Raw genomic sequence first — 56356 nt, forward strand, 5'->3', positions numbered from 1 at the left:
GCAATAGCTACTTTGTTCATGGCAACGGTCTCCGGTGAGCCCCCTGTGAAAGCTTAGTGGGCGATCACAGAGGGCAGCGGGGGTAGCCATTTCATTATTTGGGCAGTGCCTAGCTTTAGCCTTTCACTGCTTTCCAGAGTTTGCCGGCAACCATCACACCCGCCAACACCACCGCACCCGCCACAATCCCCGCCACCGCATTCAGCAACGTCGGCACGATAAACCCGGCACCGCCCGCCCCTGCGCTGACACTCTCAATCCAGTGATGAACCACCGGCACGCCGTGGGTGAGAATTCCGCCACCCACCAGGAACATCGCCGCCGTGCCGATCACCGACAGGCTTTTCATCATGTACGGAGCCGCACGCAGAATCCCGCTGCCAATGCTTTTGGCCATCTGTCCAGGCTTCTGGGTCAGCCACAAGCCGAGGTCGTCGAGTTTGACGATGCCAGCCACCAGGCCATACACACCAATGGTCATGACGATGGCAATGCCCGAAAGCACGATGACTTGTTGGGTCAGCGAGGCATCCGCCACGGTGCCCAGGGTGATTGCGATGATTTCTGCAGAGAGAATGAAGTCGGTGCGGATGGCGCCTTTGATCTTGTCCTGCTCGAACGCCACCAGATCGACCGCCGGATCAGCCACGGCCTCGACCAGCTCTGCATGCTCGGCCTGGTCTTCAGCCTTGCTGTGCAGGAATTTATGGGCCAGTTTTTCGAAACCTTCGAAACACAGGTAAGCGCCGCCGATCATCAACAACGGCGTGACCAGCCACGGAATGAACGCACTGATGGCCAACGCCGAGGGCACCAGGATCAGCTTGTTGAGAAACGAGCCCTTGGCCACCGCCCACACCACCGGGATTTCCCGCTCGGCACGCACACCGGAAACCTGTTGGGCATTGAGCGCCAGATCGTCGCCGAGCACGCCAGCAGTCTTCTTGGCGGCCATTTTGGTCATCAACGCCACATCGTCGAGTACCGCGGCAATGTCGTCGATCAGCAACAGCAAACTGCTTCCTGCCATGAATCAGGTTTCCTTCTTGAATGAATGCCGCGCAGCATAGCGCGGCCGGGTACCGCACGGGGCATTCTTGAGCGCCGCGCGAGGCCGGTGCTACCATGCGCAACCGCCAGAACAGGCAAGGAACCCCCTGGTTTATGAGCACCATCCGCGAGCGCAACAAAGAACTGATCCTGCGTGCCGCCAGTGAAGAATTTGCCGACAAGGGCTTCGCTGCGACCAAAACCAGTGACATCGCAGCCAAGGCGGGATTGCCCAAGCCCAACGTCTACTACTACTTCAAATCCAAGGAAAACCTCTACCGCGAGGTCCTGGAAAGCATCATCGAACCGATTCTGCAGGCCTCGACACCGTTCAACGCCGACGGCGTGCCCAGTGAAGTGCTGAGCGGCTACATCCGCTCGAAAATCCGCATCTCCCGCGACCTGCCCTTCGCCTCCAAGGTGTTCGCCAGCGAAATCATGCATGGCGCGCCGCACCTGAGCGCTGATCTGGTTGAACGGCTCAACGGCCAGGCCAAGCACAACATCGACTGCATCCAGACCTGGATCGACCGCGGCCAGATCGCCCCGATCGACCCCAACCACCTGATGTTCAGCATCTGGGCCGCGACCCAGACCTATGCCGACTTCGACTGGCAGATTTCCGCGGTGACCGGGAAGGCCAAGCTCGATGAGGCCGACTATGAATCGGCGGCGCAGACGATTATCCGGTTGGTGCTCAAGGGGTGTGAGCCGGACTGATACACCGCGGCGCCCTCTTCGCGAGCAAGCCCGCTCCCACATTGGATCTTCGGTGTTCACAAATCCCCTGTGGGAGCGGGCTTGCTCGCGAAGGGGGCAACGCGGTCCTGAGACTAAAGCCAAATGGCATCCCACAGCGGATAGTCGCCAAGCTTCTCCACCAGCCCCGCCCGCAATGGGTTGGCGACAACATATCGAGCAAACTTCACCAAATCTTCCTCTCGCCGCACCGCATGATCATGAAAGCTCTGCTGCCAAAGACTGCCTGCCCTGCCAGTGGCGGCATTGATTGCTCGAGTACTTAACGATTTGGTCTGGCACATCAACTGGCCCAGCGACCCTTTTTGCAACTGGACAAGCCAATGAAAATGATCAGGCATGACGACAAAGGCCAAAGAGTCGGCAAACCCTTGGTCCTGTGCTTGTTTGAATTGGTGTACGACCAATCTTCCCAACGTGAAACCCCTGAAAACCGGCTCCCGCTTCAGGGTATTGGCAGTCAGGAGATAGATCCTGTTTTGCTCGGCATAGCGGCCGATTCGCAGGCGATGCGAAGCTGACAGTTCAGGCATTCCTTTGCCTTCTCTAACGATGAATTCATGAGAAGGCTAGACCTGCGAATGCTTGAGGGTGCGGCAGACTTTTAGCTGGATGTGTCCGGGAGATTGCCTTCGCGAGCAAGCCCGCTCCCACAGTGGGTTGGCGGTGTTCACACAATTTGTGTCCACCACCGAACCAGTGTGGGAGCGGGCTTGCTCGCGAAAGCGGTAGATCAGTCACTACATAATCAAGCAGTCACCCCCGCATCCGCCTGCAACCCCAACGCCTCGATTGCATTGATCGCACATTGCTCATCAACATCGGATAGATCCCCGCTGATACCCACCGCCCCCAGCACGTTCCCGTCCTGATCCCGAATCAATACACCGCCCGGTGCCGGGACGACGCTGCCCTGCCCCAGACTGTTCAAAGCGGCGATAAACGCCGGTCGTTGTTGTGCGTCCAGCGCCAGCAGGCGTGAGCCTTTGCCCAGGGCGATGGCGCCCCAGGCTTTGCCGATGGCGATCTGCGGTCGCAGCAGGCTGGCGCCGTCTTCACGCTGCAGGGTGACCAAGTGTCCACCCGCATCCAGTACTGCGATGGTCAATGGAGCCGCCGAGATTGCACGCCCTGCGGAAATAGCCTGATTGGTCAGGTTGACTGCGACTTTCAAGGTTAAAGCGCTCATGGTGCCGTCCTCATTTTGTTATAGGGAAAGCTACTGGACTGCGTTTTGTTCAGAAGTCCGATGCAACAAATAGAACACAATGAGTTATTTTTTTGTATACAATAATTTTCGAAAAGCGCCACATGCGACGAAAAGCCACAGTAGATCGGGCTTCCGACGAATGAAACGTCCGCTTGAGAAAATGGATTGACCTGCGCCGTCCGCCGTGAATACACTCTGCGCAAAGCCACTTGTATACAATTACAAAACGTAAGAGGCACAAAACCATGAGCAAAATGAGAGCAATCGAAGCCGCCGTTCTGGTGATGCGCCGTGAAGGGGTTGATACCGCTTTTGGCATCCCCGGCGCCGCGATCAACCCGCTGTACTCCGCCTTGCAGAAGGTCGGTGGCATCGATCACGTCCTTGCTCGCCACGTTGAAGGCGCCTCGCACATGGCCGAGGGCTACACCCGCACCAAGGCCGGCAATATCGGCGTGTGCATCGGCACTTCCGGCCCGGCCGGTACCGACATGGTCACCGGGCTCTACAGCGCCTCGGCCGACTCGATCCCGATTCTTTGCATTACCGGCCAGGCACCCCGCGCCCGTATGCACAAGGAAGACTTCCAGGCTGTCGACATCACCTCGATCGTCAAGCCAGTGACCAAGTGGGCAACCACCGTCATGGAGCCGGGCCAGGTGCCTTACGCGTTCCAGAAAGCCTTCTACGAAATGCGCTCCGGCCGTCCAGGCCCGGTGCTGATCGATCTGCCGTTCGACGTGCAGATGGCTGAAATCGAATTCGACATCGACGCCTACGAACCACTGCCGCTGGCCAAGCCAACCGCTAACCGCGTGCAAATCGAGAAGGCGCTGGCCATGCTCGACCAGGCCGAGCGTCCGTTGCTGGTGGCCGGTGGCGGCATCATCAATGCCGACGCCAGCGAGTTGCTGGTGGAGTTTGCCGAGCTGACCGGTATCCCGGTGGTCCCGACCCTGATGGGCTGGGGCACCATTCCGGACGATCACCCGCTGATGGTGGGCATGGTTGGCTTGCAGACTTCGCACCGCTACGGCAACGCGACCATGCTCAAATCCGACATGGTGCTGGGTATCGGTAACCGTTGGGCCAACCGTCATACCGGTTCGGTCGACGTGTACACCGAAGGCCGCAAGTTCATTCACGTCGACATTGAAGGCACTCAGATCGGCCGCGTGTTCACCCCGGACCTGGGCATCGTTTCCGACGCCGCTGCCGCGCTGACCGTGTTCATCGAAGTCGCTCGCGAATGGCAAGCCGCCGGCAAGCTGAAAAACCGCAGCGCCTGGCTGCAAGACTGCCAGCAGCGCAAATCCAGCCTGCAGCGCAAGACTCACTTCGACAACGTGCCGGTCAAGCCGCAACGCGTTTACGAAGAGATGAACCAGGTGTTCGGCAAAGACACGTGCTACGTCAGCACCATCGGTCTGTCGCAGATTGCCGGCGCGCAGTTCCTGCACGTCTACAAACCGCGTCACTGGATCAACTGCGGTCAGGCAGGTCCTCTGGGCTGGACCATTCCTGCAGCGCTGGGCGTGGTCAAGGCTGATCCGACCCGTAAAGTTGTGGCGCTGTCGGGCGACTATGACTTCCAGTTCATGATCGAAGAGTTGGCGGTGGGCGCGCAGTTCAAGCTGCCGTACATCCACGTGGTGGTGAACAACTCGTACCTGGGGCTGATTCGTCAGGCTCAGCGCGGTTTCGACATGGATTACTGCGTGCAGCTGTCCTTCGACAACCTGAACGCTCCGGAACTCAACGGTTACGGTGTCGACCACGTCGCGGTCGCTGAAGGCCTGGGCTGCAAGGCGCTGCGTGTGTTCGAACCGAGCCAGATCCAGCCTGCCCTGCGCAGGGCTCAGGAGCTGATCGAAGAGTTCAAGGTGCCGGTGATCGTCGAGATTATTCTGGAGCGTGTGACCAATATTTCCATGGGCACCGAGATCAACGCCGTCAACGAATTCGAAGACCTGGCGCTGGTCGGCAACGATGCGCCAACCGCGATTTCGTTGCTCGATTAAGTTGACCTGATACCTGTAGCAGCTGCCGAGGCACGAGGCTGCGTTGCGTGTCCGCAGGACCGCCGTCGGGGGCCGCTTCGCAGCCCAACGCAGCCTCGTGCCTCGGCAGCTGCTACAGGCACCTATTTTTAACGGGAGACAACCATGCCGCGTTTCGCAGCCAACCTGTCCATGCTGTTCACCGAGCAGGATTTTCTTGCCCGTTTTGAAGCTGCCGCCAAGGCCGGCTTCAGCGGTGTCGAATACCTGTTCCCTTACGATTTCAGCTCCGCCGAGATCAAAGCCAAGCTCGATGCCAATGGCTTGACCCAAGTGTTGTTCAACCTGCCGGCCGGTGACTGGGCCAAGGGCGAACGCGGTATCGCGTGCCTGCCGGACCGGGTTGAAGAGTTCCGCGCCGGTGTCGATCTGGCGATTGCCTACGCGAAAGTGTTGGGCAACACCCAAGTCAACTGCCTGGCCGGTATTCGCCCACAAGGCATCGACGATGCCACCGTGGAAAAAACCTTCGTCGCCAACCTCAAGTACGCCGCCGACAAGCTGCAAGCGGCGGGTATCAAGCTGGTGATGGAAGCGATCAACACCCGCGACATCCCGGGTTTCTACCTGAACAACACCGCGCAAGCCCTGTCGATTCGCGAACAGGTCGGCAGCGCCAATCTGTTCCTGCAATACGACATCTATCACATGCAAATCATGGAGGGCGACCTGGCCCGCACCATGGCTGCGCACCTGGGCGAGATCAACCACATCCAGTTGGCCGATAACCCTGGGCGCAACGAACCGGGCACCGGTGAAATCAACTACCGCTTCCTGTTCGAACACCTGGACCGCATCGGTTATCAGGGTTGGGTTGGCTGCGAATACAAGCCGCTGACCACCACTGAAGCGGGTTTGGGCTGGCTCAAAACCCACAACGCAATCTGACGCAGATCCCTGTGGGAGCGGGCTTGCTCGCGAATGCGGTGTGTCATTCAGCATTCACGTCGACTGACACACCGCATTCGCGAGCAAGTCGGATCGCCGCACCGCCGCTCCCACACAAAGCGCTCCCCCTATTTGCTTGAGCAACACAAAAACAAGAGGATTTTCTCATGGCTAAAATCGGATTTATCGGCACCGGCATCATGGGCCACCCAATGGCGTTGAACCTGCAGAAAGCCGGTCACAGCCTGTTCCTGTCGGCGCACCACGACCCTGCTCCTGCTGACCTGATTGCCGGTGGCTCCGTCGCCCTGGCGAACCCGAAAGAAGTCGCGCAAGAAGCCGAATTCATCATCGTCATGGTGCCGGATACCCCGCAGGTCGAAGACGTGCTGTTCCGCGCCGACGGTATTGCGGCCGGTGTTGGCAAAGGCAAAGTCGTGATCGACATGAGCTCGATCTCGCCAACCGCCACCAAAGCCTTCGCTGCCAAAATCAACGAAAAAGGTGCTCAGTACCTCGACGCGCCTGTGTCTGGCGGTGAAGTCGGCGCCAAGGCCGCGACCCTGAGCATCATGGTCGGCGGCGATGCCGATGCCTTCGAACGCGTTCTGCCGCTGTTCCAGGCGATGGGCAAGAACATCACGTTGGTGGGCGGCAACGGCGACGGTCAAACCGCCAAAGTGGCTAACCAGATCATCGTGGCGCTGAACATCCAGGCCGTGGCCGAAGCCCTGCTGTTTGCTTCGAAAAACGGTGCCGATCCAGCCAAGGTCCGTGAAGCGCTGATGGGCGGTTTCGCATCCTCGAAGATCCTCGAAGTGCATGGCGAACGCATGATCAAAGGCACCTTCGACCCAGGCTTCCGCATCAGCCTGCACCAGAAGGACCTGAACCTGGCCCTGGCCGGCGCACGCGAGCTGGGCATCAACCTGCCGAACACCGCCAACACCCAGCAAGTGTTCAGCACCTGCGCGGCCATCGGCGGCAGCAACTGGGACCACTCGGCGCTGATCAAGGGCCTGGAACACATGGCGAATTTCTCGATTCGCGATAAGTAAGCCCTGCACAAAACCCTGTGGGAGCGGGCTTGCTCGCGAAGGCGGCTGTTCAGTCAATGAATAGGTTGACTGACACACCGCTTTCGCGAGCAAGCCCGCTCCCACAAGGATCCGAGTTGCTCCAACTCCAATAACAAGAAATCCGGGAGCCCGCCATGTCGGTCAATCCGCAACAATTCCTGCGCGAGCTGTTTGGCACAGCCATCGACGCGGCCCATCCGCAGCAAGTCCTCGAAGCCCATTTGCCCAAAGATCGCAGCGGTCGGGTGATCGTCATCGGCGCCGGCAAAGCCGCCGCGGCCATGGCTCAAGTGGTGGAGCGTTGCTGGCAGGGTGAAGTATCAGGTCTAGTGGTGACGCGTTACGGTCACGGCGCCCCGTGTGAAAAAATCGAAGTGGTTGAAGCCGCTCACCCGGTGCCCGATGCTGCCGGTCTGGCGGTCGCCAAACGCGTGTTGGAACTGGTCAGCAATCTGACTGAAGACGACCGAGTGATCTTCCTGCTCTCGGGCGGTGGCTCTGCCCTGCTGGCGTTGCCCGCGGCCGGCATCACCCTGGCCGACAAGCAGTCGATCAACAAAGCCCTGCTCAAATCCGGCGCCACCATCGGCGAGATGAATTGCGTACGCAAGCACCTCTCGGCGATCAAGGGCGGCCGCCTCGGCAAAGCCTGCTGGCCTGCCACTGTTTATACCTATGCGATTTCCGATGTACCGGGCGACCTCGCCACGGTCATCGCCTCAGGCCCTACCGTGGCCGACCCGAGCACCTCCGCCGAAGCGCTGGCGATCCTCAAGCGCTACAACATCGAAGTCCCGACCTCGGTGCGCAACTGGCTACAGAGCCCGGAATCGGAGACGGTCAAACCCGGCGATCCGAGCCTGGCGCGCAGTCACTTCCAATTGATCGCCCGTCCGCAGCAGTCGCTTGAAGCCGCTGCGGTGAAAGCGCGTCAGGCCGGTTTCAGCCCGCTGATCCTCGGCGACCTGGAAGGCGAATCCCGCGAAGTAGCCAAGGTTCACGCCGGTATCGCCCGTCAGGTCGTGTTGCACGGTCAACCATTGGCGGCGCCTTGCGTGATCCTCTCGGGCGGTGAAACCACGGTCACCGTCCGCGGTAATGGCCGTGGCGGACGCAACGCCGAATTCCTGCTGAGCCTGACCGACAGCCTCAAAGGCCTGCCCGGTGTCTACGCGCTGGCCGGCGACACCGATGGCATCGATGGCTCCGAAGACAACGCCGGCGCAATCATGACCCCGGACAGCTACGCCCGCGCCGCCGCCCTCGGCCTGAGCGCAAGCGACGAGTTGGACAACAACAATGGCTACGGCTATTTCGAGGCGCTGGATGCGCTGATCGTCACTGAGCCGACCCGCACCAACGTCAACGACTTCCGTGCCATCCTGATTCTCGAGAGCCCTAAAAATGACGCCTGACAAGAAGGTTAAAATCCTCGCCACCCTCGGTCCTGCCACTAACGGGATCGACGACATCCGTGAGCTGGTGCAGGCCGGGGTCAACATCTTTCGCCTGAACTTCAGCCATGGCGATCACGCCGACCACGCTCAGCGCTATCAGTGGATTCGTGAAGTCGAGCGCCAGCTGAATTATCCGCTGGGCATTCTGATGGACCTGCAAGGCCCGAAACTGCGGGTCGGCAAGTTCGCCGAGGGCAAGGTGCAACTGCATCGCGGTCAGGCCTTGCGGCTGGATCTTGATCCGACGCCGGGCGATGAACGCCGGGTCAACCTGCCTCACCCGGAAATCATCGCTGCACTCGAACCGGGCATGGACCTGCTGCTGGACGACGGCAAGTTGCGTCTTCGCGTGGTCACCAAGTACTCCGACGCCATCGACACCACGGTGCTGAATGGCGGCGAGCTGTCGGACCGCAAAGGCGTGAACGTGCCGCAAGCGGTGCTGGAACTGAGCCCACTGACCGCCAAGGACCGTCGCGATTTGAGCTTTGGTCTGGAGCTGGGTGTGGACTGGGTCGCGCTGTCGTTTGTGCAGCGCCCGGAAGACATTCGCGAAGCGCGTAAACTGATCGGCGACAAAGCGTTTTTGATGGCCAAGATCGAGAAACCATCGGCGGTGACTCAATTGCGCGAGATCGCCGAATTGAGTGACGCGATCATGGTTGCTCGCGGTGACTTGGGCGTGGAAGTACCGGCCGAAAGCGTGCCGCAGATTCAGAAAAACATCATCACCATCTGCCGTCAGCTCGGCAAACCGGTGGTGGTGGCGACCCAGATGCTCGAGTCGATGCGCTTCTCCCCCGCCCCGACCCGTGCCGAGGTGACCGACGTTGCCAACGCCGTGGCCGAAGGTGCGGATGCGGTGATGCTGTCGGCGGAAACCGCGTCCGGCGAGTACCCGCTGGAAGCTGTGCAGATGATGAGCAAGATCATTCGTCAGGTGGAAAATGGTCCGGACTATCAGGCGCAACTGGATGTGAGCCGGCCTAAGGCTGAGGCGACTGTTTCCGATGCGATCAGCTGCGCGATTCGTCGCATCAGCAACGTGCTGCCGGTGGCGGTGCTGGTGAATTACAGCGAGTCCGGCACCTCGAGTTTGCGTGCGGCGCGGGAACGGCCGACGGTGCCGATCCTCAACCTGACGCCGAACCTGCAAACCGCTCGCCGGTTGACGGTGGCGTGGGGCGTGCACTCGGTGGTTAATGATCGGCTGCGGCAGGTGGATGAGGTGTGCTCGACGGCGCTGGAGATTGCCCAGGCGCAGGGCATGGCCAAACGTGGCGACACGTTATTGATCACGGCGGGTGTGCCGTTTGGGCAGCCGGGGTCGACTAACTCCTTGCGCATAGAGACGTTGATCTAGCGCCTGTACCGGCCTCTTCGCGAGCAAGTCGAATCGTCGCACCGCCGCTCCCACATTTAATCTGTGATCGACACAAAACTAATGTGGGAGCGGCGGTGCGACGATTCGACTTGCTCGCGAAGCAGGCAACTCGGTCCCCCAGACACACCACAGACCTCATCATGCCTGCCAACCACTTCAACACCCACTGCCCCGACTGGGCCACTGCCCTGCTCAACGGCTTCAGCCAGATCTTTCTCCAGCGCCATCCGCTGTGCGGTCTGCTGTGCCTGTTGGCCATTCTTTTCACCGCGCCCGCCCTGCTCGGCGGTGCACTGCTGGGCGGTGTCGCCGGGTTGCTCACCGCGCAACGACGCGGCTATGCCAAGGCCGATCGACAGGCCGGGCTCTTCAGTTACAACGGTGTCTTGCTCGGCTTGCTGCTGAGCCTCTACTTCCCGTGGTCAGCGATGTTGCCGCCGCTGATCATCGCCGCGGGCGGCCTGAGCGCGATGTTCACTCAACAGTGGCTCAAACGCGTCCGGGTCAGCCAATACCTGCCCGCCTACACCGCGCCCTTCGTGGGGCTGGGCTGGTTGCTGCTGTGCTTCGCCACGCCCTCGACAAATGCGCACTTGATCGAAATCAACACACTGAACATGCTCACCGCACCACTGAAAGGCCTCGGCCAGGTGATGTTCCTCGATCATCCGCTGGCCGGTGCGATGATTGCCGTGGGTTTGCTGATCGCTGATCGCCGCGCATTCTGCTGGGCGTTGTTGGCGTCTGTCGCGGGCATGGGCTGGAGCATGCTGCATCACGACTTCTATACCGCATTGATCGGCCTCGGTGGCTATAACGCCGTACTCGCCGCCCTCGCCTTCAGCTCGCAGCGCCAGAAGCCTTGGCTGCCCCTGGTCGGTATTGCATCAGCGCTGTTGCTGACGCCAGTGTTTGCCGCCATCGGTCTGCCAACGCTGACCGCGCCGTTCATCCTCGCCTGCTGGCTGATCCGTGCGGGTAATCGAGTGCTACGCCAGACCGCTGTCGACAGTGCGCCTTGTGCTATTGAGCGCCAAACCAAGGGTGGCGCCTGAAAGGGCTGAATCTGCATTCAGCGCAATGGGTCAGTCTTGCAAGCCAATGGCAGATCCGACCGCGCGCCCCAACTTTCATCGTATCCCTGATCGTGGGTGGCGAGGGTTTCGACGACTTCCAGGCAGTTGCCCTGAAGCTGCGTGATGTAGGCCTGAATCATTTGAGGCGGCACGACCTTGTCATTCAAACCGATGAAATGACGTTGCGGCAGCGCACGCAACTTGTCGCGAAACTCCAGAGGTGTCACCGGCTTCGAGAATGGCGCGAGCTGCATCAGCTTCGCCCACTTTACTGGGTCGAGATTCCCGGCAATCGTTTGCACCTGAGTGACGTCGTTACGAGAACCCGCAAGGATCAAGGCAATCGCCGCGCCGCCCGAGTATCCGACCAGTTCGAACTGCTCCACGGCAAAGCGGCTTTTCAGACGATCAAGGGCCGCGTTCATGCTCTCTATGACCAATGGATTGAAACGACCGGAAGTCCACAAATCAGTGTTGCAACCCGGTGATGTCACGAACTGACAAGGGCGCGCCAGATAGGCGCTGGGCCCCCGATCTCCAGCGGCCAATCTCGCCATCAAGGACACGCGAGGGGTCGGATCGATACTCGGTTGAGACCGTGTCGCCCACGCCCGACCATCGCCTTCAATGTAGACACGCAGATGTTTGTAGCCCCCTGGTGGCGGGAGCAAGGCCATGAGTGTGTAAGGTGAACTATCGAGCGTGCCAGGAGTAAGCGAAGTGCCTTGGCTTACCGCCCGCAAATCGACTTTACCCGCGCACCCGCTGAGCCCGAGGAGCGCGAAGCCGATGGCGGCCAGTGCTTTAAACAGGGTTTTAACCTGTTGATCAGACGCAACGGTCCGCCAGCGCGAACCGTTGCAATCCAGTCGATCAAAAAGCGTAGCGCGCTTCAAGGGTAAAGGTGTCGGCGTTAAAACCGGTCTTCGCTTGATAGCTGTAATGGGTCCCCAGGGTTAGAGCATCAATTTGATACTTCACCCCTAAGCGACCTTCATAACTATCACGTACCGGACTGGCTCCCGAGACAATGAAAGGCGAGCCGCCCAAGGTGAAACTGGAGGTCTGATTGATCTGGTCACCGATGAAGTCATGGTAAGCCATCACGCTCGCTTCAGGTGTAAGGGTGCCATTGAGCAATGGCACGTCAGCGGCCATTCGCAACCCGGCACCCAGCTCGCCAATTTCGAAGCGCTGGGCATTGGAGTGCAGGGCGGCCGAAGAGCCATGCTCATTAAAGCTGTCCAGCTGAATATTGGTGTAACGTGCGGCGACACGCGGTTCGACAATCAGTTGGTCAGTGAGTTTGAAGGTATAACCGCTCAAGGCGCTCAGAGCCCATGCGTCACTGTTGTAGCTGGCTTTGGCCACGCTGTCGGCGATATAACGTTTGCTGTCATTGTCATTGCGCCCGTAACTGAGGCTGCCATCGACAAACCAGTTGCGCAGATCCCAGCTACCGTACAGCGTCAATGCGCTGCCCTGTACATCGGTTTTATTTCCGGTGTCGGAAGTGACGTTAGTGTTCAGATACGAATAGGCCAGACCCACGGTGGAATTGGCATTCAGCTTGCCATCTGCCCCCACTGCAATACCGCTGCTGTTGGCCGAGTAACCGACGACTGCATCACGGCTGTCCTGATCCTGATTGCTGCTCAACCCCTGAACCCATACGCCGGTTTCTGCCAGCGAATCCCCTGATGAGAGCCCCGAGCGCAGACCGGACACTCGGTTGCTGATCGCTCCATTCATCATCGCCTGACCCGACACTGCCGCATTGACCGCCCCACCGCTGACTTCCGGAGCCAGTTGCTCGCCGAGCTTTGCCAATTCCTTTTGGGAGGAGGCGTTGGCAAAGGCTTTGAAGACTGCATCATCACTGTTCAATTGTCCCAACGGACCATTCTTGAAGCGATTGAGGATCTCGCGGGTGCTGCGGGAGGTGCCGATGCTCCCCTGCTCTTCATCCACCTGACTGTCACTTTTCAGTGTGACCAGTGCGTTAACAGTCTGGGCATCGGTTGTATAGCTGGCGACGTTCAACAACGAAGACGAACTGGTGACGCTTAACCCGTTGTTCTGCAGGCTGCCGGCCTTGACCAGTGTGTATTGAGTGCCGGCAGCGGTCGGCGTGAAATCACCTGGTTTGGCATTCAATGTCACTTTGGAGGACTGGGCGAAGGTGGCCTTGCCGTCCACCGTCAAATAAGGCGTACCGGGCGTGACGCGATCCGAAAGCAACATATCGATGCCACTGTTGGCACCGACGTTCAGGTCGCCGGTAATCACGACCCCCTGATTTTGCAGATTCAGAGAGCCCGACGTCACAGAAACCGTGCTGTCGATTTTGCTACCGGTGTAATTGGCCTGACCCGCGACATTCACCCCATTGAGGTTGAGCAGATCGCCCTTGATTGCACCGCCGGTCCAGTTCAGTTGCGCCAACCCTGCGCCATCGATGGCCGCTGCATGATTGCTGCGAATTTCGCCACCTTGCTGGTTGATCTCGAACGCTGATGTCTGGTCCGCATCGACCCGGATCGCAACACCGTCCGCAGTGATATTGCCGGCGTTGATAATGCCCCGAGCGCCAGACACAGCATTTTGCGTGAAAGTGGCCCCCCTGAGCTTGATGCCAACGGCGTCTGCACCCGATGCCTCAATAGTCCCGGTGTTGAGCAAATAATCGACTGAACCCTCCCAAAACACGATAGCCTCGGAGTTCTTGCCAACGCTCATGATCGAGCCGCTGTTCTCGATCCTCAACGCGCTGGTTTGGGTCTCGACGTGAAAAGCGGAGGCGTTCTGACCCGTGGCACGAATCGTTCCTGAGTTGAGCAGCCTGCCGGCGATGCTCACGGGAAGCACGCCATGGGAATCCAGAATCAGCCCCGTGGCAGATTCACCCTGCACATCGACAACACCACTGTTGATCAGATCACCGCCAATAGTGGTCCCATGGAGGTAGATACCCTCAGGCTCGCCATAGATATTGGCTCCCGATGCCTGGGTGATGGAGACAGTCCCGGCGTTGATGACATTGCCGGTGATAGTGGTATTGGCGATCTCGATTCCCTCAGCGCTATTCACGTTGGAAAGAGAAAGCTTGCCGGCATTGATGAAGTCACCCTGAATGTTGCTGCCGCTGGTGTTGCGGAAACTGACATCCAGTCCGATCCCGGTCACCGTCGCGCCTTGAGCGTCGAAATTGAAGTCGCCCCGGTTAATGAGTGAGCCCGCGACGGTGTTCTGGAAGAACGTGACACCCGTTTTGTCCGTGTTGCTCTGGCGGGTCCGTTGCCCGGTCAGAGTCAAGGTTTCACTGAGGGTTTGACCACTCCAGTCCTTGAAACCCTGGCCCAGGTCGTACTCGCTGGCAAATACCTGAGCGGTCGAAGCGCTGACAACCATTGCCAGCAGGCTTTTCTTGAAAAACTGACTATCCATATCGCTTCCGTGTGGTTTTGAAACCCATCGCCTGAAATCTGGGCAGCACATCGAGACAAAGGTTCTTGTTCTGTGGGAAGTCGCTATATCGACGAGATAATCAATTTCTTAAGCCATGAACGATTAAAACCGGCTGAACACGGCGTACCTGGCGTCCCGCTTGCGCAATCCTCGCCAATCACCCAGGCTTCTCTGATTTTCGGCTTGGGCAAGACCTTATGGAAAGCAACAACGACTGGCGCCATCGCCTCTACGTCATGATTTTCCAGAGCGATACAGTGGCTGGGCGGCGCTTCGACGGCATCCTGCTGTTGATCATCCTCGCCAGTATTGTGATCGTGATGCTCGACAGCATCGATGCGGTTCACCAGAACTACGCCAACGTGCTGGCGTACATCGAGTGGGGCTTCACGGTCATCTTCGCCATCGAATACGGCCTGCGCCTGTACTGCTCGCCCAAGCCGTTGCGCTATGCGTTCAGCTTTTATGGGCTGGTGGATTTGCTGGCGATCGTGCCCGGCGTTCTTGCGTTGTACTACGCCGATGCGCAGTACTTGCTGATTATCCGGATCATTCGGATGCTGCGGATTTTCCGCGTGCTCAAGCTCAGCCCGTACCTCAAGCAAGCCAACTATCTGATGTCCGCATTGCGCGGTAGCAAGCAAAAGATCGTGGTATTTCTGGTCAGCGTCTGCACCCTGGTGACGGTATTTGGCACCTTGATGTATGTGATCGAAGGCCCGGAGCACGGCTTCACCAGCATTCCCAAAGGCATCTATTGGGCTATCGTCACGCTGACCACCGTAGGCTTTGGCGACATCGTGCCGAAGACGCCGCTGGGTCAGGTGATTTCGTCGTTGGTGATGATCACTGGTTACTCGATCATCGCCGTGCCGACGGGGATTTTTACTGCCGAACTGGCCAACGCGATGCGCGGCGAACAACTGCAACACGACTGCCCGGTGTGCAAGAAAAACAGCCACGAACATGGCGCAGCATTCTGCTCACGGTGCGGTAATCAGCTATTCAAGAAAATGGAATAAGCAAAGTGCTTTTTAATCTTTAAAGGACTATGCGAGCCCCGTTATAGTCGCGGGCAAATTGCCTCACTTTTAAATAAAACTTAAGAACAAGGACTGCGCAGTGAAAAAACTCTTTGGCGCCTCACTTCTGGCCGCTGGCCTGGCACTGACCAGCATGGCTCAGGCCGCACCGACCCTGCTTAACGTTTCCTACGACGTGATGCGCGATTTCTACAAGGACTACAACACTGCCTTCCAGAAACACTGGCAAGCCGAGCACAACGAAAACATCACCCTGCAGATGTCCTTCGGCGGCTCCAGCAAACAGGCGCGTTCGGTGATCGATGGCCTGCCGGCTGACGTCATCACCATGAACATGGCCACCGACATCAACGCCCTGGCGGACAACGGCAAACTGGTCCCGGACAACTGGGTTACCCGCCTGCCGAACAACAGCGCGCCGTTCACCTCGGCCACGGTGTTCATCGTCCGCAAAGGCAACCCGAAAGCCCTGAAAGACTGGCCCGACCTGCTCAAGGACGGCGTGCAGGTGATCGTGCCCAACCCGAAAACGTCGGGTAACGGCCGCTACACCTACCTCTCGGCGTGGGGTTATGTGCTGAAAAACGGCGGTGATGAAAGCAAAGCCAAAGACTTCGTTGGCAAGCTGTTCAAACAAGCGCCGGTCCTCGACACCGGTGGCCGCGCAGCCACTACGACCTTCATGACCAACCAGATTGGTGATGTGCTGGTGACCTTCGAAAACGAAGCGGAAATGATTGCCCGTGAGTTTGGTCGTGATCAGTTTGAAGTGATCTACCCAAGTGTTTCCGCCGAAGCCGAGCCGCCGGTGTCGGTGGTCGATAAAACCGTCGACAAGAAAGGCACTCGCGCTGCTGCCGAGGAATATCTGAAGTACCTGTGGTCGCCGGAAGGTCAGGAGATTGCGGCGGCGAACTACCTGCGTCCGCGTGATCCGGCGGTGTTGGCCAAGTACACCGATCGCTTCCCGAAAGTGGATTTCCTGTCGGTGGAGAAGACCTTTGGTGACTGGCGGACTGTGCAGAAGACTCACTTCAATGATGGCGGGATCTTTGATCAGATCTACAGCGGTCAGTAATTCCTGAGCCCCACGAAAAAGGCGACCTGAGAAGGTCGCCTTTTTTGTGCCCGAACACAAAACTCATGTTCGCTGAAGATCCCCTGTGGGAGCGGGCTTGCTCGCGAAAGGAGTGTGACAGTCAACATAGATGTTGAATGTTATGGCGCCTTCGCGAGCAAGCCCGCTCCCACACCCGCCATTACATCGGCGGTGTCACGCCGTCCTTGCCCGCCGCAATCGACTGAGCCGTCAGCGTCCCATCGGAACTCTGCGTCACAAACGTCACGATCTTCACACCCACCTTCAGCAAACTGCGATCCCCCGGCACGAGGTTCACGATCGGCACATCTTCCGGCACCAGAATCTTCTGCTGCCCGCCCTTGTAGTTGACGGTCAAAACCCGGCCATTGCTGACGACCAAATCACCGACGCTGCCATTGGTCATGCTACTGCCCTTGGCCAAATCAAACGGCCGATGTCCATCACCGCTACCCGCCAGTTCCGGCGGGAAGACATGGACTTCCAGTGCCTTGAGGGTTCCGTCCTCCTGCGGTATGGCAGCCGAGCCGATGTAGCTGCCGGGTTTGATGTCTTCAATATTCGCCAGGGTGACGGCGCGGACTTTGGTGTCCTTGGTCAGGTTGATCACCACGTTTTCACCGCTGTTGACGTGGACTTTCAGCACGTCGGGGCTGACCCCGGTGATTTCGCCGCGAACGCCGATGCGCATGCCTGGCGCGTCAGCAGCCTGGGCAATACCTGCCGTGAACAAGCCGATCAAGGTAACCACTGAAGCGCCGCGAATCAGGTGACGAAACATCGCATTCATGAAAGTGCCTTCCTTTTTATGAAACGTGAAGAGAGAACATAAGCACGCTATCGAACAGGATGTAAGTGAATGTATCATCGGACCTCAATGTTTTGACGCAAGGCTCCTCGATGGACATCACACACGTCCGTCACTCATTCCGCAACGGAATGATTGCTATCACTCCAAACCCTCTTCTGCCCATTCCGATAGCCCTTTAGCCTGCGCGCATTCTCTTTTGCTCAGCGAGACCCGTTATGAACCCAGCGACCCAGGTGCCCCACGGCACCGCAACAATGACCCGAGGCATGGTGCTGCTGTTTGCCTTCTGCTGCGGCGCCATCGTTGCCAACATTTACTACGCCCAACCGATCATCGGCCTGATCGCACCTGACATCGGCCTGACCAGCACCATGGCCAGCCTGATCGTTTCGCTGACCCAGATCGGTTACGCGTTGGGTTTGTTCTTCCTGGTGCCACTGGGTGATCTGCTGGAAAACCGCCGCTTGATGATCATCACCACGGTGGTGGCGATTGCCAGTCTGTTGGGCGCTGCGTTCACCGATCAGCCAAATGTGTTTTTGCTGATCTCGCTGCTGGTGGGGTTCAGTTCGGTGTCGGTGCAGATCCTGATTCCACTGGCCGCGCATCTGGCACCGGAAGAGTCTCGTGGCCGTGTGGTCGGCGGGATCATGGGCGGTTTGCTGCTGGGAATTCTGCTCGCTCGACCGGTGTCCAGTGTGGTGGCTGACCATTTTGGCTGGCGTGCGATGTTTGTGATTGCGGCGGTGCTGATGGCGGCGATCAGCATCGTGTTGGCACTAACGATTCCCAAGCGCCAGCCTGACCACAGCGCTTCTTATGGTCAGTTGCTGGGCTCTCTGTGGACTCTGTTGCGTCAACAACCGGTGTTGCGTCAGCGCGCGTTTTATCAGGGGTGCATGTTCGCCACCTTCAGCCTGTTCTGGACCGCCGTGCCGCTGGAACTGGCGCGCAATCATGGCTTGTCGCAAACCCAGATCGCGATCTTCGCCCTGGTCGGGGCCATCGGCGCCATCGCCGCACCCATTGCCGGTCGACTGGCCGATGCCGGCCACACCCGCATTGCTTCACTACTGGCCCTGCTGTTTGCCAGCCTGAGCTTCCTGCCGGCGTTCATCCATCCGGTCTACAGCGTTATCGGCCTTGCCGTGACCGGCGTGGTGCTCGACTTCTGCGTGCAGATGAACATGGTCCTCGGCCAACGCGCGGTCTACGCCCTCGACGCCAAAAGCCGCAGCCGCCTGAATGCGCTGTACATGACCAGCATTTTTATCGGCGGCGCGTTTGGTTCCTCGGTGGCCAGTGCGGTGTATGAACATGGCGGCTGGTTGTGGATCGTGATTGTGGGTAGTGCGTTTCCGCTGCTGGCGTTGTTGCGGTTCTTGGGTGTTTCAGAGAAGTGTTCGTTGGCTACGGCATAGTCCACCAATAGCTTCGCGGGCAAGGGTTAGGCGCCCGCGAAGGCAATGGTCTCGATTTCACTCAGTGCCGAACCAACTTCTCCATCGCCGCATCTGCCAGAAATGAAGAGCGGCTTTTGACATTGTGCTCACGCACATATCGATCAATGCGCTGAATCACATAGCCGGGCAGCGTCACATTGACCTTCTCGGTTTTGCCCATGTACGGCGCGATGTCCAGCTCAAGCATTCCCCAGCCCATGTCGGCAAAGTCCGGATTGCCACGGTGAGCGGCAGCAGACGTAGGCATGGGAATCGACTCCCCGTCAGCTGCAATCTCCTGAAGCATGATGTGAGCAATCTCGACCGCCGCGTTATAGGCATCTTCAAACGTATCCCCGGCCGTTACGGCGCCTGGAATATCGGGGATCTGAATACCGATGGCGGTGTTCTCGTCGCCCCACTCGATACAGATTGGATATTGCATTATGGATCTCCTGCATAACTGGCTCCCGGGCAATACAACCCGGCTCGCCTCCTGATGCTTTTGACCGTCCCGATCGGCAAATCCTTTTTCGGATGAGGGACGGGTATCGTGTACGGGTTGTATCGGTGTTTGAAGATGTGATGGCTCCCGGTAATCCGATCCAGTATCCACCCGGCCTCCTCCAACTCCTTGATCAATAGCCTGCTCTGCACCACTCGCCTCCTTGCTCAGGCCCAAACAAAAGTAACCCTAGAGTTATCTTTACTCAAGCACAAAAACCCGGAACGCGACGCTCGGTTGTTTTACAGAGTGTGATTGCGGGCCGCGGCATTCTTCCCAAGAATGAATACTTTCGCTCAGCCTGATCCGTTACGCCGAGGTTAACCCGGATTACACTCAGCGTCCTGAGCCTGACGCGATGCTGGATGCGATTCGCGGCTGAACCGATCAAATGCCGCCTGAGCCGCGGCATGTTCTTTCAAGGAGTGTGTAATGACCCGACGTACCTTCCTCATCACCGGCGCCAGCAAAGGTATCGGCCGCGCGGTCGCCGAACATCTGGACCGCGCGGGTCATCGAGTGGTCGGAATCGCCCGATCGCCCGACCTGAGCTTTCCCGGCATTCTGTTTCCGCTGGATCTGAGCGACAGGGCACTGACTCAGGAAGTGCTGGCGGATCTGGCCAGGACTTATGAGTTCGACGGGCTGGTGAATAACGTCGGTCTGGTCCGCCCGCAGGTGCTGGGGGAAATCGACCTCGACACGTTCGACGACGTGATGCGGGTCAACCTGCATTCGGCCTTGCAGGCCACTCAGGCGCTGCTGCCGAACATGCGCGCCAAGGCCTGGGGTCGGGTAGTGAACATTTCCAGCCTGACCGTGCTGGGTATCACGCAGCGCACCGCCTACGCGGCGGCCAAAGCGGCGCTGATCAGCTTCACGCGATCCTGGGCGCTGGAACTGGCGCAAACCGGCGTGACGGTAAACGCCGTGGCGCCGGGGCCGACTGAAACGGAGCTGTTTCGCGCCAACAATCCACCGGGCAGCGAAGGTGAAGCGCGGTATCTGGCCGGCGTGCCGATGGGTCGGCTGGGGCAGCCGCAGGAGATCGCGGCGGCGATTGCGTTTTTGTTGTCCGAGCAGAGCGGGTTTATCACCGGGCAAACCTTGTTTGTCGACGGTGGGTCTTCGATAGGCAAAGCGGCGTTCTAACCAACAACACCCATCAAATGTGGGAGCGGGCTTGCTCGCGAAGACGGACTGACATTCACCATTGATGTCGACTGATACACCGCTTTTCGCGAGCAAGCCCGCTCCCACATTTTGATCTTCACAAGGACTTCGAATGGACCGCCAGGCCGCAATGGAAACCTTCGTCTACGTGGTAGAAACCGGTTCCTTTTCCGCCGCCGCCCAGCGCCTGAATATCGGCCAGCCCGCCGTGTCGAAAGCCATTGCGCAACTCGAATCACGCCTTGCCGTGCAACTGCTGTTGCGCTCGACCCGAGGCCTGACACCTACTGAAGCCGGCCAGGCCTTTTTCGAACGGTCCAAGCGTGCCATCGAAGAAGCGGACGAGGCCGACAACGCTGCTCGCGGTGCCGCCAGCGGCCTGACCGGTAACCTGCGTATCTGCGCCGCCGTGACCTTCGGCCGGCTGCATATCGTTCCGCACCTTGAGCCTTTCCTCGATCTGAACCCGGACCTGAACATCGATTTGATGCTGGACGATCGCAACGTCAATCTGGTGGAAGAAGGCGTCGGAAGAACAGGCAGTAATCATCAACGGTCAAATCCGCGTCAACGCCGCCGAAGGTCTGCGTACAGCCGTGCTCACCCATCAAGGGCTGACCATGGCGTCCGAATGGATGTTTGCACCGGAACTGGCCAACGGCGCGGTCAGGGAAGTGATGAAGGATTGGACGTTGCCGAATCAGGACCTTTGGGCGGTGTTTCCCACGGGCAGAATGGCCAGTGCGAAGGCTCGGGCGTTTGTGGAGTATGTGCAGGGGTTACTGACAAAGGAGGTCTGAGAAACACTCAGAAAGCAAAACGGCGATCTAAGGATCGCCGTTTCTGTCTACTGCCCGAATTGCCGCCCCAACCCACCCGGCACGCCATGGATGTCTGTCTCTTCCCATGGCCCGTTCGGGCTGATCGACCGGCTCCAGCCGTTATCCCAGCGGTAGTACGTGCGCTGGCGGTAGAAGGTGTTGGTCTGATCATCGAGAACGTACACGCCGAGCTTGGCATCCCAATGGCTGTTGCCACCCGGCGGCGGCGCGAAGCTCGCGGAGGTGCGTGGCAGCGGTTTGGCGGGCTTGGCCGGAATGCCCGGCTTACCCGGTGTCGGTGTCGTGGACGGCGTCGGACGCGGCTGCGACGGCGGGATCGGTGGCAGCCGTTCAGGCTGCTGCGGTTGGACCACGCAAGCGCTTAACCCCAAAACCATACTGAGCAGGGTGATACGAGCGATGGCGGTCATAGTGGCGATTCCTGTCATTTGTCCGGGCTGTCGATGGTCAGTGTTTGCTGCGCAGTGGTGCTGCTGGCCAGAGGCTGGCTGCGACCGATCCATTCGCCGGCAGTGGGTTTGCCGGCGCGGGAGATGCGTGCAACCAGTTGGACTTCAGGGAAGTTCGACAGTTTCAACTGCGGCATCATTGCGTCGGCGTCGCCCAGCTCAACGGTCGCCGGCAAGTCGGCCACGGTCAGCCGTTTGGCGGCCAAGGGTGCCGGAGGCCCTGCGGTGGCGCGGGCGAAGATGAATACGCTGTCGCCGGGCTGGACCTTGGCTTTCAGCTCTGGCGCCAGATCCACGCGCACCTTGAGCAATGCCGCAACCTTGGCGGCTGGCGCCTGGGCCACCTTGCCGCCGCTGGCTTCGAGTTTCTCGGTGGCCCGAGTGATGCCGCCTTGCAGCGCGGCGCGGGAACTGTCCTCCGGCGGCAGTTGCACCAGCAGGCGATTCCAGTAGTCGATGGCGTCCTGATAACGCTGGCTTTCAAAGGCAGCAATACCGAGCAACCCAAGACTGGTGACTTCTTTCGGATCGGCTTTGAGTGCTTCGTCGGTCAGGGCCTGAACCTTGTCCGACCACTTCTTGCCATCGGCGAAGTACTGGGCCTGCGCCCATTGGCCCAACAGTTCCGGCTGACGACCAGCCAGGCTCACCGTGCGTTCGAAGATCTTCGCCGCATCGCCAGGGCGATCCTGAGCCATGTAGGTGCGACCGAGGAAATACAGGCCTTCAGCCGAGTCCGGCTGAGCCGCGACTGCACGCTCCAGGCGGCGGGTCATCTCTTCCATCGACTGCGGCGCCTGGGAGAATTCGCGGGTCAGTTCGACCTTGTCGCTCGCCCCGAAATGCAGGTACAGGCCAAGGCCCAACACCGGCACCAGAATCGCCGCCAGCAACGGCCACGGCTTGCCCAGGCGGGATACGCGCGGCGCCTCGACGCCTTCGGTGTCGGCGAGCAATTCACGGGCGGCTTCGGCGCGACCGGTGTCCATTTGCGCGGCGTCGAGAACGCCCTCTTCCTGCTGAGTCTGCAACTCAGCCACGCGTTCCTGATACAGCGCGACGTTCAGGGCCGTACGATCCTCTTCAAGCTGGGCGCGGCGGCCACGCAGAACAGGGATCAGCAGAAAACTCAGGGCAACCAGAAGTAGCAGACCTGCAGCGAGCCAGAAATCAATCATTCTTGGTTTTATCCAACAGGTGGTCGAGGCGCTCACGCTCCTCGGCGGAAAGCTCATCCTTGGTGTCAGCGCGTTGCACGCGACGACGGCGGACGATCACGGCGATGATCACAAAACCGCCCAGCAACAGGCCGGCAGGGCCGAACCAGAGCACAGCAGTCTTGGCGTTCAGAGCGGGTTTGTAGCGGACGAAATCACCGTAGCGGTCGACCATGAAGTCGATGATCTGCTGATTGTCCTTGCCCTCGCCGAGCATGCGAAAAATCTCTTTGCGCAGGTCAGCGGCGATCGGTGCATTGGAATCGGCAATGTCCTGATTCTGACACTTGGGGCAACGCAGCTCTTTGGTCAGCTCGCGAAAACGCTCACGGTCACCTTCTTTGGCGAACTCGTAGGTGTCGATGGCCGCGTGCGCCACGCCGGCCATGCTCAAACCCAATACCGCGGCGGCTATCCAGCGCTTCATGGCTTGGCCTCATCAACCAGCGCCTGATACTTGGCGGCCAGTTTTTCGCGCCAGACCTGTTCGTCGATCACGCCAACGAACTTGTCGCGGATGATGCCCTTGGCGTCGATGAAGAAAGTTTCCGGAGCGCCGTACACACCCAGGTTCAAACCCAAAGTACCTTCATCGTCACGGATGTCCAGCTCGTACGGGTTGTGAAATTCCACCAGCCACTTCAAGGCGTCAGCGTTGACGTCCTTGTAGTTGATGCCGTAGATCACCACGCCCTTCTCGGCCAGTTTATTCAGCACCGGGTGCTCGACCCGGCAAGAAATGCACCAGGTGCCCCAGACGTTAACCAGCGCTGGTTTACCCAGAATGTCCGCCTTGGTCAGGGTTTTGTCGCCCTGCACGGCCGGCAGGGAAAACTCCGGGAACGGCTTGTTGATCATCGCCGAAGGCAGCTCGGCCGGGTCCAGATAGAGCCCGCGGTAAAGGAAAACAGCCACCACCAGAAAAATCACCAGTGGCAACAGCATCAACCAACGTCTCATGCCGTGGCTCCCGTCATGCCCAGTGCTTCACGCACACGGCTTTTCACCTTGACCCGGTAACGGCGATCCAACGCCGCCAGCAACCCGCCCAAACCGGTGAGCAGACCACCGAACCAGATCCAGCGTACGAACGGTTTGACGTGGACGCGAACGGCCCAGGCGCCATCGCCCAACGGTTCGCCGAGTGCGACGTAGAGGTCGCGGGTGAAACCAGCGTCGATCCCGGCTTCGGTCATCACCGAGTTCTGCACGGTGTAGAGGCGTTTTTCCGGGTGCAGCACGCTGACTTCCTTGCCGTCGCGGATCACCCTTACGGTGCCTTTGTCGGAGGTGAAGTTCGGGCCTTCGAAGTGCTTGGCGCCTTCGAACACGAAGTGGTAACCGGCCAGGTCCATGGACTCACCCGGCGCCAGACGCAGGTCGCGCTCGGCACTGTTCTGGCTCGACAGCACGACGCCGAGGGCACACACGGCGATGCCGAGGTGAGCGACCTGCATGCCCCAATAACTGCGGGTCAGGGTCGGCAGGCCTTTGATCAGGCCTTTGTGGCGAGTCTTGTCGAAGATGTCACGCACACCGGCCAGTAATACCCAGGCAGCGAGCATGAAGGTCGCGATCACCGCCCAGTTGAAATCGCCATAAGCGACACCCGCTACCACGGCTAAAGCGGCGCTGCCGAGCAACACCGGCGTCAGCATGCTCACCAGCCATTTGACCGGAGTGTCTTTCCAGCGCACCAGCATGCCGACTGCCATCACCATCATCAGCAAGGCCATCAACGGGATGAACAGTGCGTTGAAGTACGGCGGGCCGACCGACAGCTTGGCGCCGGTCATCGCATCGAGAATCAGCGGATACAACGTGCCCAGCAAAATCATCGAGGCCGCCACCACCAGCACCAAGTTGTTACCCAGCAGCAGAGTTTCCCGGGACCAGAGGTTGAAGCCAACGTGGCTCTTCACCACGGGAGCGCGCAGGGCAAACAGCGTCAGCGAGCCACCGACCACGAACAGCAGGAAAATCAGGATGAACACACCGCGCTCAGGGTCGGACGCAAAGGCGTGAACCGACGTCAGCACGCCGGAACGCACGAGGAAGGTCCCCAGCAAGCTCAGCGAGAAGGCAGCGATGGCCAGCAACACGGTCCAGCTCTTGAACACGCCACGTTTTTCCGTGACCGCCAACGAGTGAATCAGCGCCGTACCCACCAGCCAAGGCATGAAGGAGGCGTTTTCCACCGGATCCCAGAACCACCAGCCGCCCCAGCCGAGTTCGTAGTACGCCCACCATGAACCGAGGGTGATGCCGATACCGAGGAAAGCCCAGGCGACGATGGTCCACGGGCGGGACCAGCGGGCCCACGCCGCATCAAGACGACCGCCCAGCAATGCAGCGATGGCGAAAGCGAACGCCACGGAGAAACCGACATAGCCCATGTACAACATCGGCGGGTGAACGATCAGGCCGATGTCTTGCAGCAAGGGATTGAGGTCACGACCGTCCGCAGGAATCTGCGGCAGGATGCGGGCGAAAGGGTTCGAGGTAAGGATCAGGAACAGCAGGAAGCCGGTGCTGATCATGCCCATCACCGCCAAAACCCGCGCCAGCATCACTTGCGGCAACTGCCGGGAGAACACCGACACCGCGAAGGTCCAGCCGCCGAGGATCAACGCCCACAGCAGCAACGACCCTTCGTGAGCGCCCCACACCGCGCTGAACTTGTAGTACCACGGCAAGGCGCTGTTGGAGTTGCTGGCGACGTAGGCGACGGAGAAATCGTCGGACATGAAGGCGTAAGTCAGGCAACCGAAGGAGAACAGCAGAAACGCGAACTGGCCCCAAGCCGCTGGTTGAGCGAGGCTCATCCACAAGCGGTCACCGCGCCAGGCACCAAGCAACGGCACCACGGCCTGAACCAGCGCGAAACACAGCGCCAGAATCATGGCCAGATGGCCGAGTTCAGGAATATAGAGTCCGGACGTCATCGATCAACCCTCCTTCGCGGGCGTTGGAGCAGATTGACCGCTGTCTTTCAAAGCCTTGGTCACTTCTGGCGGCATGTACTTCTCGTCGTGCTTGGCCAGCACTTCGTCGGCCACCACCACGCCGTCGGCGTTGAGCTTGCCCAGGGCAACGATGCCCTGCCCTTCGCGGAACAGGTCCGGAAGGATGCCGCGGTAGCTGATGGTCACGGATTTACTGAAGTCGGTGACGACGAATTTCACGTCCAGCGAATCGCCGGAACGTTGCAGCGAACCTTTCTCGACCATGCCGCCAGCGCGGATCCGCGTGTCTTGCGGGGCTTCGCCGTTGGCGATCTGGGTCGGGGTGTAAAACAGATTGATGTTCTGCTGCAGGGCGCTCAGGGCCAGGCCGACGGCAGCACCGACACCGACCAGGATCGCGAGAATGATGATAAGACGCTTTTTGCGCAGCGGATTCACTTGCCGTTCTCCCGGCGCAAACGACGCGCCTCTTGTTGCAGATACCGCTTGCGGGCCAGGATCGGCGCCGCCACGTTGAGGGCCAGCACCGCCAGGCAGATGCCATAGGCTGACCAGACATACAGGGCATGATGGCCCATGGCGAGGAAGTCGCCGAATGAAGCAAAACTCATCGAGCGGCCTCCAGACTGTTCTGCACTTCGGCCTTGACCCAACTGGCGCGGGCTTCGCGCTTGAGCACTTCAAGGCGCATGCGCAGCAGCAACACCGCGCCGAAGAAACAGTAGAAACCCAGCACCGTCAGCAGCAGTGGCAGCCACATCTCGGCGGGCATCGCCGGTTTTTCGGTGAGGGTGAACGTCGCGCCCTGGTGCAGGGTGTTCCACCACTCCACCGAGTATTTGATGATCGGGATGTTGATCACGCCGACAATCGCCAATACCGCGCAGGCCTTGGCGGCACTGTCACGATTGCTGATCGCATTGCCCAGCGCAATAAGACCGAAGTACAGAAACAGCAGAATAAGCATGGACGTAAGTCGTGCATCCCAGACCCACCACGAGCCCCAGGTCGGTTTGCCCCAGATCGCGCCGGTGACCAGCGCCACGGCGGTCATCCAGGCGCCGATGGGCGCCGCGCATTGCAGGGCGACGTCGGCCAGCTTCATCTTCCACACCAGCCCGACGATGCCGCACACGGCCAGCATCACGTAGATGGACTGGGCCAGCATGGCGGCCGGAACGTGGATATAAATGATGCGAAAGCTGTTGCCTTGCTGGTAGTCCGGCGGCGCGAAGGCCAGGCCCCACACTACACCAATGCTGATCAGCAGCAACGCCGCGACACTCAGCCACGGCAGCAGTTTGCCGCTGATGCCGTAAAACCATTTGGGCGAGCCGAGCTTATGAAACCAAGTCCAGTTCATTACTGTTTCCATCACGGTTGCTGCTCGCCATCACGAGCAGCCAGGGTCTTTACTGGTTAAAAAACAACCAGACCTCATTATTCGCCGACGCTGATCTTCAGGCCAGCAGCTATTGCAAAAGGTGTCAGGGTTATCGCCAGAGCGGTCAGGCTACCAAGCCACAGGAGATAACCGGTCGCCGGCATGCCCTGCAATGCCGCCTGCAAGGCGCCACTGCCGAGAATCAACACCGGGATGTACAACGGCAGGATCAGCAGCGCCAGCAACAGGCCACCGCGCTTCAATCCCACCGTCAGGGCTGCGCCCACCGCACCGAGCAGGCTTAGCACCGGTGTACCCAGCAACAATGAAAGCAGCAACACCGGCAGACAGGCGGTTGGCAAACCGAGCATCAATGCCAGCAATGGAGCGAGCAAAACCAGTGCCAGGCCAGAGAAGGACCAGTGTGCCAGCACCTTGGCCAAAACCAGAAGAGGCAGGGGGTGCGACGAAAGGACCCACTGTTCAAGCGATCCATCTTCGAAATCACTGCGGAAAAGCCCGTCCAGCGAGAGCAAAACCGATAAAAGGGCCGCTACCCAGACCAGTCCCGGAGACAAGGTTTGCAACAATTGAGACTCGGGTCCGACCGCCAACGGGAACAGGGAAACGACAATCGCGAAGAATACCAGCGGATTGGCCAGCTCCGCAGGACGGCGGAACAGCAATCGGGCCTCACGGGCGACCAACAGGCCGAAAACACTCATACGGCCCAGTTCCCCAGATCAATGTCGCGATAGCCGGCCGGCATCCGGGTCAGCGTGTGGTGAGTGGTCAAGACCACCATGCCACCGCGCTCGCAGTGTGCGGCCAGGTGTTCTTCGAGTTGCGCCACGCCTTGTTTGTCGAGCGCGGTGAAAGGCTCATCGAGGATCCATAGCGGCGGGCTTTCCAGGTACAACCGCGCCAACGCGACCCGGCGTTGCTGCCCGGCAGACAGCGTGTGGCAAGGAACATCCTCGAAACCGCGCAGTCCGACCGCCGTCAGCGCCTGCCAGATCGCCTCATGAGAGGCCGGTTGATGCAAGGCGCACAGCCAGCTCAGATTCTCTTCCGGCGTCAGCAGATCCTTGATCCCGGCGGCATGGCCGATCCACAGCAGGTTGCGCGCCAGCTCAAAGCGTTGCTCGTTCAGTGGCTGACCGTTGAGCAGCACCTGACCGGCAGTCGGCTGCATCAGACCGCAAAGCAGACGTAAAAGGCTGGTTTTGCCACTGCCGTTGGGGCCGCTGATTTGCAACATTTCGCCACTGGCCAGTCTCAATTCGAGATTTTCGAAGAGCAGCCGAAGGTCTCGCTCACAGGCGAGGGCAACGGTTTGCAGGACAGGACTGGTCAAGAGATCACGGGCCTTTTGGGTTCAAGTCGGCAGTGGAGCGGCCGTTAAAGATATGCAGGATAAATGCATTGGCGGCCCGTTCTAAGGAGCTGGATCAAGTATTTGAAATGTTTTCAGCGCCCCGGATACAACGGGGCGGCATTATACATGCCATGCCCTACTCTAAAGAGGGCAATTTCCTCAGGTTGTGACCGCGTATGACAGGCGAAATGAACATCCTCCCGCTACCGCAGACCACCCCCGCGACTTCGCGGCCGCTGGTGGTGAGTGGCGACCTGCTGAAGTTACTGACGCCGATGGAGGGCCTGATCACTGCGGGCCAGACCGCCAAGGCCGAAGTGCTGTCACTCAAGCAGGCGGATCAGACCTTTCAACTGTTGCTCAAGGTCACCCTCGACAGTGGTCGTCAGACCACGGTCCAGGCCACCAGCACCCAGCCGCTGCCTCAGGGCACCAGCCTGGCGATCACCCAGCCGTCGGCGGGTAATCTGGCCGTCACCGTGCAACAGGCCATCGCCTCCAGCGTTGCCACCATCACCCGTATCGACACCGCGCAACTGCCGGTCGGCACGCTGCTGCAAGGCAAAGTGCTGACCTCCCAGGTGTTGCCGCAGGTGCCGGGCCAGCCGACGGTGTTCCGCTCGATGGTGAGCTTGCTCAACACCGCGTTGAGCGGCAGCACCCTGAGCATCGACAGCCCGACGCCGCTGCGCATCGGCACCTTGCTGAGCGCGCTGGTGCAGGACACCCAGACGCTGAAGTTCGTGCCATTGAGCAGCCGCCAGGAGCAATTGGCGGTAACCCAACAACTGGTCAGTCAACAGAGCCGCCAAGGTTCGCTGGATGGCTTGCTCAAACTCCTGCAAAACCTGCCGTCCTCAAACCAGACGTCCAGTGATCTGCGCGCTGCCGTCGACAAGTTGCTCGCCGACCTGCCCGATGTTCAACAACTCAGCACGCCAAAGGGGCTGGCCCAGGCGCTGGCCAATAGCGGGCTGTTCCTTGAAGCCAAACTGCTCAGCGGTCAGAACCCGACGCTGGCCCCGGACATGAAAGGCGATCTGCTCAAGCTGATCGCACAATTGACGCCAGGCCTGCCGGCCAACACCAATCTCAACGCGATCATTGCCGCCAACACACTGGCCCAGGCCATGCCGAACTTCGTACGCAGCGCCCTCGGCATGCTCGGTCAGGTCAGCGCCAAACCGCAGCCAACCAGCTTCCCGCTGCCCGAGCGCCTACTCCAAAGCATGGACGGCGAAGGCGATCTCGAGCACTTGCTGCGTTTGGCAGCAGCGGCCGTTTCGCGCCTGCAAAGCCATCAACTGTCGAGCCTGGAACAGACCGGCGTGACTGACGACGGTCGGTTGATGAGCACCTGGCAACTGGAAATCCCGATGCGCAATCTGCAGGACATCGTGCCGTTGCAGGTCAAGTTCCAGCGCGAAGAAGCGCCCGAGAAAGAACAGCAAAACGAACGCCGCGACGAGCGCGAACCCAAACAACAATTGTGGAGAGTGGACCTGGCGTTCGACATGGAGCCCTTGGGCCCGTTGCAGATTCAGGCACAACTGATCAAAGGCAGCCTGTCCAGCCAGCTGTGGGCCGAACGCCCTTACACCGCCAGCCTGATCGAAAGTAACCTGGCCGAACTGCGCCAGCGTCTGCTGGCGTCCGGCCTGAATGTCGGCGATCTCGATTGTCACCTCGGCACACCGCCACAAGGCCCCCAAACTCGCCTCGAACAACGCTGGGTCGACGAAACCGCATGAAAAACCCCAACACCCCGCGCCAGGCCATCGCCCTCAAGTACGACGGCAACCACGCCCCTACCCTCACGGCCAAAGGTGACGAAGCACTGGCCGAAGCCATTCTGAAGATTGCCCGCGATTATGAAGTGCCCATCTACGAAAACGCCGAGTTGGTGAAGCTGCTGGCGCGGATGGAATTGGGGGAAAGTATTCCGGAGGAGTTGTATCGCACGATTGCGGAGATTATTGCGTTTGCGTGGAATTTGAAGGGTAAGTTTCCCGAGGGGCAGGATCCGGATGCGCCGATGGTCGAGAAGGACATTACCGATCGCGGGGATGATTACTGAGGTTTCAAGGACGCCTTCGCGAGCAAGCCCGCTCCCACAGTGGATTGGCGGCGTTTACACATTCTGTGTCCACCACCGATCCACTGTGGGAGCGGGCTTGCTCGCGAATAGCGATCTCAACGCAATCGCAACAATCAGTTCTTGTGAAGCTTACTCATCAACTCCGCCTCAGCCTGGGTCAAGCCACAAGACTGAGTCAGTTCATCGACGCTCGCGCCCATACCGACCAGTTTTGCCGCCTGGGCAAACGACAGGCTCGACGGATCGCGCTGTTCCAGCTGCGCCAGTTTGTCCGGCAACGGGCCAACCACTGCGCGCAGTTCGTGCAGGTCTTCACCCATGCGCACATTGCCGCTTTGGTAGTCCTCGACGCGCTTGGCCAGGTCCTTGATGCGCTGATCGCGCAGCGCATCGCCCTGAGCCTGTTGCGCGGCGATCAGTCGTTGGCCTCGTATGTACGCCAGAAACATCGCCAGCGTGCCTGCCCAGAAGAGGAACAGGACAATGACCGCTACCTCAAGAATCAATCAGATATTCTCCAGGTCCGACCATTCTTCTTCGCTCATCATCTTGTCCAGCTCGACCAGGATCAGCAGTTCGTTGTTCTTGTTGCACACGCCTTGAATGAACTTGGCGGACTCTTCGTTACCGACGTTCGGCGCGGTCTCGATTTCCGACTGACGCAGGTAAACCACTTCGGCCACGCTGTCGACCATGATCCCGACGACTTGCTTGTCGGCTTCGATGATGACGATACGGGTGTTGTCGCTGATCTCGGCATTCATCAGGCCGAAGCGCTGACGGGTGTCGATCACGGTGACCACGTTACCGCGCAGGTTGATGATGCCCAGCACGTAACTCGGGGCACCCGGGACCGGGGCGATTTCGGTGTAACGCAGGACTTCCTGAACGCGCATCACGTTGATGCCGTAGGTTTCATTGTCCAGTTTGAAGGTTACCCATTGCAGGATCGGATCTTCAGAACCTTTTGCATTCGTCGCTTGATTACTCATACCCTGACCCCTCGAAAAACCGCTTCTGGCGGTGTGTGTTCTGTTGGCGGCATTCAACAATGCCGTCGCATACTTGTTATGTCGGCAGCTATGTCGGTTTGTGTAGCGGCTTGATGCCGCCCATGTGCTTTGCCCCGCCGCTGGCGATCAACTCGGCCAGGGCGGAAACGTCCAGCAGCGCACACATGTGCTCAATCACCGTGCCGGCGAGCCATGGCCGCTGACCTCGATGACTTCTCCATTTGATTTCGTTCGGGTCCAGGCGCAATGAGCGGCTGACCTGATGCACCGCCAGCCCCCACTCGTAGCCCTGAACCGAAATAACGTATTGCAGGCCCTGACGGAAATCGTCGCGGTAGCGGTCAGGCATGACCCAACGCGCGGTGTCCAATACTTTCAGGTTGCCGGCCTGGCTTGGCAGGATCCCGAGGAACCACTCCGGCTGACCGAACAGCGGTGTCAGCTCGTGACCGGCCAAAGAATAAATCGAGCCCAGGCACACCAGCGGCACGGCCAGGGTCAACCCGGCGACATCGAACAACAGGCATTCGAACGGTTCGGCGGCCCAGGACGGACGACCATCGGTTTCCACGGGTGGTGGCGTGTTGCTCGGTGGCAGGTGGACTTCGACCACCGGCGGCACCAAGGCTTGCAGCAACGGTGCGATGGTCGATACCGGCGCGAGAACCGGCGCTGGTGCTTCGATCACGGCTACCGGTGCTTTCGCCACGGGCGCTGCTACCGGCGCGGCAACCACGGCGGGTTTCTGCGCATCGCGAGCCTGCTCTTCGAGCACCGCTGCCTGGAACTCGTCCAGCGCAGCTTCAACTTCGACCGCTTCAACAACCTCAACGATTTCAACCAGCGCTTCGATTTCCGGCGGCAACTCTTCAGTCGCCTCCATCAGCAAGCTGTCCAGATAGGACTGGAGAGCCAGTTGCGGGCGCGAGGTGATTTTTACCGGGCGGTTCATCTCACGCCACCTGCGGAACAAGTTGTGCGGCCAGCAAATGCTTGAGCAACGCGCGATAAGCCAGCACGCCACGGCTCTTGCCGTCGAACTGCGAAGGGGTCACGCCGGCACGGCTGGCGTCGCGCAAGCGGGTATCGACTGGAATGTAGCCCTGCCAGATTTCTTCCGGGTATTTGTCGCGCAGCACCCGCAGCGTTCCAAGCGACGCCTGCGTGCGGCGGTCGAACAGGGTCGGCACGATGCTGAACGGCAGCGCCTGTTTACGCGAACGGTTGATCATCGCCAGGGTATTGACCATGCGCTCCAGGCCTTTGACCGCCAGGTGTTCGGTCTGCACCGGAATCACCAATTGCTGGCTCGCCGCCAAGGCATTGACCATCAGCACGCCGAGCAACGGCGGGCTGTCGATCACGGCGTAATCGAAGTCCTGCCAAAGTTGCGCCAGGCTCTTGGCAATCACCAGGCCCAGGCCACTCTGCCCCGGCGACTGGCGCTCGAGGGTCGCGAGTGCAGTGCTCGATGGCAACAGGGAAATACTTTCGTGGCTGGTGGGCAACAACAATTGACCGGGCAGGCCTTGCGGCACACTGCCCTTGTGCAGGAACAGGTCGTAGCTGCTGTGTTCCAGGCTGTCGGGGTCGTAACCGAAGTAGCTGGTCATGGAGCCGTGGGGGTCGAGATCGACCACAACCACGCGCTTGCCCGCCTCGGCCAGCAAACCGGCTAAAGCGATAGAGGAAGTGGTTTTACCAACACCACCCTTTTGATTGGCGACTGCCCAGACTCTCATTCGGATTATTCCTCCCGGTCGAAATGGTCGACCGAGGAAAAGCTCAACGTATTAATGCGGGTGACGGAGAATTGACGGCACTCTCTCGTCCCGGCGACTTGACCGGGGTCGGTGCAGTTTGTGTGCCAGCACGCTTCAACGCGGCATCCGGTTTCGCATTGGCGGTTCCGGTGCCCGTGAGGCTGCGGCGTACATCGAGATTTCGTGACACCACCAGCACCACGCGACGGTTACGCGCCCGGCCCTCGGCAGTGGCGTTGTTGGCCACTGGCTGGAACTCGCCGTAACCCACCGACGCCAGACGACCGGGGTTCACACCCTGCATCGCCAGCATGCGCACGATGCTCGCCGAACGGGCCGAGGACAGCTCCCAGTTGGTCGGGTACTGCGCGGTGCGGATCGGTTGATCGTCAGTGAAGCCTTCGACGTGAATCGGGTTGTCGAACGGCTTCAGAATCGCGGCAACCTTGTCGATGATGTTGAACGCGATGTCGCTGGGCATGGCGTCGCCGCTGCCGAACAACAGGCTGGAATTGAGTTCGATCTCAACCCACAGCTCATTGCCGCGAATGGTCATCTGGTTGGAGCTGATCAGGTCGCCGAACGCGGCGCTGATGTCGTCGGCGATGCTTTTGAGCGGATCGCTGACACCCGCGATACCGGCGTCGACCTGCTCGGCGTCTTTAACCAGCGGCTTGGCCGGGGTCACGGTCTTCGGTCGCTCGTCGCCGATCGGGATCGGCTTGAGGGCGCGATCGGAATCGGTAAACACCCCGATCAGCGCCTCGGAAATAACCTTGTACTTGCCTTCGTTGATCGAAGAGATCGAGTACATCACGACGAAGAAAGCGAACAGCAACGTAATGAAGTCGGCGTACGAAACCAGCCAACGTTCATGGTTTACATGTTCTTCAGGTTGGCGACGACGTGCCATGGTCCATGTCTCCCATCAATCCATGAAGCCCTGAAGCTTCAACTCAATAGAGCGAGGGTTTTCACCTTCGGCGATCGACAGAATGCCTTCCAACAACATTTCGCGATAACGCGACTGCCGCAAAGCGACGGACTTGAGTTTGGCGGCAATCGGCAGCAGCACCAGGTTGGCACTGGCCACGCCGTAGATGGTCGCGACGAAGGCCACGGCAATGCCGCTACCCAGTTGCGATGGATCGGCCAGGTTGCCCATCACATGGATCAGCCCCATCACCGCACCGATGATGCCGATGGTCGGCGCGTAGCCACCCATGCTTTCGAAGACTTTGGCGGCTTCGATGTCGCGGCTTTCCTGGGTGTAGAAATCCACTTCCAGGATGCTGCGGATCGCTTCCGGCTCGGCGCCATCCACCAGCAGTTGCAGGCCTTTGCGCGAGTAGTTGTCCGATTCGGCGTCGGCTACTCCTTCCAGGCCGAGCAGGCCTTCCTTGCGCGCGGTCAGGCTCCAGCTGACGACGCGATCGACGCCACCGGCGAGGTCGATGCGCGGAGGAAACAGGATCCAGGCCAGAATCTGCATGGCGCGCTTGAAGGCGCTCATCGGCGCCTGCAACAGCGCCGCACCGATGGTCCCACCGAGTACGATCAACGCCGCCGGGCCGTTGGCCAGGGCGCCGAGGTGGCCGCCTTCAAGGTAGTTGCCGCCAATGATGGCGACGAACGCCATGATGATCCCGATGAGGCTTAAAACATCCATCAGATACAGGCCTCGACCAGATGCTTGCCAATATCGTCCAGGCCGTACACCGCATCGGCGAGTTCGGCTTTGACGATGGCCATCGGCATGCCGTAGATCACGCAGCTGGCTTCATCCTGAGCCCAGATCGAGCTGCCGCCCTGCTTGAGCAGACGCGCGCCCTCACGACCGTCGGCGCCCATGCCGGTCAACACAACCGCCAGAACTTTGTCACCGTAAGTCTTGGCCGCGGAACCAAAGGTGATGTCCACGCACGGCTTGTAGTTCAGACGTTCGTCGCCCGGGAGGATTTTCACCGCGCCACGGCCGTCGATCATCATTTGCTTGCCACCCGGCGCCAGCAACGCCAGGCCGGGACGCAGGATGTCACCATCCTCGGCTTCCTTGACGCTGATACGGCACAGCTTGTCCAGACGTTCGGCGAAGGCCTTGGTAAAGGCAGCCGGCATGTGCTGGATCAATACGATCGGTGCGGGGAAATTGGCCGGCAATTGGGTCAGAACCCGCTGCAGGGCAACCGGGCCGCCAGTGGACGTACCGATGGCGACCAGTTTGTAAGCTTTGCGTTTCGGCGCGGGCGACGACGAGGCCGGGGCGGGCGTACGCGCCGGAATCGGAGCCGGTGCCGGACGCGCAGGCGCACTGCTGCCGTAGCTGCTGACGCTCGAAGGTGCAGGCGTCGGGGCGGGTGCGGCGACAGGTGCCGGAGCGCTGTAGGTGTTGGCGCGACGGTTACTGCGCGAAATGCTGAGAATCTTCTCGCACAGCAGTTGCTTGACCTTCTCGGGGTTACGGGAGATGTCTTCGAAATTCTTCGGCAGGAAATCCACCGCGCCAGCGTCCAGCGCGTCGAGGGTTACCCGAGCGCCTTCGTGGGTCAGCGAGGAGAACATCAACACCGGCGTCGGGCAGCGCTGCATGATGTGCCGCACCGCCGTGATGCCATCCATCATCGGCATCTCGTAGTCCATGGTGATCACGTCTGGCTTGAGGGCCAGCGCCTGATCAATCGCCTCTTTTCCGTTGGTCGCCGTGCCGACGACCTGGATATTCGGATCCGCTGAAAGAATTTCCGAGACGCGGCGGCGGAAAAACCCCGAATCGTCCACCACCAGGACTTTAACTGCCATAAACACTCCGTTAGACGGAGCGAGGCTCAGTCGCCCCGCTCCACCAGAATCAAATACGCCGTGCGGCGTAACGCTTGAGCATGCTCGGAACATCGAGAATCAGCGCAATGCGGCCGTCACCGGTGATGGTGGCGCCGGACATGCCCGGGGTTCCCTGGAGCATTTTGCCCAATGGCTTGATGACCACTTCTTCCTGGCCCACCAGTTGATCGACGACGAAGCCGATCCGCTGAGTGCCCACCGAAAGGATCACCACATGGCCTTCGCGCTGCTCTTCGTGAGCGGCGGAGCTGACCAGCCAGCGTTTGAGGTAGAACAATGGCAGCGCCTTGTCCCGCACGATCACCACTTCCTGGCCGTCCACGACGTTGGTGGTCGACAGGTCGAGGTGGAAGATCTCGTTGACGTTCACCAGCGGGAACGCGAACGCCTGGTTGCCCAGCATGACCATCAGCGTCGGCATGATCGCCAGGGTCAACGGGACCTTGATGACGATCTTCGAGCCCTTGCCCTTGGTCGAATAGATATTGATGGTGCCGTTGAGCTGGGCGATTTTGGTTTTCACCACGTCCATGCCCACGCCGCGTCCGGAGACATCGGAAATTTCGGTCTTGGTCGAGAAACCCGGCGCGAAGATCAGGTTGAAGCAATCGGATTCGCTGAGGCGATCCGCTGCATCCTTGTCCATCAAGCCTTTCTTCACGGCAATGCCGCGCAGAACATCGGCGTCCATGCCCTTGCCGTCATCGGAGATCGACAGCAGGATGTGGTCGCCTTCCTGTTCAGCGGACAGGATCACCTTGCCGCTGCGAGGCTTGCCCATCGCTTCGCGCTCGGCCGGCTCTTCAATACCGTGGTCGACCGAGTTGCGCACCAAGTGGACCAGCGGGTCGGCCAGGGCCTCGACAAGGTTCTTGTCGAGGTCGGTTTCTTCGCCGACCAGTTCCAGGTTGATCTCTTTCTTGAGCTGGCGAGCCAGGTCGCGAACCAGACGCGGGAAACGTCCGAAGACCTTCTTGATCGGTTGCATCCGGGTCTTCATGACCGCGGTTTGCAGGTCGGCCGTGACCACGTCGAGGTTCGACACGGCCTTGGACATGGCTTCGTCGCCGCTGTTGAGGCCCAGACGAACCAAGCGGTTACGCACCAGTACCAACTCGCCGACCATGTTCATGATTTCGTCGAGACGCGCGGTGTCGACCCGCACGGTGGTCTCGGCTTCGCTGGCCGGTTTTTCCGGTGGCGGCGCGGACGGGGCGCGGGCCGGAGCCGGTGCAGCAGCGGGCTTCGGCGCTTCGGCTTTAGGCTCGGGCGCTTTGGCTACAGGTTTCGCAGCCGGTGCTGGCGCCTTGGCGACAGGAGCAGAAACCACTGCGCCAGTGCCAACCTCGGTGAACTTGCCTTTGCCGTGCAATTCGTCGAGCAACGATTCGAACTCGTGATCGGAGATCAGATCGCCGCCAGCCGCTTTAGCGGTGGGTGCAGCCGGGGCCGGGACCGCAGCAATGGCCGATTCCAGCGCATCAACGGCAAAGTTACCCTTGCCGTGCAACTGATCGAGCAGTGCTTCGAACTCGTCGTCGGTGATATCGGAGCTGTCGCCTGCCGCTTTCGGGGCAGCCGGTGCGGCTGGCGCCGGGGCCACCGCATCGACGGCGAACTGGCCTTTACCGTGCAGTTGATCGAGCAACGACTCGAACTCGGCATCGGTGATTTCGTCGCTGGCCGCCGCATTGCTGCTCGGCGCTGGCACAGCTGCCGGGGCTTCTGCCTGAGCCTTGACGGCGTTCAGCGAGTCCAGCAGTTGTTCGAATTCGTTATCGGTGATGTCGCCCGACTCGCTTTCAGCAGCCGGTGTTTCGACCACCTCGGCAACCGGTGCGGCGTCTTCAGTTTGCGGCTCGGCCAGACGGGCCAGTGCCGCAAGCAATTCTGGCGTGGCAGCCGTGATCGGGCTGCGTTCGCGGACTTCGGTAAACATGCCGTTCACCGCATCCAGCGCTTCGAGAACCACGTCCATCAGTTCCGAGTCGACGCGGCGTTCACCCTTGCGCAGGATATCGAACACGTTCTCGGCGATGTGACAGCACTCCACCAGCTCGTTGAGCTGGAGGAAGCCGGCGCCTCCTTTTACAGTGTGAAAACCGCGAAAAATTGCATTGAGCAAGTCCGCATCGTCTGGTCGGCTTTCAAGCTCGACCAGCTGTTCGGACAGTTGCTCTAGAATCTCGCCGGCCTCAACCAGGAAATCCTGAAGGATCTCTTCATCGGCGCCGAAGCTCATTAAGGGGGTGCTCCTAAAGGTCTAAAAACCTAAAATCCAAGACTGGATAGCAAATCGTCCACATCGTCCTGACCGGACACAACGTCTTCTCTTTTATCGGCATGAATCTGCGGACCTTCACCCTGAGAGAGATGTTTTTGCGGATCTTTTTCTGCCAGCATCGCTTCACGGTCATGTTCGATGCCCGCAAAGCGGTCCACCTGACTGGCCATAAGCACGAGCTTGAGCAGGTTGCTTTCAACTTCGGTGACCAATTGGGTCACGCGCTTGATCACCTGACCGGTGAGGTCCTGGTAATCCTGAGCGAGCAGAATGTCGTTGAGGTTGCTCGACACAACGCGATTGTCTTCGCTGCTGCGTGTCAGGAAACCGTCGACTCGCCGGGCCAGCTCGCGGAACTCTTCAGCCCCGACTTCGCGACGCATGAACCGTCCCCAGTCGGTGCTCAAGGCCTGGGCTTCGTTGCTCAGGCCGTTGACCAGCGGCGTGGCGTTTTCCACCAGGTCCATGGTGCGGTTGGCAGCCGCCTCGGTCAGCTTGACCACATAACCCAGACGCTCGGTGGCATCCGTGATCTGCGAGACTTCCTCGGCTTGCGGCATGTGCGGGTCAATCTGGAAATTGACGATCGCGCTATGCAGCTCGCGAGTGAGCTTGCCCACTTCCTGATACAGGCCACGGTCACGGGTCTGATTGAGCTCATGGATCAGTTGCACAGCGTCGCCGAACCTGCCTTTTTCAAGGCTTTCGACCAGTTCGACCGCGTGTTTTTTCAGAGTCGATTCGAAATCGCCCTGTGAAGACTCGTTATGCTCCATAGCTCCCCCGTGGCGCAGTGGCTTCGCACATCAACCGATGCGTTCGAAAATCTTCTCGATTTTTTCTTTTAACGCCTGGGCCGTGAAGGGCTTGACCACATAGCCGTTAACACCGGCCTGGGCTGCCTCGATGATCTGCTCGCGCTTGGCTTCAGCGGTCACCATCAGCACCGGCAGGTGCTTGAGCTTTTCATCGGCACGCACGTGGCGCAGCAGGTCGATACCGGTCATGCCAGGCATGTTCCAGTCTGTTACCAGAAAGTCGATGCTGCCGCTGTTGAGAACCGGAATGGCAGTAGTGCCATCGTCGGCCTCGACCGTGTTGGTGAACCCAAGGTCACGCAACAGGTTTTTAATGATCCGCCGCATCGTTGAGAAGTCATCAACGATGAGGATTTTCATGTTCTTGTCCAATTCGACCTCCAAGCAGTCTTAAACGCGCCCAGCACCTGGACGCGCCATTTCAATCAATCCGGCAAAGCACTCAATGACTGTCTGGAGCACAACAGATCGGGACCGGTACGGTTCAACACCCACCAGCCTCGCTCGCAGTGTCCCCACACTGCCTTCAGCGCGCTCGCCACTCCCCCAAACGCCCCCGCAAACGGGCCGCGCACTGGCTGTGTAACTGGCTGACCCGAGATTCGCTGACCCCCAGGACCTCACCGATTTCCTTGAGATTCAACTCTTCGTCGTAGTACAGCGCCAACACCAGTCGCTCACGCTCCGGCAAATTGGCAATCGCGTCCGCCAGCGCCGCCTGGAAGCGTTCATCTTCCAGATCGCGTGACGGCTCGAGATGAGCACTGGCGCCATCCTCGTGCAGCCCTTCGTGTTCGCCGTCCTGCAACAGATCGTCGAAACTGAATAACCGGCTGCCCAGGGTGTCGTTCAAAATCCCGTAATAATCGTCGAGACTCAATTGGAGTTCGGCCGCAACCTCGTGATCTTTAGCGTCACGGCCGGTTTTAGCTTCAATAGAGCGAATTGCGTCGCTGACCATCCGGGTATTGCGGTGAACCGAACGCGGCGCCCAGTCCCCCTTGCGTACTTCATCGAGCATCGCGCCACGGATTCGTATGCCCGCGTACGTCTCGAAACTCGCGCCTTTGCTGGCGTCGTATTTGGTCGACACTTCAAGCAGGCCAATCATTCCGGCCTGGATCAGATCTTCCACCTGAACACTGGCCGGCAGGCGCGCCAGCAAGTGGTAGGCAATGCGTTTAACCAGTGGCGCGTAACGCTCGATCAGCTCGTACTGCGCGTCACGTGCCGACTTCTTGTAGAGGTTGTAGCCACTGGCTGTCATAGCACAGGTCCTGCGGTTTGTTGCACGAGGCGCTCGACGAAAAACTCCAGGTGCCCACGCGGGTTGGCAGGCAGCGGCCAGGTATCGACCTTCTGTGCAATGGCCTTGAACGCCAGTGAGCACTTGGACCGCGGAAAGGCTTCGTAGACGGCGCGCTGCTTCTGCACGGCCTTGCGCACACTTTCGTCGTAAGGCACCGCGCCGACGTATTGTAAGGCGACGTCAAGGAAGCGATCCGTGACCTTGGTCAACTTGGCGAACAGGTTGCGCCCTTCCTGCGGGCTCTGGGCCATGTTGGCCAGGACGCGGAAGCGGTTCATGCCGTAATCGCGGTTCAGCAGTTTGATCAGTGCGTAGGCATCTGTGATCGAGGTCGGTTCGTCGCAGACCACCAGCAAGACTTCCTGCGCTGCGCGAACGAAACTGACGACCGAGTCACCAATGCCCGCAGCGGTGTCGATCACCAGCACGTCGAGGTTGTCGCCGATATCGCTGAACGCCTGGATCAGACCGGCGTGTTGCGCCGGGCTTAAATGAACCATGCTCTGTGTGCCGGACGCGGCCGGGACGATGCGAATGCCGCCAGGGCCCTGCAACAGTACGTCGCGCAGCTCACAGCGGCCTTCGATCACGTCGGCCAAAGTACGTTTGGGTGTCAGTCCCAGCAGGACGTCGACGTTCGCCAGCCCCAGATCAGCGTCCAGCAGCATGACGCGCCGGCCGAGCTCAGCTAGAGCCAGGGACAAGTTCACTGACACGTTAGTCTTCCCGACGCCACCTTTGCCGCCGGTCACCGCGATCACCTGTACGGGATGCATGCTGCCCATGAATTTTCTTTACCTTGTCTTACTTAGACGGAGGCCACATTACTGGCTGCGCGTTCACTAACTGAACAATGCATGGCAGACCATCGATGTAGGTACAAAAACTGTTCATTAATACCTCAGCCAACCTGCTTGGTCGGGCTGTGGTAAATATCAGCGAACATATCAGCCATGGCTTCTTCGCTGGGTTCTTCTTGCATTTGCACGCTGACGGCGCGACTGACCAACTGATGACGACGCGGTAGATGCAAATCATCCGGAATCCGCGGGCCATCGGTCAGGTAGGCCACCGGCAATTCATGACTGATGGCCAGGCTCAACACCTCGCCCAGACTTGCCGTTTCATCCAGTTTAGTCAGGATGCAGCCAGCGAGCCCACAACGCTTGTAACTGTGATAAGCGGCCGTTAGAACCTGCTTCTGGCTGGTGGTTGCCAAAACCAGATAATTTTTCGATTTGATGCCACGACCGGCCAGGCTTTCGAGCTGCATGCGCAGTGCCGGATCGCTGGCCTGAAGGCCCGCGGTATCGATCAGCACCACGCGTTTGCGCAGCAAAGGCTCCAGCGCCTGCACCAGCGATTGGCCCGGATCGACATGCGTCACCGACACATTGAGGATCCGGCCCAACGTCTTGAGTTGCTCCTGAGCACCAATTCGGTAGCTGTCCATGCTGACCAGCGCGATATTCTGCGCGCCGTACTTGAGCACGTAACGGGCCGCGAGCTTGGCCAGAGTGGTGGTCTTGCCCATTCCGGCAGGGCCGACCATGGCAATCACGCCGCCCTCTTCCAGAGGCTCGACTTCCGGTGTGACGATCATCCGCGCCAGGTGTGCCAGCAACATGCGCCAGGCCTGACGAGGTTCTTCAATATCGGTAATCAGCGCCAGCAGATCGCGCGACAACGGGCCGGACAGACCGATGCGTTGCAGGCGACGCCAAAGATTGGCCTGGGCCGGACGGCTGCCTTGCAGCTGATTCCAGGCCAGGGAGCCGAGTTGCACTTCCATCAGTTCGCGCAGGCTGTTGAGTTCGAAACGCATCGAGTCGAACGCCCGTGGGTCGACGCCACCAGAGGCAGGTGCCGCAGCCGGTGCAGGACGACGGGGTTCGGTGTAGGTCGGCTCGATCAGCGGCTCGGCGGCAGTCAGTGGCAGGCCGGCGAACAACTGGCGATTGGTGGACTTATCGCTCTCGCCATCGCTGCGCAGGCTCAATTCAGCCTGGGCGGTGACGATCCGCGATTGGGTCTTGCGCAGCTCGTCTTCGAGTTCCATGTTCGGAACGCGCGGAGCCAGCGCCGACAACTTGTAATCCAGGGCAGCCGTCAGCTCGACACCACCGGCGATCCGGCGGTTGCCAATGATGGCGGCATCAGCGCCCAGCTCATCACGAACCAGTTTCATGGCCTGACGCATATCGGCGGCGAAAAAACGCTTAACTTGCATAAACCACTACCTCAGCCGTTGGGCCCTACTGTCGCAACGATGGTCACTTGCTTGTTGTCAGGAATTTCCTGGTAAGCCAACACATGCAAACCCGGGACTGCCAATCGGCCGAATCGCGACAGCATCGCGCGAACCGGACCGGCTACCAGCAGAATCACCGGCTGACCTTGCATTTCCTGACGCTGCGCCGCATCGATCAACGAGCGTTGCAGTTTCTCAGCCATGCTTGGCTCCAGCAGAACACCCTCTTCCGAGCCTTGTCCTGCCTTCTGAAGACTATTGAGCAATATTTGTTCCAACCTTGGCTCCAGCGTGATAACTGGCAGCTCCGACTCAGTCCCTACAATGCTTTGGACGATTGCGCGGGATACGCCGACGCGCACCGCGGCCACCAGCGCGGCAGTATCTTGACTCTTGCTGGCGTTGTTTGCGATGGCTTCGGCAATGCTGCGAATGTCCCGTACTGGCACCTGTTCGGCCAGCAATGCCTGCAATACTTTGAGCAGCTGCGACAGCGACACCACACCCGGCACCAGCTCTTCGGCCAGCTTTGGTGAGCTTTTGGCCAGCAATTGCATGAGTTGCTGCACTTCTTCGTGACCAATCAACTCGCTCGAGTGCTTGTACAGAATCTGGTTCAAGTGGGTTGCCACTACCGTACTGGCATCGACCACGGTGTAACCGAGGGATTGTGCCTGGGCACGCTGACTGACTTCGATCCAGACCGCCTCCAGACCGAAAGCCGGATCTTTGGCGGTAATGCCGTTGAGCGTACCGTAGACCTGCCCCGGGTTGATCGCCAGTTCGCGGTCCGGGTAAATCTCCGCTTCGGCCAGGATCACCCCCATCAGGGTCAGGCGGTAGGCACTCGGCGCCAAGTCGAGGTTGTCACGGATATGCACAGTCGGCATCAGGAAGCCCAGGTCCTGGGACAGCTTCTTGCGCACGCCCTTGATCCGCGCCAGCAATTGACCACCCTGATTGCGGTCCACCAGCGGAATCAGCCGGTAGCCGACTTCCAGGCCGATCATGTCGATCGGAGTGACGTCGTCCCAGCCAAGCTCCTTGGTTTCCTGAGCGCGAGCCGGTGATGGCAGCAGTTCCTGTTGACGCTTGACCTCTTGCAGGGCCTGAACCTTGACCACGTTCTGCTTCTTCCAGAACAGGTACGCGCCGCCAGCCGCCAGGGCTGCCATGCTGAGAAAGGAGAAATGCGGCATGCCCGGCACGAGGCCCATCACCGCCATCAAACCCGCCGCTACGGCCAACGCTTTGGGCGAAGCGAACATCTGGCGATTGATCTGCTTGCCCATGTCTTCCGAACCGGAAGCACGGGTCACCATGATCGCTGCAGCTGTAGATAAAAGCAGTGATGGCAATTGCGCCACCAAACCGTCACCAATCGTCAGCAATGCGTAAACCTTGCCGGCGTCGGCGAAGCTCATGTTGTGCTGGAAGATACCGACCGCCATGCCGCCGATCAGGTTGATGAACAGAATCAGCAGGCCGGCAATGGCGTCACCGCGAACGAACTTGCTGGCACCGTCCATGGAACCGTAGAACTCGGCTTCCTGGGCCACTTCCATCCGGCGCAGTTTGGCCTGGTTCTGATCGATCAGGCCGGCGTTCAAGTCGGCGTCGATGGCCATTTGTTTACCGGGCATCGCATCGAGGGTGAAACGCGCACTCACCTCGGAAATCCGCCCGGCACCCTTGGTCACCACGACGAAGTTGATGATCATCAAAATCGCGAAGACGACGATACCGACCACGTAGTTACCGCCGATCACCACCTCGCCGAAGGCCTGGATCACCTTACCGGCGGCGGCATGGCCGTCCTGGCCGTGGAGCATCACCACCCGCGTGGAGGCCACGTTCAGCGCCAGTCGCAGCAACGTCGCCACCAGCAGAATGGTCGGGAACACCGCAAAGTCCAGTGGACGCAACGCGTAAACACAGACCAGCAAGACGACAATCGACAACGCGATGTTGAACGTGAAGAACACGTCCAGCAGGAACGGCGGCACCGGCAACATCATCATCGCCAGCATGACCAGCAGCAACAACGGCACACCCAGATTGCCCCGACTTAAGTCGGCAACGTTTGTGCGAGCACTGTTGAATAACTGAGAGCGATCCACCGGTATTCCCCGTTCCTTTAAAGCAAACTTTTTGACGCCTGAAGCAGGCGCAGAGCGGCTACTGCAAGAAGCCTTCCAACTTTTGCCGAGGCGGGGAATAGAGGGATCTATTGAGCTTTTGTAGCAGCTGTCGAGCCTGCGAGGCTGCGTCCGAGAACGAAGTTCTCGCAAAGGTTTACGACTGCTTCGCAGCCGGACGCAGCCTCGCAGGCTGGACAGCTGCTACAAAAGGGATTAACGCGCCGTCAGAATCTGCTCTTTGTGGATCGGACCGAGATGAAGCGCCTTGCCGACCATGTACCGCGTACCTCTATGCATTTGAAGACCTTCCACCTCTACAAAATCCTCCTCTGCATAACCGAGCACCACGATGGTTGAAGGTGCCTTCTGACCAGAAAGGTCGTGCCCCAGCATGAGGTTAAGCGCCCATTGAAAGCGAATGACCGGCAGATCTTCGACGTTGATCTCACGCTTGTTCTCCCAACGAAAGTCCTTGCGCGAGACAACTTGCAAACGGCCATCGACCACACTGAATTGAGGTTTGTGATAACACTCCTCCAGCCCTCCACTTGACCACTGATCCATGTAATAACGGGGGGATGTGAAGACATCGAACAACGCGCGGTTATCACCAATATTGCCAGCAGCACCGAAGAAGTAATTGTATGCATAGTGGTAGCCCAACCCGTCCAGTTCGGGGCGAATCGCATTGATAGGGCCGTTCAGATAACCCGGAACATAGGCATTGGCCATCTGCACAAAATGCGTAAAGTCCAGCGTCATGTCGAACGTAGCCGAGTAACTGATCGTGCGCTCGAGCCGATCCTCCTCCAGGACTCCCGAAACAAATTCCAACGCCATCCCTTGAAGCTTTCTGTATTCACGTTCTGCCATGACCGTAACCTCAAATGCCTGAATGAACGCCCATCCATAGTGATCAATCGACTCATTGAACGACCATGGCAAGGACATCGAACGGGAGAATTCCCAAGGCCATGACAACGCTTAAGAGGAAGTGTGTCTACTGTCAGAACTACCAGGTGGAGCAGGTATTTCGACAGACGGCGCAGTGCAACTGCGTTTTTTGGATGATGGAGCAACCTCCGTCTACCACTCAACCGTTCGTCGCCACAGTCAGATCTGCAGTAGCGATGAATAGGGCTTTGGAGACGGGTTTAACCGATCGGGTTTGGCGAGGGAAACACCCTGCAGTTTAGAACTGCAGGGTAAGTGGACATTTAGCCTTGACTCGATACCGGCTAATGGGTGTCCCTGATTTGCCCCCCAATCACCGAGACTGTTGTGCTATCAAGGTTGCAGACGTAAACGCAGGTACCGTCCGGGCTGACGGCAACCCCCGCCGGACCGTTCCCGAGCGGGATGTTCGTCAGGACTCGATCCGTCGCCGTATCAATCACCGAGACCGTGCGGTCAAAAAAGTGGCTGACATAAACGCGGGTACCGTCCGGGCTGACGGCAATCTCCATCGGATCGGCCCCGACCGGGATGTCCGTCAGAACTCGATCCGTCGCCGTATCAATCACCGAGACCGTTGCGTCTCCTGTGTTGCTGACATAAGCGCGGGTACCGTCCGGGCTGAAGGCAACCTCGTACGGACGCTTCCCGACCGGGATGTCCGTCAGGACTCGATCCGTCGCCGTATCAATCACCCAGACCGTATCGAGAGAGGCGCAGACATAAGCGCGGGTACCGTCCGGGCTGACGGCAATCCCCCCCGGAAAGTCCCCGAACGGGATGTTCGTCAGGACTCGATCCGTCGCAGTATCAATCACCGAGATCGTGAAGCTAGCCCTGTTGCTGACATAAGCGCGGGTACCGTCCGGGCTGACGGCAACCCCCACCGGCTGGTCCCCGACCTGGATGTTCGTCAGGACTTGATTCGTCGCCGTATCAATCACCGAGACCGTTGCGCCATCAGAGTTGCAGACATAAGCGCGGGTACCGTCCGGGCTGATGGCAACCCCCATCGAACCTCTCCCGACCGGGATGTTCGTCAGGACTCGATTCGTCGCCGTATCAATCACCGAGACCGTTGTGCTAGAGCTGCAGACATAAGCGCGGGTACCGTCCGGGCTGACAGCGATCCTGATCGGATTGGTCCCGACCGGGATGCTACCGAGCGGCCCTAGCCCCGTAACGGTTACGGTTGCGTTGGCGACCTGAGCACCACTGGTGGCGCTCAGACTGTAAGAGCCGGGGATGAGAGCGCCTTTGACGCCGCTGACGCTGAGCTTGCCGACAGCGTCGGTGATGAAATCGCGCTGGCCGCTGTCGCCATCGGCGTACCTGAAGTTGGCCGGGAGAGCCAGACTGAGCTTGCCCCCGGGGACGGGGTTGTTACTGCGGGTGCTGAGAAGCAACTCAACGTTCTTGAGCCGACCAGCCGGGGCGATGGTGTAGGGCTCGTTGGTGAAGGTCGGCACCGGGTCGATGGCGTCTTGCTGGGCGCCCTTGGCGATCGGCGCCTTCGGCACGCTGCTGTCCGGGATAATGGGGGTTTGGCTGGTCATGTGGGACTCCTGTCGGGGATAGGTTTGACGGAGTTATTCAATGCCAAAGCGGGAGAGCTGGCTACTGTCAGAAATACCAGGCCGGGTGTGGATTCCGACGGATGGTATGCAAACCACTTCTCGACCTTGCCTGGTTTCGTGAGCGCATCAGCCTTTGAAATAAATGGACGCTTTGCGCCCTTTCGACCGGATTCTGGTCGCACAAGCCACAGTAGAAGGCATTACCTTGTTGACCGTCGATGGGTTAGTCGCTCAATGCCCGGGCTCCGTTCAAAGAGTCTGATCGGTATCGATTTCTGGCCAAGGTGAGGTTTCGTCAGATATCGCGGGCAAGCCCCAATGCCGGTCAGTTAACACACAACCTCACACTGGCGATCCATCAAATGCTGGAACTGGGGTTGCTGCTGATCGAAAAGGTGGTGGATAAGGAAAATCCGGTGAAGCCGGTGGGGGGTATAGGGTCTCTGTAGATACTCTGTTCACGGTCAAGCTTTTACCAAGTCTGAAAAATCTTCTCCAGCGTGCTTGCCCGCTGCGGTGTATCTGCTGCACCGCGACATCGTTCTTCGTTGGAGCGAGCAAGCTCGCTCCAACAGGGACCCGGGACTATCACCGCAGTAACTACGAATCGCGCCGCAAATCCGGCGGAATCGGCAAATCGCCCTTGAGCGGATCCGGGCGTTTGCCCTTGCCGGCGCGGTGCTGGCGGATCTGGTAGACGTAAGCGAGTACCTGGGCGACGGCAAGGTAGAGCCCGCCAGGGATTTCCTGATCAAGTTCGGTGGAGTAGTAGATCGAACGCGCCAGTGCCGGCGACTCAAGCAGCAGCACTTCGTTGGCCACAGCGATTTCACGGATCTTCAAGGCCAGGAAGTCGCTGCCCTTGGCGATCAGCATCGGCGCCCCACCCTTGTCTGGATCGTACTTGAGCGCTACGGCGTAGTGGGTCGGGTTAGTGATGACCACATCGGCGTCGGGAATCGCCGCCATCATCCGGCGCTGCGACATGTCGCGCTGCAGCTGGCGAATCCGTTGTTTAACCTCTGGCTTCCCTTCCTGATCCTTATGCTCGTCACGCACTTCCTGCTTGGTCATCAGCAGTTTCTTGTGGCTTTCCCAAAGCTGCACCGGCACGTCCACCGCTGCAATGATGATCAGCCCGCAGGCCATCCACAAAGCGCTCCAGCCCACTATTTGCAGACAGTGGATGATCGCAAGCTCCAACGGCTCGTGCCCAATGCGCAACAGGTCGTCGATGTCCGACAACAACACCTTCAGGGCCACCGTCAGGATGATTAAAAACTTCGCAAACGCCTGGAGCAGGTCCACCAGCGCCTTCGTCGAAAACATCCGCTTGAGGCCGGCGGCAGGATTCATCCGACTGAACTTCGGCGCCATGGAGCCAGCCGAAAAAAGCCATCCACCCAGGGAGACAGGCCCAATCAATGCAGCCAACACCAGGGTAATCATGATCGGCTGAATCCCCAGCAAAGCAATCAGCCCTGAGTTCATCAGGTAGGTACTCATGGAGCGCTGATCGAGGATGACTTCACGCGGCAGGGAAAAATTCATCCGCATCACATCCATCAGATCCTGCGCCAGCGCCCCGCCGAAAATCAGCAGCGCACCGGAACCGGCCAACATGATCGCCAGCGTATTGAGTTCCTTGGAGCGCGCAATCTCACCCTTCTCACGGGAATCAGTTTTACGCTTCTCCGTGGGGTCTTCTGTTTTGTCCTGACCGCTTTCGCTCTCAGCCATGACTCAGCGCGCCTGTGCCAGTTCGCGTAAAAACTGCAAGGCCTCGGAGGCCAGCGGTTGATACTGATTGAGAATGTCCGCGAGCCCCACCCAGAGGATGTACATCCCGAGCACCAGGGTCAGCGGGAAGCCGATGGAGAAAATGTTCAGCTGCGGCGCCGCCCGGGTCATGATGCCAAACGCAATGTTGACCACCAGCAGCGCGGTGATCGCTGGCAACACCAGCATTAAAGCAGCCCCGAGGACCCAACCGAGTTTGCCGGCCAGCTCCCAGTAATGATTGACCATAAACCCGCTACCGACCGGCAGCGTGGTGAAGCTTTCGGTGAGGACTTCGAACACCACCAGATGGCCGTTCATCGACAGGAACAACAACGTCACCAGCATGGTGAAGAACTGCCCGATCACCGCTACCGACACGCCGTTGGTAGGATCGACCATCGACGCGAAGCCCATACCCATCTGAACGGCGACAATTTGCCCGGCGACCACGAAGGCCTGGAAGAACAGCTGCAAGGAGAAACCCAGCACCGCACCGACGAGGATCTGCTCGGCAATCAGCAGCAGCCCGCTCAAGTCCAGCGCATTGACCGGCGGCATCGGCGGCAGGCCAGGGGCGATGACCACGGTAATGGCCACTGCGAAAAATAGACGGACCCGCCTGGGCACCAGGGTCGTACCGAAAACCGGCATGACCATCAACAACGAACCGACGCGAAACAGCGGCAGCATGAACGCCGCCACCCAGGTACTGATCTGGGTATCGGTCAGCTGGAGTAGCGACATGGTTTAGCCGATGACCTGAGGAATACTGCCGTACAACTGCAGGATGTATTCCATGAAAGTCTGCACCAACCACGGACCGGCGACGATCAGCGTCACCAGCATCACCAGCAGGCGCGGCAGGAAGCTCAGGGTCTGTTCGTTGATCTGCGTAGCGGCCTGGAACATCGCCACCAACAGGCCCACGAGCAAACTCGGAATCACCAGCACGGCAACCATCATGGTGGTTAGCCACAGTGCTTCCCGGAAGATGTCTACCGCAACTTCTGGCGTCATGGCGATACACCGCCGAAGCTGCTCGCCAGCGTGCCGATGATCAACGCCCAGCCATCCACCAGCACGAACAGCATGATCTTGAACGGCAGGGAAATGATCAGCGGCGAGAGCATCATCATGCCCATGGCCATCAGTACACTGGCCACGACCAGGTCGATGATCAGGAACGGAATGAAGATCATGAAGCCAATCTGGAACGCGGTTTTCAGCTCGGAGGTAACGAACGCCGGAACCAGAATCGTCAGCGGCGCCTGATCCGGCGACGCGATATCAGTGCGTTTGGACAAGCGCATGAATAACTCCAGATCGCTAGTGCGAGTCTGGGCCAGCATGAAGTCCTTGATCGGCACCTGAGCCTTGGCCACGGCGTCTTGAGCAGTGAGTTTCTCCGCCAGATAGGGCTGCAAGGCATCCTGATTAACGCGGTCGAATACTGGCGCCATGATGAACAGGGTCAGGAACAGCGCCATGCCCGTGAGGATCTGGTTCGACGGCGTTTGTTGCAAGCCGAGGGCCTGACGCAGGATCGAGAAGACGATGATGATCCGGGTGAAACTGGTCATCAGCATGACGAACGCCGGGATAAAACTCAGCGCCGTCATGATCAGCAGGATTTGCAGGCTGACCGAATACTCCTGAGCGCCGTTGGCATTCGTGCCCAGGGTAATCGCCGGGATCGACAACGGATCGGCGGCGAACGCCAGTGGCGCGACCAGCATCAGGGCCAGCGTCAAGATGATGCGTAGCGCACCCATTACTTCTTATCCTTATGATCCTTGCCCATCAGCTCCATCAGGCGCTGGGCAAACTCGGGGGTCGCTTTTTCAGTCCCGCTGGGCACTTGCACCGGCTCCTTGAGCACGTGCAACGCGGTGATGGTGCCGGGGCTCAAGCCAAGCAGAATCTGCTCGCTGCCGACCTGCACCAGCATCAGACGGTCACGCGGGCCCAGCGAGCGAGAACCAATCAGCTCGATCACCTGCCCTTTGCCGGCCGGCCCGGCCTGTTGGACCCGGCGCAGCAACCAGGCGAGGAAGAAGATCAACCCCAGCACCAGCAGCAAACCAAACACCAACTGCGTCAATTGCCCGGCCACACCGCTGCTGACCGCGGGGGCAGCGGCGGTGGCAACCGTCGCCACCGGCTCGGCAGCCAGAACGCTGAATGGCAACGCCAGTACAAACCCCAGAACCTTTTTCACTCAGCGCAACTTCTTGATGCGTTCGCTTGGGCTGATCACGTCGGTCAGGCGGATGCCGAACTTCTCGTTGACCACCACCACTTCACCGTGAGCGATGAGCGTACCGTTGACCAGCACGTCCAGCGGTTCACCGGCCAGACGATCGAGCTCGATCACCGACCCCTGGTTAAGCTGCAGCAGGTTGCGGATGTTGATGTCAGTGCTGCCGACTTCCATGGAAATCGACACCGGAATGTCGAGGATCACGTCCAGGTTAGGACCGTCGAGGGTGACCGGATCGTTGTTCTTCGGCACGCTGCGGCAGCCAGCAAGGCGTCAATGTCGTCCTGCCCGGCGTCGCCGGTTTCTTCCAGGGCCGCAGCCCATTCATCGGCCAGCGCCTGGTCGTCCTGGGTGTTCATATCGTTAGCCATCAATTTGTCCTCGGCGGGCATCCATTCAATCAGGAGCCGTCAGTTAAAAGCACAGGGGGTTTGGAGCGCCGGTCAGCGGCGCTCGATCGGCTCGATCACTTGCAACGCGAGGTTGCCTTTGTGCGACCCCATCTTGACCTTGAACGCAGGCACGCCGTTGGCGCGCATGATCATCTCTTCCGGCATCTCGACCGGGATAATGTCCCCCGGCTGCATGTGCAGAATGTCCCGCAAGCGCAACTGGCGACGGGCAACCGTGGCACCGATCGGTACGTCAACGTCCAGCACGTCCTGGCGCAAGGCGTTGACCCAGCGCTCGTCCTGATCGTCGAGGTCCGACTGGAAGCCGGCGTCGAGCATTTCGCGCACCGGCTCAATCATCGAGTACGGCATGGTCACGTGCAGGTCACCGCCACCGCCATCGAGTTCGATGTGGAACGTCGACACCACAATCGCTTCGCTCGGGCCGACGATGTTGGCCATGGCCGGGTTCACTTCCGAGTTGATGTACTCGAAGTTCACTTCCATGATCGCCTGCCAGGCTTCCTTCAAATCGACGAACGCCTGCTCCAGCACCATGCGCACCACACGCAGTTCGGTGGGGGTGAATTCACGCCCTTCGATCTTCGCGTGACGTCCGTCGCCGCCGAAGAAGTTGTCCACCAGTTTGAACACCAGTTTGGCGTCGAGGATGAACAGTGCGGTGCCGCGCAACGGTTTGATCTTGACCAGGTTGAGGCTGGTCGGCACGTACAGCGAGTGCACGTATTCGCCGAACTTCATCACCTGCACGCCACCGACGGCAACGTCCGCCGAGCGGCGCAGCATGTTGAACATGCTGATGCGGGTGTAACGGGCGAAACGCTCGTTGATCATCTCCAGGGTCGGCATGCGTCCACGGACGATGCGATCCTGGCTGGTCAGGTCGTAGCTTTTGACACTGCCGGGTTCAGCAGCGGTATCGGTCTGTACCAGACCATCGTCGACGCCATGCAACAGCGCATCGATCTCATCCTGGGACAGCAGGTCCTGCACGGCCATGTCGTGTTCCTACTGCAGTACGAAATTAGTGAAAAGCAACTGCTCGATGACCACTTTGCCGAGTTCTTTCTGCGCCACTTCCTGCACGCTGGCCGTGGCTTTCTGACGCAACATTTCCTGGCCAACCGGCGACGCCAGGGTGGCGAAGTCTTGCCCGGAGAACAGCATGACCAGGTTATTGCGGATGACCGGCATGTGAACTTTGAGCGCTTCCAGATCGGCTTGATTGCGACCCTGCATGGTGATGCTCACCTGCATGTAGCGCTGACGACCGTTCTGGTTGTAGTTGGCCACGAAGGCCGGAGCCATGGGCTCGAAAATCGCTGGCTGCTTGCCGACCGGGGCGGTTTCAGCCGCGGCGGCAGGCTTGCTCTGGGCGCTGTGCATGAAGAACCAGGTCGCTCCCACGGACAAGCCGATCGCCAGCAGCAGGGCCACCACGATCACAATGATCAGCTTGAGTTTGCCTTTGGTTGCGGGGTCTTTTACTGCTGCTTCGCTCTTCGCCATGCCAATAATCCGTCACTATTCGGGTTTTCACAGTCGCACGGCAAGGCAAGAGCAAGTGTTATGCCAGAAGTGTCTGAGGGACAATGGGCTGCGGCTGGTTGAAACCGAAAATCAAAAGATCGCAGCCTCCGGCAGCTCCTACATTGGAATGTGTACATCCTGTAGGAGCTGCCGAAGGCTGCGATCTTTTAGAGGGCGCCGCGAATTATCAGGCGTAGTAGTCGACGGCGCTGGAGCCAATGACGCTGGTGGTGCTGGCCGCTACTTCGGCAGCTGTTGGCGCAAGCTCTTCGTCCATGGAATCGAGACGACCACCGCTGGCGTTAGTGCGCCCGCCCTGGCCTTGACCTTGTTGAGCCTGTTCCTGCCCCTGACCTTGCCAGCCACGGGACTGGTCGGACACATTGACGTCAACCTGGCCCATGCCCTGCTGCGCAAACATGTCACGCAAGCGATGCATCTGCCCGTCCAGCGCTTCGCGAACACTTGGATGGGCGCTCATGAACGTCACCTGGGTCTGCTGATCCGGAACCATGTTCACCCGAATGTCCAGGCGCCCCAGCTCAGCCGGTTGCAACTGGATGTCCGCCGCCTTGAGATTGGCACTGGACAGGTACATGACCCGGTTCACTACTTCTTCGGTCCAGCCGCTCTGATGCATGGCGATCGGTTGATTCACCGGCAATGCGTTGGCGGTTTTCGGCGTGGCCGCCTGGGTCAGTGCCGCCAGACGGTTGGCGAAATCGTCGACCCGGGTATCGCTACTCGCGGACTTCAGGTCCTTGAGACCGTCATCGATAAGACCACCGAAGGCCTTGTCGCCGCCCTGGCCCGTGCTGTCCTTGTCGGCTTGCACATCGAGCATGCTCGCCATGCCTGCGGCGAAGGTCTGCGCCGAGGTTGACTCGCCGTCAGCCTGGGCCTGGGCCGAGGTCGGTGCCGCTTTGGGCTGAGCCTGACTCGCAGCCGAAATATGGCCGCCCTGCTCCATGGCCATGCGCACGGCCGGCAACGCATCGAGAGGATCCGCTTCGGGATCGAAATCGGTGTCAGTGCTTGCAACAACCGGAGTCGTTGCCGCCGTCACAGCCACCTCGACCTGCGGTTGTGGGGTGACTGCAACGGACGGAGCTGCCGGCACCGGCGCTGGCACCGCAGGTTGTACTGCCTGCATCAACGCAGGATCCAGCGTCGGGTCAACGGGTGCGGCATCGGCAACCGGCGCCTGCGCAGTATCCGACCCGTCATCGCTGGCGGCCTCGTCGTCAGCCTGCGCCGGCTTATCGGCGGGCAAGGATTTGCCGCTATCGGCAACCGCAGGTTCCGGGGCGGCAGACTTGTCGTTGCTGACGTCCTTTTTATCGGGACTGTCCGGCGTTTTATCGCGTAGCGGCTTGGCCGATCCATCACCCACCACAGAGGGTTTGTTCCGGGCTTGATTGGCGTAGACCTGAGCGAAGCTGGATGCCTTGTCCCCAGGCTCAGCGGCCAGCGCCGGTGTATTGGCGGAAGCGGCTTGAGTCTTGGCCTGCGCGGCGGCCTGAAGAAGCATATTGGGGGTAACGGGCATGGAACGGTCTCCGCTGCACTGGGATCGTAGGTACAGTTGACGGAGATTACTGCAAAGGTCACGCCAGATTTGAGTGACAGGCGCTAAAAGCGCCGGACGGTCTCATTGGCAGAGAGAGAACGCTGACGCTCGGCCTCATAGAGCGGCCGGACAATCGCAAATTCGTCATCAATTTCGCCCACCAGTTTTTCAATGCCGGCGAGACTTTTTTGCTTGGCGCGTTGCTCCAGCTCATGGCACAACTCAGCCAGGCGAATGGCGCCCATGTTGCTGCTGCTGCCCTTGAAGCTATGGGCAGCATTCATGAGCTGCGCAGCATCTTCAGCTTTTCGCAAGACGCGCAAACGCTCTTCGGAATCGGCGAGAAAGGTATCCAGCAACGTCGGATACTCATCCTCCATGACCTCTTGCAACGCGCTCAGCACGTCGCGGTCCAGGTGTGTGTCAGCCACTTGCTCACTCCTTGATCAAGAATGCGTGGATTATGCCAGAGCCTCCCAGAAAAATTCCACGCGGGCACTTCGACCATCGTCGGACCAACTCGCATTGTGGCCCAGCTGACGGATCAGACTGACGCCACGTCCCGACAGACGGACACCATCGACGGGCCGCTCCATCACCCGCGCAACATCGAAACCCTTGCCGCTGTCTTCAACCCGAACAATCAGGCACCCGCCCTCGCCCTTGGGTGTCACCTGCAAATGCACCCGCACGAAGCCGTCCTGCAACTCGTCCAGGCGTGTATTGCGTTGTTGATAATAGCGGGTAAAACCCGAGGCATCGCTCTTGAGCGCCGAATCCAGCCCCAGCACTCCATGCTCCAGGGCATTGGAATACAGTTCGGCCAACACACTGTAAAGCGCCCCACTCTGAGCCCGCAGACCGTGGACCTCAAGCAGCAATTGCAGAAGATACGGCAGCGGATTGAAGCGTTTGAGCGTGGCGGCGCGAAATTCGAAACTCACTGACCAGTCCAGCGGGCAGGACTGACCACTGTCGGAATACACCAGCGCCGGCGGGCTCAGTTGTGCGG

Annotated in this window: 57 protein-coding genes and 2 pseudogenes (1 of these 59 cut by a window edge); 14 read left to right on the forward strand and 45 right to left on the reverse strand. The window is 59.5% G+C overall.

Annotated features, from left to right (window positions below; all coding sequences use genetic code 11):
- Positions 1-115 precede the first annotated feature (115 nt).
- Complete coding sequence (locus ASC74_RS14840; RefSeq protein WP_056742048.1) at positions 116-1030, reverse strand: DUF808 domain-containing protein; 915 nt, start codon at positions 1028-1030, stop codon at positions 116-118.
- 134 nt (positions 1031-1164) lie between these two features.
- Here ASC74_RS14840 and ASC74_RS14845 point away from each other — a divergent pair, with 134 nt between their 5' ends.
- The gene (locus ASC74_RS14845) at positions 1165-1770 is read left to right on the forward strand and encodes a TetR/AcrR family transcriptional regulator (protein ID WP_056742049.1); all 606 of its coding nucleotides are present in this window, start codon (positions 1165-1167) and stop codon (positions 1768-1770) included.
- A 113-nt stretch (positions 1771-1883) separates the two neighbouring features.
- Here the strand turns inward: ASC74_RS14845 and ASC74_RS14850 are convergent, their stop codons facing one another.
- Positions 1884-2342, reverse strand: coding sequence for an REP-associated tyrosine transposase (locus tag ASC74_RS14850; RefSeq protein ID WP_056742050.1), 459 nt, complete (start codon positions 2340-2342; stop codon positions 1884-1886).
- Positions 2343-2557: 215 nt separating this feature from the next.
- Complete coding sequence (locus ASC74_RS14855) at positions 2558-2998, reverse strand: GlcG/HbpS family heme-binding protein (protein WP_056742051.1); 441 nt, start codon at positions 2996-2998, stop codon at positions 2558-2560.
- 266 nt (positions 2999-3264) lie between these two features.
- Here ASC74_RS14855 and gcl point away from each other — a divergent pair, with 266 nt between their 5' ends.
- From gcl to ASC74_RS14885, 6 genes are all read left to right on the forward strand, one after another.
- Entirely contained in the window at positions 3265-5040 is a 1776-nt protein-coding gene (gcl, locus tag ASC74_RS14860) for a glyoxylate carboligase (RefSeq protein WP_046046338.1), read from the forward strand.
- Between the two features lie 144 nt (positions 5041-5184).
- Positions 5185-5967, forward strand: coding sequence for a hydroxypyruvate isomerase (gene hyi / locus ASC74_RS14865; RefSeq protein ID WP_046046339.1), 783 nt, complete (start codon positions 5185-5187; stop codon positions 5965-5967).
- Between the two features lie 167 nt (positions 5968-6134).
- Positions 6135-7025, forward strand: coding sequence for a 2-hydroxy-3-oxopropionate reductase (locus ASC74_RS14870; RefSeq protein WP_056742052.1), 891 nt, complete (start codon positions 6135-6137; stop codon positions 7023-7025).
- A 155-nt stretch (positions 7026-7180) separates the two neighbouring features.
- Positions 7181-8461: a glycerate kinase type-2 family protein gene (locus ASC74_RS14875; protein ID WP_056742053.1), complete on the forward strand. Its 1281-nt coding sequence runs from the start codon at positions 7181-7183 to the stop codon at positions 8459-8461.
- Positions 8451-9866 carry a pyruvate kinase gene (gene pyk / locus ASC74_RS14880; protein ID WP_056742054.1) on the forward strand — a complete coding sequence of 472 codons (1416 nt, stop codon included), beginning with the start codon at positions 8451-8453 and terminating at the stop codon, positions 9864-9866. Before ASC74_RS14875 ends, pyk begins: the two co-directional genes overlap by 11 nt.
- Before the next feature lie 161 nt (positions 9867-10027).
- A complete protein-coding gene (locus tag ASC74_RS14885) occupies positions 10028-10942 on the forward strand; it encodes an urea transporter (protein WP_056742055.1) in 915 nt (304 codons plus the stop codon).
- 17 nt (positions 10943-10959) lie between these two features.
- Here the strand turns inward: ASC74_RS14885 and ASC74_RS32170 are convergent, their stop codons facing one another.
- Positions 10960-11388, reverse strand: coding sequence for a serine hydrolase family protein (locus ASC74_RS32170; protein ID WP_236713296.1), 429 nt, complete (start codon positions 11386-11388; stop codon positions 10960-10962).
- A gap of 448 nt (positions 11389-11836) precedes the next feature.
- Positions 11837-14410, reverse strand: a complete 2574-nt coding sequence (locus ASC74_RS14895) for an autotransporter family protein (protein ID WP_056742056.1) — start codon at positions 14408-14410, stop codon at positions 11837-11839.
- Positions 14411-14628: 218 nt separating this feature from the next.
- On the opposite strand from ASC74_RS14895, the gene ASC74_RS14900 reads away from it, so the two are divergent.
- Positions 14629-15453 (forward strand): ion transporter, encoded by an 825-nt coding sequence (locus ASC74_RS14900; RefSeq protein ID WP_056742057.1) that lies wholly within the window; start codon positions 14629-14631, stop codon positions 15451-15453.
- Between the two features lie 100 nt (positions 15454-15553).
- On the forward strand, positions 15554-16552 hold the full coding sequence (locus ASC74_RS14905; RefSeq protein WP_033056035.1) for a sulfate ABC transporter substrate-binding protein: 999 nt from the start codon (positions 15554-15556) through the stop codon (positions 16550-16552).
- Positions 16553-16733: 181 nt separating this feature from the next.
- Here ASC74_RS14905 and ASC74_RS14910 read toward each other — a convergent pair whose 3' ends face one another.
- Complete coding sequence (locus ASC74_RS14910) at positions 16734-17363, reverse strand: hypothetical protein (protein WP_177338859.1); 630 nt, start codon at positions 17361-17363, stop codon at positions 16734-16736.
- A 236-nt stretch (positions 17364-17599) separates the two neighbouring features.
- Here ASC74_RS14910 and ASC74_RS14915 point away from each other — a divergent pair, with 236 nt between their 5' ends.
- Entirely contained in the window at positions 17600-18805 is a 1206-nt protein-coding gene (locus ASC74_RS14915; RefSeq protein WP_056742058.1) for an MFS transporter, read from the forward strand.
- A gap of 61 nt (positions 18806-18866) precedes the next feature.
- On the opposite strand, the gene ASC74_RS14920 is transcribed toward ASC74_RS14915, so the two are convergent.
- Positions 18867-19271: a type II toxin-antitoxin system HicB family antitoxin gene (locus ASC74_RS14920; RefSeq protein WP_056742059.1), complete on the reverse strand. Its 405-nt coding sequence runs from the start codon at positions 19269-19271 to the stop codon at positions 18867-18869.
- The gene (locus ASC74_RS14925; protein WP_046046350.1) at positions 19271-19483 is read right to left on the reverse strand and encodes a type II toxin-antitoxin system HicA family toxin; all 213 of its coding nucleotides are present in this window, start codon (positions 19481-19483) and stop codon (positions 19271-19273) included. Before ASC74_RS14925 ends, ASC74_RS14920 begins: the two co-directional genes overlap by 1 nt.
- Before the next feature lie 280 nt (positions 19484-19763).
- Between ASC74_RS14925 and ASC74_RS14930 the strand changes: the two genes are divergently transcribed.
- Together ASC74_RS14930 and ASC74_RS14935 are read left to right on the forward strand one after the other, a co-directional pair.
- A complete protein-coding gene (locus ASC74_RS14930) occupies positions 19764-20483 on the forward strand; it encodes an SDR family oxidoreductase (protein ID WP_046054308.1) in 720 nt (239 codons plus the stop codon).
- Positions 20484-20616: 133 nt separating this feature from the next.
- A pseudogene (locus ASC74_RS14935) lies at positions 20617-21304 on the forward strand (LysR family transcriptional regulator).
- A 47-nt stretch (positions 21305-21351) separates the two neighbouring features.
- Here ASC74_RS14935 and ASC74_RS14940 read toward each other — a convergent pair.
- From ASC74_RS14940 to ccmA, 10 genes are all read right to left on the reverse strand, one after another.
- Positions 21352-21756, reverse strand: a complete 405-nt coding sequence (locus ASC74_RS14940) for a hypothetical protein (protein ID WP_056742060.1) — start codon at positions 21754-21756, stop codon at positions 21352-21354.
- Between the two features lie 14 nt (positions 21757-21770).
- Positions 21771-22973 (reverse strand): c-type cytochrome biogenesis protein CcmI, encoded by a 1203-nt coding sequence (gene ccmI, locus ASC74_RS14945; RefSeq protein ID WP_056742061.1) that lies wholly within the window; start codon positions 22971-22973, stop codon positions 21771-21773.
- On the reverse strand, positions 22966-23439 hold the full coding sequence (locus tag ASC74_RS14950; RefSeq protein WP_008145552.1) for a cytochrome c-type biogenesis protein: 474 nt from the start codon (positions 23437-23439) through the stop codon (positions 22966-22968). Before ASC74_RS14950 ends, ccmI begins: the two co-directional genes overlap by 8 nt.
- Positions 23436-23972, reverse strand: a complete 537-nt coding sequence (locus ASC74_RS14955) for a DsbE family thiol:disulfide interchange protein (RefSeq protein ID WP_056742062.1) — start codon at positions 23970-23972, stop codon at positions 23436-23438. Before ASC74_RS14955 ends, ASC74_RS14950 begins: the two co-directional genes overlap by 4 nt.
- A complete protein-coding gene (locus tag ASC74_RS14960; RefSeq protein WP_056742063.1) occupies positions 23969-25957 on the reverse strand; it encodes a heme lyase CcmF/NrfE family subunit in 1989 nt (662 codons plus the stop codon). The genes ASC74_RS14955 and ASC74_RS14960 overlap by 4 nt, the downstream gene beginning before the upstream one ends.
- Before the next feature lie 3 nt (positions 25958-25960).
- Positions 25961-26416 carry a cytochrome c maturation protein CcmE gene (gene ccmE / locus ASC74_RS14965; protein WP_056742064.1) on the reverse strand — a complete coding sequence of 152 codons (456 nt, stop codon included), beginning with the start codon at positions 26414-26416 and terminating at the stop codon, positions 25961-25963.
- The gene (gene ccmD / locus ASC74_RS14970) at positions 26413-26589 is read right to left on the reverse strand and encodes a heme exporter protein CcmD (RefSeq protein WP_008145547.1); all 177 of its coding nucleotides are present in this window, start codon (positions 26587-26589) and stop codon (positions 26413-26415) included. Before ccmD ends, ccmE begins: the two co-directional genes overlap by 4 nt.
- The gene (locus tag ASC74_RS14975) at positions 26586-27341 is read right to left on the reverse strand and encodes a heme ABC transporter permease (protein ID WP_056742065.1); all 756 of its coding nucleotides are present in this window, start codon (positions 27339-27341) and stop codon (positions 26586-26588) included. The genes ccmD and ASC74_RS14975 overlap by 4 nt, the downstream gene beginning before the upstream one ends.
- Before the next feature lie 77 nt (positions 27342-27418).
- On the reverse strand, positions 27419-28087 hold the full coding sequence (gene ccmB / locus ASC74_RS14980; RefSeq protein WP_008155797.1) for a heme exporter protein CcmB: 669 nt from the start codon (positions 28085-28087) through the stop codon (positions 27419-27421).
- A complete protein-coding gene (gene ccmA, locus ASC74_RS14985; protein WP_007894233.1) occupies positions 28084-28719 on the reverse strand; it encodes a cytochrome c biogenesis heme-transporting ATPase CcmA in 636 nt (211 codons plus the stop codon). Before ccmA ends, ccmB begins: the two co-directional genes overlap by 4 nt.
- Before the next feature lie 197 nt (positions 28720-28916).
- Between ccmA and fliK the strand changes: the two genes are divergently transcribed.
- Together fliK and ASC74_RS14995 are read left to right on the forward strand one after the other, a co-directional pair.
- Entirely contained in the window at positions 28917-30491 is a 1575-nt protein-coding gene (gene fliK / locus ASC74_RS14990; protein ID WP_056742066.1) for a flagellar hook-length control protein FliK, read from the forward strand.
- Positions 30488-30817 carry an EscU/YscU/HrcU family type III secretion system export apparatus switch protein gene (locus ASC74_RS14995; protein WP_056742067.1) on the forward strand — a complete coding sequence of 110 codons (330 nt, stop codon included), beginning with the start codon at positions 30488-30490 and terminating at the stop codon, positions 30815-30817. The genes fliK and ASC74_RS14995 overlap by 4 nt, the downstream gene beginning before the upstream one ends.
- A gap of 134 nt (positions 30818-30951) precedes the next feature.
- Here the strand turns inward: ASC74_RS14995 and ASC74_RS15000 are convergent, their stop codons facing one another.
- The 27 genes and pseudogenes from ASC74_RS15000 to ASC74_RS15130 all read right to left on the reverse strand — a co-directional run.
- Complete coding sequence (locus ASC74_RS15000) at positions 30952-31344, reverse strand: DUF2802 domain-containing protein (protein ID WP_056742068.1); 393 nt, start codon at positions 31342-31344, stop codon at positions 30952-30954.
- Positions 31345-31830 (reverse strand): chemotaxis protein CheW, encoded by a 486-nt coding sequence (locus tag ASC74_RS15005; RefSeq protein WP_008155806.1) that lies wholly within the window; start codon positions 31828-31830, stop codon positions 31345-31347.
- 88 nt (positions 31831-31918) lie between these two features.
- Positions 31919-32803 (reverse strand): CheW domain-containing protein, encoded by an 885-nt coding sequence (locus ASC74_RS15010; protein ID WP_056742069.1) that lies wholly within the window; start codon positions 32801-32803, stop codon positions 31919-31921.
- A gap of 1 nt (position 32804) precedes the next feature.
- A complete protein-coding gene (locus ASC74_RS15015; RefSeq protein ID WP_046046365.1) occupies positions 32805-33593 on the reverse strand; it encodes a ParA family protein in 789 nt (262 codons plus the stop codon).
- Between the two features lie 43 nt (positions 33594-33636).
- Positions 33637-34527 carry a flagellar motor protein MotD gene (motD, locus tag ASC74_RS15020; protein ID WP_056742070.1) on the reverse strand — a complete coding sequence of 297 codons (891 nt, stop codon included), beginning with the start codon at positions 34525-34527 and terminating at the stop codon, positions 33637-33639.
- A 15-nt stretch (positions 34528-34542) separates the two neighbouring features.
- The gene (locus tag ASC74_RS15025) at positions 34543-35283 is read right to left on the reverse strand and encodes a flagellar motor protein (RefSeq protein WP_056742071.1); all 741 of its coding nucleotides are present in this window, start codon (positions 35281-35283) and stop codon (positions 34543-34545) included.
- Positions 35283-36413, reverse strand: a complete 1131-nt coding sequence (locus ASC74_RS15030) for a protein-glutamate methylesterase/protein-glutamine glutaminase (RefSeq protein WP_056742072.1) — start codon at positions 36411-36413, stop codon at positions 35283-35285. The genes ASC74_RS15025 and ASC74_RS15030 overlap by 1 nt, the downstream gene beginning before the upstream one ends.
- A 49-nt stretch (positions 36414-36462) precedes the next feature.
- Entirely contained in the window at positions 36463-38697 is a 2235-nt protein-coding gene (locus tag ASC74_RS15035; protein WP_056742073.1) for a chemotaxis protein CheA, read from the reverse strand.
- A 29-nt stretch (positions 38698-38726) separates the two neighbouring features.
- A complete protein-coding gene (locus ASC74_RS15040) occupies positions 38727-39515 on the reverse strand; it encodes a protein phosphatase CheZ (RefSeq protein WP_046046370.1) in 789 nt (262 codons plus the stop codon).
- Between the two features lie 30 nt (positions 39516-39545).
- Positions 39546-39917 carry a chemotaxis response regulator CheY gene (locus ASC74_RS15045; protein WP_003183998.1) on the reverse strand — a complete coding sequence of 124 codons (372 nt, stop codon included), beginning with the start codon at positions 39915-39917 and terminating at the stop codon, positions 39546-39548.
- A gap of 166 nt (positions 39918-40083) precedes the next feature.
- Positions 40084-40824: an RNA polymerase sigma factor FliA gene (gene fliA / locus ASC74_RS15050; protein WP_007894214.1), complete on the reverse strand. Its 741-nt coding sequence runs from the start codon at positions 40822-40824 to the stop codon at positions 40084-40086.
- A complete protein-coding gene (gene fleN / locus ASC74_RS15055) occupies positions 40821-41651 on the reverse strand; it encodes a flagellar synthesis regulator FleN (protein ID WP_008001746.1) in 831 nt (276 codons plus the stop codon). Before fleN ends, fliA begins: the two co-directional genes overlap by 4 nt.
- Before the next feature lie 116 nt (positions 41652-41767).
- Positions 41768-43096 carry a flagellar biosynthesis protein FlhF gene (flhF, locus tag ASC74_RS15060; RefSeq protein WP_033055998.1) on the reverse strand — a complete coding sequence of 443 codons (1329 nt, stop codon included), beginning with the start codon at positions 43094-43096 and terminating at the stop codon, positions 41768-41770.
- Between the two features lie 11 nt (positions 43097-43107).
- On the reverse strand, positions 43108-45237 hold the full coding sequence (flhA, locus tag ASC74_RS15065; protein ID WP_056742074.1) for a flagellar biosynthesis protein FlhA: 2130 nt from the start codon (positions 45235-45237) through the stop codon (positions 43108-43110).
- Between the two features lie 234 nt (positions 45238-45471).
- Positions 45472-46131: a hypothetical protein gene (locus ASC74_RS15070; protein WP_056742213.1), complete on the reverse strand. Its 660-nt coding sequence runs from the start codon at positions 46129-46131 to the stop codon at positions 45472-45474.
- A gap of 365 nt (positions 46132-46496) precedes the next feature.
- Positions 46497-47768: a YVTN family beta-propeller repeat protein gene (locus ASC74_RS15075; RefSeq protein ID WP_056742075.1), complete on the reverse strand. Its 1272-nt coding sequence runs from the start codon at positions 47766-47768 to the stop codon at positions 46497-46499.
- 621 nt (positions 47769-48389) lie between these two features.
- Positions 48390-49529 (reverse strand): flagellar biosynthesis protein FlhB, encoded by a 1140-nt coding sequence (gene flhB / locus ASC74_RS15080; RefSeq protein WP_056742076.1) that lies wholly within the window; start codon positions 49527-49529, stop codon positions 48390-48392.
- A 3-nt stretch (positions 49530-49532) separates the two neighbouring features.
- Entirely contained in the window at positions 49533-50315 is a 783-nt protein-coding gene (fliR, locus tag ASC74_RS15085; protein WP_056742077.1) for a flagellar biosynthetic protein FliR, read from the reverse strand.
- A 3-nt stretch (positions 50316-50318) separates the two neighbouring features.
- Positions 50319-50588, reverse strand: coding sequence for a flagellar biosynthesis protein FliQ (gene fliQ / locus ASC74_RS15090; RefSeq protein ID WP_007948918.1), 270 nt, complete (start codon positions 50586-50588; stop codon positions 50319-50321).
- Positions 50585-51343 (reverse strand): flagellar type III secretion system pore protein FliP, encoded by a 759-nt coding sequence (fliP, locus tag ASC74_RS15095; RefSeq protein ID WP_056742078.1) that lies wholly within the window; start codon positions 51341-51343, stop codon positions 50585-50587. The genes fliQ and fliP overlap by 4 nt, the downstream gene beginning before the upstream one ends.
- Positions 51343-51789: a flagellar biosynthetic protein FliO gene (fliO, locus tag ASC74_RS15100; protein ID WP_056742079.1), complete on the reverse strand. Its 447-nt coding sequence runs from the start codon at positions 51787-51789 to the stop codon at positions 51343-51345. Before fliO ends, fliP begins: the two co-directional genes overlap by 1 nt.
- A pseudogene (fliN, locus tag ASC74_RS15105) lies at positions 51790-52202 on the reverse strand (flagellar motor switch protein FliN).
- Between the two features lie 72 nt (positions 52203-52274).
- Positions 52275-53243, reverse strand: a complete 969-nt coding sequence (gene fliM / locus ASC74_RS15110) for a flagellar motor switch protein FliM (RefSeq protein ID WP_008024584.1) — start codon at positions 53241-53243, stop codon at positions 52275-52277.
- Positions 53244-53252: 9 nt separating this feature from the next.
- Positions 53253-53753, reverse strand: coding sequence for a flagellar basal body-associated protein FliL (gene fliL / locus ASC74_RS15115; protein ID WP_033055987.1), 501 nt, complete (start codon positions 53751-53753; stop codon positions 53253-53255).
- A gap of 208 nt (positions 53754-53961) precedes the next feature.
- Positions 53962-55323: a flagellar hook-length control protein FliK gene (locus ASC74_RS15120; RefSeq protein ID WP_056742080.1), complete on the reverse strand. Its 1362-nt coding sequence runs from the start codon at positions 55321-55323 to the stop codon at positions 53962-53964.
- An 83-nt stretch (positions 55324-55406) separates the two neighbouring features.
- Positions 55407-55775: an Hpt domain-containing protein gene (locus tag ASC74_RS15125; RefSeq protein ID WP_056742081.1), complete on the reverse strand. Its 369-nt coding sequence runs from the start codon at positions 55773-55775 to the stop codon at positions 55407-55409.
- A gap of 30 nt (positions 55776-55805) precedes the next feature.
- A protein-coding gene (locus tag ASC74_RS15130; protein WP_056742082.1) for an ATP-binding SpoIIE family protein phosphatase crosses the window boundary here: on the reverse strand, positions 55806-56356 show its 3' end. 1156 nt of this gene lie beyond the right edge of the window; only the last 551 of its 1707 coding nucleotides appear in the window; the start codon falls outside the window, past its right edge — the gene reads right to left on this strand; its stop codon occupies positions 55806-55808.

The sequence above is a fragment of the Pseudomonas sp. Root329 genome (assembly GCF_001424925.1).
GTDB classification, from domain to species: domain Bacteria; phylum Pseudomonadota; class Gammaproteobacteria; order Pseudomonadales; family Pseudomonadaceae; genus Aquipseudomonas; species Aquipseudomonas arabinosi.

Bases quoted from the DNA above. Each gene is read 5' to 3' on its own strand.
- ASC74_RS14840 (WP_056742048.1), bottom strand. From the start codon at position 1,030: ATGGCAGGAAGCAGTTTGCTGTTGCTGATCGACGACATTGCCGCGGTA.
- ASC74_RS14845 (WP_056742049.1), top strand. From the start codon at position 1,165: ATGAGCACCATCCGCGAGCGCAACAAAGAACTGATCCTGCGTGCCGCC.
- ASC74_RS14850 (WP_056742050.1), bottom strand. From the start codon at position 2,342: ATGCCTGAACTGTCAGCTTCGCATCGCCTGCGAATCGGCCGCTATGCC.
- ASC74_RS14855 (WP_056742051.1), bottom strand. From the start codon at position 2,998: ATGAGCGCTTTAACCTTGAAAGTCGCAGTCAACCTGACCAATCAGGCT.
- gcl (WP_046046338.1), top strand. From the start codon at position 3,265: ATGAGCAAAATGAGAGCAATCGAAGCCGCCGTTCTGGTGATGCGCCGT.
- hyi (WP_046046339.1), top strand. From the start codon at position 5,185: ATGCCGCGTTTCGCAGCCAACCTGTCCATGCTGTTCACCGAGCAGGAT.
- ASC74_RS14870 (WP_056742052.1), top strand. From the start codon at position 6,135: ATGGCTAAAATCGGATTTATCGGCACCGGCATCATGGGCCACCCAATG.
- ASC74_RS14875 (WP_056742053.1), top strand. From the start codon at position 7,181: ATGTCGGTCAATCCGCAACAATTCCTGCGCGAGCTGTTTGGCACAGCC.
- pyk (WP_056742054.1), top strand. From the start codon at position 8,451: ATGACGCCTGACAAGAAGGTTAAAATCCTCGCCACCCTCGGTCCTGCC.
- ASC74_RS14885 (WP_056742055.1), top strand. From the start codon at position 10,028: ATGCCTGCCAACCACTTCAACACCCACTGCCCCGACTGGGCCACTGCC.
- ASC74_RS32170 (WP_236713296.1), bottom strand. From the start codon at position 11,388: ATGAACGCGGCCCTTGATCGTCTGAAAAGCCGCTTTGCCGTGGAGCAG.
- ASC74_RS14895 (WP_056742056.1), bottom strand. From the start codon at position 14,410: ATGGATAGTCAGTTTTTCAAGAAAAGCCTGCTGGCAATGGTTGTCAGC.
- ASC74_RS14900 (WP_056742057.1), top strand. From the start codon at position 14,629: ATGGAAAGCAACAACGACTGGCGCCATCGCCTCTACGTCATGATTTTC.
- ASC74_RS14910 (WP_177338859.1), bottom strand. From the start codon at position 17,363: ATGAATGCGATGTTTCGTCACCTGATTCGCGGCGCTTCAGTGGTTACC.
- ASC74_RS14915 (WP_056742058.1), top strand. From the start codon at position 17,600: ATGAACCCAGCGACCCAGGTGCCCCACGGCACCGCAACAATGACCCGA.
- ASC74_RS14920 (WP_056742059.1), bottom strand. From the start codon at position 19,271: ATGCAATATCCAATCTGTATCGAGTGGGGCGACGAGAACACCGCCATC.
- ASC74_RS14930 (WP_046054308.1), top strand. From the start codon at position 19,764: ATGACCCGACGTACCTTCCTCATCACCGGCGCCAGCAAAGGTATCGGC.
- ASC74_RS14940 (WP_056742060.1), bottom strand. From the start codon at position 21,756: ATGACCGCCATCGCTCGTATCACCCTGCTCAGTATGGTTTTGGGGTTA.
- ccmI (WP_056742061.1), bottom strand. From the start codon at position 22,973: ATGATTGATTTCTGGCTCGCTGCAGGTCTGCTACTTCTGGTTGCCCTG.
- ASC74_RS14950 (WP_008145552.1), bottom strand. From the start codon at position 23,439: ATGAAGCGCTGGATAGCCGCCGCGGTATTGGGTTTGAGCATGGCCGGC.
- ASC74_RS14955 (WP_056742062.1), bottom strand. From the start codon at position 23,972: ATGAGACGTTGGTTGATGCTGTTGCCACTGGTGATTTTTCTGGTGGTG.
- ASC74_RS14960 (WP_056742063.1), bottom strand. From the start codon at position 25,957: ATGACGTCCGGACTCTATATTCCTGAACTCGGCCATCTGGCCATGATT.
- ccmD (WP_008145547.1), bottom strand. From the start codon at position 26,589: ATGAGTTTTGCTTCATTCGGCGACTTCCTCGCCATGGGCCATCATGCC.
- ASC74_RS14975 (WP_056742065.1), bottom strand. From the start codon at position 27,341: ATGAACTGGACTTGGTTTCATAAGCTCGGCTCGCCCAAATGGTTTTAC.
- ccmB (WP_008155797.1), bottom strand. From the start codon at position 28,087: ATGAGTGTTTTCGGCCTGTTGGTCGCCCGTGAGGCCCGATTGCTGTTC.
- fliK (WP_056742066.1), top strand. From the start codon at position 28,917: ATGACAGGCGAAATGAACATCCTCCCGCTACCGCAGACCACCCCCGCG.
- ASC74_RS14995 (WP_056742067.1), top strand. From the start codon at position 30,488: ATGAAAAACCCCAACACCCCGCGCCAGGCCATCGCCCTCAAGTACGAC.
- ASC74_RS15005 (WP_008155806.1), bottom strand. From the start codon at position 31,830: ATGAGTAATCAAGCGACGAATGCAAAAGGTTCTGAAGATCCGATCCTG.
- ASC74_RS15010 (WP_056742069.1), bottom strand. From the start codon at position 32,803: ATGAACCGCCCGGTAAAAATCACCTCGCGCCCGCAACTGGCTCTCCAG.
- ASC74_RS15015 (WP_046046365.1), bottom strand. From the start codon at position 33,593: ATGAGAGTCTGGGCAGTCGCCAATCAAAAGGGTGGTGTTGGTAAAACC.
- motD (WP_056742070.1), bottom strand. From the start codon at position 34,527: ATGGCACGTCGTCGCCAACCTGAAGAACATGTAAACCATGAACGTTGG.
- ASC74_RS15025 (WP_056742071.1), bottom strand. From the start codon at position 35,283: ATGGATGTTTTAAGCCTCATCGGGATCATCATGGCGTTCGTCGCCATC.
- ASC74_RS15030 (WP_056742072.1), bottom strand. From the start codon at position 36,413: ATGGCAGTTAAAGTCCTGGTGGTGGACGATTCGGGGTTTTTCCGCCGC.
- ASC74_RS15035 (WP_056742073.1), bottom strand. From the start codon at position 38,697: ATGAGCTTCGGCGCCGATGAAGAGATCCTTCAGGATTTCCTGGTTGAG.
- ASC74_RS15040 (WP_046046370.1), bottom strand. From the start codon at position 39,515: ATGGAGCATAACGAGTCTTCACAGGGCGATTTCGAATCGACTCTGAAA.
- ASC74_RS15045 (WP_003183998.1), bottom strand. From the start codon at position 39,917: ATGAAAATCCTCATCGTTGATGACTTCTCAACGATGCGGCGGATCATT.
- fliA (WP_007894214.1), bottom strand. From the start codon at position 40,824: ATGACAGCCAGTGGCTACAACCTCTACAAGAAGTCGGCACGTGACGCG.
- fleN (WP_008001746.1), bottom strand. From the start codon at position 41,651: ATGGGCAGCATGCATCCCGTACAGGTGATCGCGGTGACCGGCGGCAAA.
- flhF (WP_033055998.1), bottom strand. From the start codon at position 43,096: ATGCAAGTTAAGCGTTTTTTCGCCGCCGATATGCGTCAGGCCATGAAA.
- ASC74_RS15070 (WP_056742213.1), bottom strand. From the start codon at position 46,131: ATGGCAGAACGTGAATACAGAAAGCTTCAAGGGATGGCGTTGGAATTT.
- ASC74_RS15075 (WP_056742075.1), bottom strand. From the start codon at position 47,768: ATGACCAGCCAAACCCCCATTATCCCGGACAGCAGCGTGCCGAAGGCG.
- flhB (WP_056742076.1), bottom strand. From the start codon at position 49,529: ATGGCTGAGAGCGAAAGCGGTCAGGACAAAACAGAAGACCCCACGGAG.
- fliR (WP_056742077.1), bottom strand. From the start codon at position 50,315: ATGTCGCTACTCCAGCTGACCGATACCCAGATCAGTACCTGGGTGGCG.
- fliQ (WP_007948918.1), bottom strand. From the start codon at position 50,588: ATGACGCCAGAAGTTGCGGTAGACATCTTCCGGGAAGCACTGTGGCTA.
- fliP (WP_056742078.1), bottom strand. From the start codon at position 51,343: ATGGGTGCGCTACGCATCATCTTGACGCTGGCCCTGATGCTGGTCGCG.
- fliM (WP_008024584.1), bottom strand. From the start codon at position 53,243: ATGGCCGTGCAGGACCTGCTGTCCCAGGATGAGATCGATGCGCTGTTG.
- fliL (WP_033055987.1), bottom strand. From the start codon at position 53,753: ATGGCGAAGAGCGAAGCAGCAGTAAAAGACCCCGCAACCAAAGGCAAA.
- ASC74_RS15120 (WP_056742080.1), bottom strand. From the start codon at position 55,323: ATGCCCGTTACCCCCAATATGCTTCTTCAGGCCGCCGCGCAGGCCAAG.